The sequence below is a fragment of the Telluria sp. Soil_C_11 genome (assembly GCF_057657395.1).
The window spans coordinates 1-57,406 of the sequence record NZ_JBDGIN010000025.1 but is presented as its reverse complement, the minus strand read 5'-3'; the positions used below and the strand labels follow the sequence as shown (position 1 = coordinate 57,406).

49 protein-coding genes (1 of these 49 cut by a window edge) are annotated in these 57,406 nt (G+C 66.0%); 18 read left to right on the top strand and 31 right to left on the bottom strand.

Translation table 11 applies throughout. The features are described 5' to 3' along the window. The 3 genes from AC3A6M_RS23785 to AC3A6M_RS23775 all read right to left on the bottom strand — a co-directional run. Positions 1–1,388, bottom strand: part of the annotated coding region (locus AC3A6M_RS23785) for an Ig-like domain-containing protein (protein ID WP_487855193.1) (this coding region is incomplete at its 3' end). The annotated region extends 1,142 nt beyond the left edge of the window; 1,388 of its 2,530 annotated nt are in view. Positions 1,389–2,091: 703 nt separating this feature from the next. Continuing rightward, complete coding sequence (locus tag AC3A6M_RS23780; protein WP_487855192.1) at positions 2,092–2,457, bottom strand: bleomycin resistance protein; 366 nt, start codon at positions 2,455–2,457, stop codon at positions 2,092–2,094. A 106-nt stretch (positions 2,458–2,563) separates the two neighbouring features. Further along, positions 2,564–3,235, bottom strand: a complete 672-nt coding sequence (locus AC3A6M_RS23775; RefSeq protein ID WP_487855191.1) for a substrate-binding periplasmic protein — start codon at positions 3,233–3,235, stop codon at positions 2,564–2,566. Positions 3,236–3,601: 366 nt separating this feature from the next. Between AC3A6M_RS23775 and AC3A6M_RS23770 the strand changes: the two genes are divergently transcribed. Together AC3A6M_RS23770 and AC3A6M_RS23765 are read left to right on the top strand one after the other, a co-directional pair. Next, positions 3,602–6,907, top strand: coding sequence for an MHYT domain-containing protein (locus AC3A6M_RS23770; RefSeq protein ID WP_487855190.1), 3,306 nt, complete (start codon positions 3,602–3,604; stop codon positions 6,905–6,907). Continuing rightward, entirely contained in the window at positions 6,904–7,914 is a 1,011-nt protein-coding gene (locus AC3A6M_RS23765; protein ID WP_487855189.1) for a response regulator, read from the top strand. The genes AC3A6M_RS23770 and AC3A6M_RS23765 overlap by 4 nt, the downstream gene beginning before the upstream one ends. A gap of 66 nt (positions 7,915–7,980) precedes the next feature. Here AC3A6M_RS23765 and AC3A6M_RS23760 read toward each other — a convergent pair whose 3' ends face one another. The 5 genes from AC3A6M_RS23760 to AC3A6M_RS23740 all read right to left on the bottom strand — a co-directional run bounded on the left by AC3A6M_RS23760 (position 7,981) and on the right by AC3A6M_RS23740 (position 14,887). After that, positions 7,981–9,132, bottom strand: coding sequence for a glycosyltransferase family 4 protein (locus AC3A6M_RS23760; protein WP_487855188.1), 1,152 nt, complete (start codon positions 9,130–9,132; stop codon positions 7,981–7,983). Positions 9,133–9,141: 9 nt separating this feature from the next. Further along, entirely contained in the window at positions 9,142–10,260 is a 1,119-nt protein-coding gene (locus AC3A6M_RS23755; RefSeq protein ID WP_487855187.1) for a glycosyltransferase family 4 protein, read from the bottom strand. After that, a complete protein-coding gene (locus AC3A6M_RS23750; RefSeq protein ID WP_487855186.1) occupies positions 10,257–11,198 on the bottom strand; it encodes a GDP-mannose 4,6-dehydratase in 942 nt (313 codons plus the stop codon). Before AC3A6M_RS23750 ends, AC3A6M_RS23755 begins: the two co-directional genes overlap by 4 nt. Before the next feature lies 1 nt (position 11,199). Further along, the gene (gmd, locus tag AC3A6M_RS23745; protein WP_487855185.1) at positions 11,200–12,243 is read right to left on the bottom strand and encodes a GDP-mannose 4,6-dehydratase; all 1,044 of its coding nucleotides are present in this window, start codon (positions 12,241–12,243) and stop codon (positions 11,200–11,202) included. A gap of 331 nt (positions 12,244–12,574) precedes the next feature. Continuing rightward, positions 12,575–14,887 carry an NADP-dependent malic enzyme gene (locus tag AC3A6M_RS23740; protein WP_487855184.1) on the bottom strand — a complete coding sequence of 771 codons (2,313 nt, stop codon included), beginning with the start codon at positions 14,885–14,887 and terminating at the stop codon, positions 12,575–12,577. 156 nt (positions 14,888–15,043) lie between these two features. On the opposite strand from AC3A6M_RS23740, the gene thiL reads away from it, so the two are divergent. Continuing rightward, positions 15,044–16,015, top strand: a complete 972-nt coding sequence (gene thiL / locus AC3A6M_RS23735; protein WP_487855183.1) for a thiamine-phosphate kinase — start codon at positions 15,044–15,046, stop codon at positions 16,013–16,015. Positions 16,016–16,107: 92 nt separating this feature from the next. Here the strand turns inward: thiL and AC3A6M_RS23730 are convergent, their stop codons facing one another. Together AC3A6M_RS23730 and AC3A6M_RS23725 are read right to left on the bottom strand one after the other, a co-directional pair. Then, complete coding sequence (locus AC3A6M_RS23730) at positions 16,108–18,684, bottom strand: EAL domain-containing protein (protein ID WP_487855182.1); 2,577 nt, start codon at positions 18,682–18,684, stop codon at positions 16,108–16,110. 10 nt (positions 18,685–18,694) lie between these two features. Next, entirely contained in the window at positions 18,695–20,680 is a 1,986-nt protein-coding gene (locus AC3A6M_RS23725; protein ID WP_487855181.1) for a sensor histidine kinase, YfiR-like protein-associated, read from the bottom strand. A gap of 291 nt (positions 20,681–20,971) precedes the next feature. Here AC3A6M_RS23725 and AC3A6M_RS23720 point away from each other — a divergent pair, with 291 nt between their 5' ends. The 5 genes from AC3A6M_RS23720 to AC3A6M_RS23700 all read left to right on the top strand — a co-directional run bounded on the left by AC3A6M_RS23720 (position 20,972) and on the right by AC3A6M_RS23700 (position 26,915). Beyond that, a complete protein-coding gene (locus tag AC3A6M_RS23720) occupies positions 20,972–21,454 on the top strand; it encodes a CinA family protein (protein WP_487855180.1) in 483 nt (160 codons plus the stop codon). 4 nt (positions 21,455–21,458) lie between these two features. Further along, positions 21,459–22,376 (top strand): metallophosphoesterase family protein, encoded by a 918-nt coding sequence (locus tag AC3A6M_RS23715; RefSeq protein WP_487855179.1) that lies wholly within the window; start codon positions 21,459–21,461, stop codon positions 22,374–22,376. Between the two features lie 21 nt (positions 22,377–22,397). Beyond that, positions 22,398–25,220: a M16 family metallopeptidase gene (locus AC3A6M_RS23710; RefSeq protein ID WP_487855178.1), complete on the top strand. Its 2,823-nt coding sequence runs from the start codon at positions 22,398–22,400 to the stop codon at positions 25,218–25,220. Positions 25,221–25,593: 373 nt separating this feature from the next. Beyond that, positions 25,594–25,917, top strand: a complete 324-nt coding sequence (locus AC3A6M_RS23705; RefSeq protein WP_487855177.1) for an ArsR/SmtB family transcription factor — start codon at positions 25,594–25,596, stop codon at positions 25,915–25,917. Next, positions 25,914–26,915 carry a cation diffusion facilitator family transporter gene (locus tag AC3A6M_RS23700; protein WP_487855176.1) on the top strand — a complete coding sequence of 334 codons (1,002 nt, stop codon included), beginning with the start codon at positions 25,914–25,916 and terminating at the stop codon, positions 26,913–26,915. Before AC3A6M_RS23705 ends, AC3A6M_RS23700 begins: the two co-directional genes overlap by 4 nt. Positions 26,916–26,923: 8 nt before the next feature. Here AC3A6M_RS23700 and cysK read toward each other — a convergent pair whose 3' ends face one another. The 3 genes from cysK to tcdA are packed head-to-tail and all read right to left on the bottom strand — an operon-like array spanning position 26,924 to position 29,372. Further along, positions 26,924–27,868 carry a cysteine synthase A gene (gene cysK / locus AC3A6M_RS23695; protein WP_487855175.1) on the bottom strand — a complete coding sequence of 315 codons (945 nt, stop codon included), beginning with the start codon at positions 27,866–27,868 and terminating at the stop codon, positions 26,924–26,926. 29 nt (positions 27,869–27,897) lie between these two features. After that, positions 27,898–28,410 carry an FKBP-type peptidyl-prolyl cis-trans isomerase gene (locus AC3A6M_RS23690; protein ID WP_487855174.1) on the bottom strand — a complete coding sequence of 171 codons (513 nt, stop codon included), beginning with the start codon at positions 28,408–28,410 and terminating at the stop codon, positions 27,898–27,900. A 32-nt stretch (positions 28,411–28,442) separates the two neighbouring features. Further along, entirely contained in the window at positions 28,443–29,372 is a 930-nt protein-coding gene (tcdA, locus tag AC3A6M_RS23685; protein WP_487855173.1) for a tRNA cyclic N6-threonylcarbamoyladenosine(37) synthase TcdA, read from the bottom strand. Between the two features lie 98 nt (positions 29,373–29,470). Here tcdA and pdxH point away from each other — a divergent pair, with 98 nt between their 5' ends. Further along, a complete protein-coding gene (gene pdxH / locus AC3A6M_RS23680) occupies positions 29,471–30,724 on the top strand; it encodes a pyridoxamine 5'-phosphate oxidase (protein ID WP_487855172.1) in 1,254 nt (417 codons plus the stop codon). 55 nt (positions 30,725–30,779) lie between these two features. Beyond that, positions 30,780–32,024, top strand: a complete 1,245-nt coding sequence (locus AC3A6M_RS23675) for a class I SAM-dependent methyltransferase (protein WP_487855171.1) — start codon at positions 30,780–30,782, stop codon at positions 32,022–32,024. A 24-nt stretch (positions 32,025–32,048) separates the two neighbouring features. Here the strand turns inward: AC3A6M_RS23675 and msrA are convergent, their stop codons facing one another. Continuing rightward, positions 32,049–32,588 (bottom strand): peptide-methionine (S)-S-oxide reductase MsrA, encoded by a 540-nt coding sequence (msrA, locus tag AC3A6M_RS23670; RefSeq protein ID WP_487855170.1) that lies wholly within the window; start codon positions 32,586–32,588, stop codon positions 32,049–32,051. A gap of 137 nt (positions 32,589–32,725) precedes the next feature. Between msrA and AC3A6M_RS23665 the strand changes: the two genes are divergently transcribed. Together AC3A6M_RS23665 and AC3A6M_RS23660 are read left to right on the top strand one after the other, a co-directional pair. Then, positions 32,726–33,226: a flavin reductase family protein gene (locus AC3A6M_RS23665; protein ID WP_487855169.1), complete on the top strand. Its 501-nt coding sequence runs from the start codon at positions 32,726–32,728 to the stop codon at positions 33,224–33,226. Positions 33,227–33,436: 210 nt separating this feature from the next. Beyond that, on the top strand, positions 33,437–34,630 hold the full coding sequence (locus AC3A6M_RS23660) for an acyl-CoA dehydrogenase (protein ID WP_487855168.1): 1,194 nt from the start codon (positions 33,437–33,439) through the stop codon (positions 34,628–34,630). Positions 34,631–34,690: 60 nt separating this feature from the next. On the opposite strand, the gene AC3A6M_RS23655 is transcribed toward AC3A6M_RS23660, so the two are convergent. From AC3A6M_RS23655 to AC3A6M_RS23600, 12 genes are all read right to left on the bottom strand, one after another. After that, the gene (locus AC3A6M_RS23655; RefSeq protein WP_487855167.1) at positions 34,691–35,371 is read right to left on the bottom strand and encodes an OmpW/AlkL family protein; all 681 of its coding nucleotides are present in this window, start codon (positions 35,369–35,371) and stop codon (positions 34,691–34,693) included. Positions 35,372–35,399: 28 nt separating this feature from the next. Next, positions 35,400–36,752 carry an SGNH/GDSL hydrolase family protein gene (locus AC3A6M_RS23650; RefSeq protein WP_487855166.1) on the bottom strand — a complete coding sequence of 451 codons (1,353 nt, stop codon included), beginning with the start codon at positions 36,750–36,752 and terminating at the stop codon, positions 35,400–35,402. A 221-nt stretch (positions 36,753–36,973) separates the two neighbouring features. After that, positions 36,974–38,485: an alpha/beta hydrolase family protein gene (locus AC3A6M_RS23645; RefSeq protein ID WP_487855165.1), complete on the bottom strand. Its 1,512-nt coding sequence runs from the start codon at positions 38,483–38,485 to the stop codon at positions 36,974–36,976. 220 nt (positions 38,486–38,705) lie between these two features. Further along, positions 38,706–39,740: an L-threonylcarbamoyladenylate synthase gene (locus tag AC3A6M_RS23640; protein ID WP_487855196.1), complete on the bottom strand. Its 1,035-nt coding sequence runs from the start codon at positions 39,738–39,740 to the stop codon at positions 38,706–38,708. Positions 39,741–39,754: 14 nt separating this feature from the next. After that, the gene (locus tag AC3A6M_RS23635) at positions 39,755–40,936 is read right to left on the bottom strand and encodes a 5-(carboxyamino)imidazole ribonucleotide synthase (protein WP_487855164.1); all 1,182 of its coding nucleotides are present in this window, start codon (positions 40,934–40,936) and stop codon (positions 39,755–39,757) included. A 14-nt stretch (positions 40,937–40,950) separates the two neighbouring features. Further along, a complete protein-coding gene (gene purE / locus AC3A6M_RS23630; RefSeq protein WP_487855163.1) occupies positions 40,951–41,451 on the bottom strand; it encodes a 5-(carboxyamino)imidazole ribonucleotide mutase in 501 nt (166 codons plus the stop codon). Position 41,452: 1 nt separating this feature from the next. Then, positions 41,453–42,349: a phosphoribosylaminoimidazolesuccinocarboxamide synthase gene (locus tag AC3A6M_RS23625; RefSeq protein ID WP_487855162.1), complete on the bottom strand. Its 897-nt coding sequence runs from the start codon at positions 42,347–42,349 to the stop codon at positions 41,453–41,455. A 231-nt stretch (positions 42,350–42,580) separates the two neighbouring features. Continuing rightward, on the bottom strand, positions 42,581–43,645 hold the full coding sequence (fba, locus tag AC3A6M_RS23620) for a class II fructose-bisphosphate aldolase (RefSeq protein ID WP_487855161.1): 1,065 nt from the start codon (positions 43,643–43,645) through the stop codon (positions 42,581–42,583). A gap of 175 nt (positions 43,646–43,820) precedes the next feature. Beyond that, positions 43,821–45,290 (bottom strand): pyruvate kinase, encoded by a 1,470-nt coding sequence (gene pyk / locus AC3A6M_RS23615; RefSeq protein ID WP_487855160.1) that lies wholly within the window; start codon positions 45,288–45,290, stop codon positions 43,821–43,823. Positions 45,291–45,347: 57 nt separating this feature from the next. After that, positions 45,348–46,550, bottom strand: a complete 1,203-nt coding sequence (locus tag AC3A6M_RS23610) for a phosphoglycerate kinase (RefSeq protein WP_487855159.1) — start codon at positions 46,548–46,550, stop codon at positions 45,348–45,350. A 46-nt stretch (positions 46,551–46,596) separates the two neighbouring features. Beyond that, positions 46,597–46,941, bottom strand: a complete 345-nt coding sequence (locus tag AC3A6M_RS23605) for an AzlD domain-containing protein (RefSeq protein ID WP_487855158.1) — start codon at positions 46,939–46,941, stop codon at positions 46,597–46,599. Next, complete coding sequence (locus AC3A6M_RS23600) at positions 46,934–47,716, bottom strand: AzlC family ABC transporter permease (RefSeq protein WP_487855157.1); 783 nt, start codon at positions 47,714–47,716, stop codon at positions 46,934–46,936. Before AC3A6M_RS23600 ends, AC3A6M_RS23605 begins: the two co-directional genes overlap by 8 nt. Positions 47,717–47,900: 184 nt before the next feature. On the opposite strand from AC3A6M_RS23600, the gene AC3A6M_RS23595 reads away from it, so the two are divergent. From AC3A6M_RS23595 to AC3A6M_RS23585, 3 genes are read left to right on the top strand one after another with little or no spacing between them, the layout of a single operon-like run. Continuing rightward, positions 47,901–48,095, top strand: coding sequence for a zinc-finger domain-containing protein (locus AC3A6M_RS23595; protein ID WP_052234051.1), 195 nt, complete (start codon positions 47,901–47,903; stop codon positions 48,093–48,095). Positions 48,096–48,117: 22 nt separating this feature from the next. Then, positions 48,118–49,152: a YheT family hydrolase gene (locus AC3A6M_RS23590; protein ID WP_487855156.1), complete on the top strand. Its 1,035-nt coding sequence runs from the start codon at positions 48,118–48,120 to the stop codon at positions 49,150–49,152. Positions 49,153–49,156: 4 nt separating this feature from the next. Beyond that, complete coding sequence (locus AC3A6M_RS23585; protein WP_487855155.1) at positions 49,157–49,759, top strand: DUF2946 family protein; 603 nt, start codon at positions 49,157–49,159, stop codon at positions 49,757–49,759. Between the two features lie 34 nt (positions 49,760–49,793). Here AC3A6M_RS23585 and AC3A6M_RS23580 read toward each other — a convergent pair whose 3' ends face one another. After that, a complete protein-coding gene (locus AC3A6M_RS23580; RefSeq protein ID WP_487855195.1) occupies positions 49,794–51,590 on the bottom strand; it encodes a M48 family metalloprotease in 1,797 nt (598 codons plus the stop codon). 106 nt (positions 51,591–51,696) lie between these two features. Between AC3A6M_RS23580 and moaC the strand changes: the two genes are divergently transcribed. Then, on the top strand, positions 51,697–52,188 hold the full coding sequence (gene moaC, locus AC3A6M_RS23575) for a cyclic pyranopterin monophosphate synthase MoaC (protein WP_487855154.1): 492 nt from the start codon (positions 51,697–51,699) through the stop codon (positions 52,186–52,188). Positions 52,189–52,247: 59 nt separating this feature from the next. Here moaC and AC3A6M_RS23570 read toward each other — a convergent pair whose 3' ends face one another. Further along, positions 52,248–52,877 (bottom strand): PEP-CTERM sorting domain-containing protein, encoded by a 630-nt coding sequence (locus AC3A6M_RS23570; protein ID WP_487855153.1) that lies wholly within the window; start codon positions 52,875–52,877, stop codon positions 52,248–52,250. A gap of 225 nt (positions 52,878–53,102) precedes the next feature. Here AC3A6M_RS23570 and AC3A6M_RS23565 point away from each other — a divergent pair, with 225 nt between their 5' ends. Continuing rightward, a complete protein-coding gene (locus AC3A6M_RS23565) occupies positions 53,103–55,187 on the top strand; it encodes a S9 family peptidase (protein ID WP_487855152.1) in 2,085 nt (694 codons plus the stop codon). A gap of 114 nt (positions 55,188–55,301) precedes the next feature. Then, positions 55,302–56,018 (top strand): flagellar brake protein, encoded by a 717-nt coding sequence (locus AC3A6M_RS23560; protein ID WP_487855151.1) that lies wholly within the window; start codon positions 55,302–55,304, stop codon positions 56,016–56,018. A 21-nt stretch (positions 56,019–56,039) separates the two neighbouring features. Here AC3A6M_RS23560 and AC3A6M_RS23555 read toward each other — a convergent pair whose 3' ends face one another. The 3 genes from AC3A6M_RS23555 to AC3A6M_RS23545 all read right to left on the bottom strand — a co-directional run. Beyond that, positions 56,040–56,489, bottom strand: coding sequence for a pilin (locus AC3A6M_RS23555; RefSeq protein ID WP_487855150.1), 450 nt, complete (start codon positions 56,487–56,489; stop codon positions 56,040–56,042). Positions 56,490–56,608: 119 nt separating this feature from the next. Then, positions 56,609–57,064 carry a pilin gene (locus AC3A6M_RS23550; RefSeq protein WP_487855194.1) on the bottom strand — a complete coding sequence of 152 codons (456 nt, stop codon included), beginning with the start codon at positions 57,062–57,064 and terminating at the stop codon, positions 56,609–56,611. 145 nt (positions 57,065–57,209) lie between these two features. Further along, positions 57,210–57,406: hypothetical protein (locus tag AC3A6M_RS23545; RefSeq protein ID WP_487855149.1), on the bottom strand; the 197-nt coding region annotated here is incomplete at its 5' end.

The window sequence follows — 57,406 nt, the reverse complement described above, 5'->3', positions numbered from 1 at the left end:
TCCTTCATCGTGTAGCTGAGCGTCACCTGTTCGGTCGCGCCAGCCTTCAGGTGGTCGAAGTCCGAACCCGGAGTGAACACGAGCTGGTTGTTGGCGACGGCAACCGTGCCTTTGCTGGCCGGCGCGGAGCCGGACACCAGCGTGAAAGCGTGGCCGTCGTCCGCATCGGTATCATTGGCCAGCACATCGATGGTCAGCGTCTGGTTCTCGGTGCCGGATGCAGTATCGGCAACGGCGACCGGCCCATCGTTGGTGCCGTTGATGGTAAAGCTCACATCTTTGGTGGTGCCGTCGGCTGCGGTGACGGTAAACACATCGACCTTGCTGGCGTTCGCGCCCAGGTACTGGACCTTGCTGTTATCGACGCTGTAGGTATAGGTGCCGTCAGCCTTCAGCGTCAGCGTTCCGAGGTTGCCCTGGGCACTGACGACAGCGGTGTTGAAGTGATCTTCACCGGCGTCGGCATCTGAGATCGCGATCTTGCCGGTAGCAGTCAGCGCGCCGCTGCTGACACCGATGTCTTCCTTGACCTGGGTAACGTTTGCATCGCTGATCACCGCCTTGTCATTGGCGCCAGTGACGGTAATGACGACATTCTGAATGATGCTGCCGCCGTGGTTATCGGCGACGCTGACCTGGTAGGTGACCGTCAGCGTTTGACCTTTGCCGAGGAAGTCGAACGCCATGTCCTTGGCGCTGTAGTTCCACGCGACGGAACCAGAGCCCGAGCCCGTGCTGTCGCTTACCGTCAGCCCCAAGGTGCCGGCCGCCTTCAGTGCCGCGGTCTGGTCTGCGCTCAGCGTGCCGCCCGACCAATTAAAAACTGGCGCCGCAACGCTCGCCGTGTGGGTATCCGAGAAATCCACATCCGCGAAAGCGATCTTGCCGGACGCAGTGCCCAAAGCCGAGGAAGCCGTTTGCCCCGCCAGTTCAGTGATTGCCCCAGTCGCCGCTGTCCCGACAGAAACAATTTGTGGAACGTCATTGACGCCGATCACTACAATTACTGCCTTGGCCCAGCTCAGCGTACCGTTACCCAATCGAATCGCATAGATAAAGCTGTCTTCAGCCGTTTCGCCGGCCGCAAGCTTCTGGAATTCTGCAACGGTGCTCAAGTCATACGAGACCTTCCCGTCTGCGGTAATGGAGATTCGCGCTCCCTTGGCGCTGACATCCGAATTCCCGCCGATGGAGTCCTTGATCAACAAGTCCGTGGGCGCGATCGTGCCCGAAGACGTTGTTCCATCGTCGATCGAATAAAGCGTCTTCGCATTGCCTCCGAGGTCATTGGCCATCACGTTGAGAGTAATTAATCCCGTATCCTCATTGACCTTGAAAATGTCGTCCGTCGCTTGTGGAGTATTGTCGAAAGAATTCGTGGTGCCCAAGATGCTCTCCCCAGTTCCGGCCTAGCCCGGATAAAATCGATAAAATTTATATTTAATTACAAATGTAATTTCTATAAAACATTTCTCAGCAAATAGTCCGGACGAATTCACACCCGTCGTTCAATTTCTATGCCGAGAATGCATGGTAGTTTTTTATCTTTGTAGGCGTCATCCGACAGATGTACTGTTCTTCTAGTACAAATGTCTCATCTTCTGTAATGGACTAGTCGGCTTGTACTGCTTTAGATGGCGCTTTTTGCAAGCGTAGGCGGGACATTATTCGTGCGCTTTTCAGACATTGCGTAAAAGGCAAACATGAAAATCCCGATTGGATAATTTCACGATTGGAGATCGGGTCAGCACGGTGATTGATGTATTGACTGCTTCAGGCTGATGAAAGGCTGCGGCAATGCCAAAAGAAAAACGAATAACCCGGTTTCAGAAAACCTTGCCCGCACCTTTTCAAGGCATGGACGATGTTTTATAACTGGTGATTTACGGCCGATAGCCTGGCCATGAGAATGGGGCCGGTTTGCCGGTATTGATGGCTTTATGGCTTTATGGCTTTATGGATTTATGGCGCGCCCGACGTGTCGGCAGGCGGATGGTTGCTGGCGTAGCTGGACAACAATGGCGGAGACAGCCGGTCCGACGGCGCTTCCCGCACCGGCCCCGGCCACCGTTTGTCGGTATGACTTGTCTTTTACTCTTCGTTTTCCACGAAGGCGATACACACCCCGGATGGATCGATGATCGAGAACTCGCGCGTGCCCCACGGCTTGACGCCGAGCGCGCCGTTCGGATGCGTGCAGCCGGCCGCCTGGCAGCGCTCGTATAGCGCATCGACGCCGTCGACCACGATCCGCAGGCTGGTCTGGTCGGCCAGGTACTTGTCTTCATTGAAAAACAGGTTCAGCCAGGCCGAATCGCGCCCGACGATCGCGAACTTCGCCGGCTCGGCGTCGCGGTAGTCCAGCTCGAAGCCGAGCGCGTCGCGGTAGAAGCGGATCGCTTCTTCGACGTCACGGGCCGGGATCAGGGGAGAGACACGTAAAAAACGCGTGGACATCGGAAAACCTCCTGGACGGGGGCGCCGGGCGGGATGCCGGCGGGTGCCAAACGATACCCCGGAGTTATCGGAACGTCAACGAATCATGCCGCGTGCCGGCATGAATTCAGCGGTCGTGCGGAACGCCGTGGTCGTCGTAGCGGTGCAGGATGCGCTGCAGGGTGCCGTCGCGCTCCATCGCGGCGAACGCCGTTTCCATGCGTGCCGTCAGGGTATCCGGCACGGCGCGGTTGCAGGCGAGGTAGACGCGGATGCTGTTGAACACGAGCACCGGCACGATCTTGTCGGCATAGCCCATGCGGGCCACGGTGTCGCTGCCGCGGCGGATGCTGGCGGCCCACAGGTCGATCCGGTTCGCCATCAGCTTGCGTGGATTGATCAGGTCGTTCGGCGCGGGATCGACGTCGAAACCGCGTGCGCGCAGGTAGTGGTCGCGCGCATCGCCGTTATAGGTGCCGATGCGGTAGCGCCGCGCGTCGTCCAGGGTGTCCAGATGCAGGTGGCGGTCGGCGCGTCCCATCAGGACCCAGTCGGCCTCGCCGATCGGTCCGATCCACTTGAACAGGGCTTCGCGCTCGGGCGTGCGGGTGGTCGAAAACACGCAGGTGTCCGGGCGCTCGAGCGCCACGGTGTAGGCGCGCTTCCATGGCAGCAGTTCGATGGTGTGGTCGATCCGGGCGCGCACCATGATTTCGCGTACGGTATCGGCGCCAATGCCGACCACGCGCTTCCCTTCCAGCATGCTGTGCGGCGCCGCGGCCTCGGTGGTGAGATACAAGCGCGGTTCCGGCTGAGCCTGCGATGCGGCGTAGCCAGAGGCAAGCATTGCGGCAACAATCACGGTTTTGATTCGCATGGCGCACCCATTGCCAACGCCGCCAGCCGGCAGCGACCTGTGCACCTAGCATACCAGCAACATCGAACGCGCAGCAATCCATGACAACTAGACAATTTTCGTCAAATTGGTGGCGCTCACGCGACAATCCTCTCCATTTCTCACACCCTGTCTGCCCACGCGACAACATTTTCCTCTGAGAAAGTGACATACTTGCGTGCCAAATATTGAATCGATCGTCATTTTCATCATTTTATGCCGTTTTCATTGTTCACCATTCCTGATGACCCATCCCTGCTGAGTTACGGAATGTACACACCGGGGCTGGTGATCCTGTCGGTGCTGGTGGCGATCTTTGCTTCCTGGATGGCGTTGCTGATCGCCGGCCAGGCCGCCGTCAACCGCAGCCAGCGCTGGATCGTGCTCGGCACCGGCAGCCTGGCGCTGGGCACGGGCGTGTGGGCAATGCACTTCATCGGCATGCTGGCGTTCGACCTGTGCACCGACGTCGACTATGACCCGGTCGCCACCATCATCTCGGGCGTGCCGAGCATCGCCGCTTCCTTCGTCGCCCTGTGGCTGATCGCGCGCGAGCGCCTGGGCGGCTGGGGCCTGCTGGCGGGCGGCGTGGTGGTCGGCGCCGGCATCGGCGTGATGCACTATGCCGGCATGGCGGGCATGCGCATGGGTCTCGAACTGCGCTACGACCCGTGGATGTTCTCCCTGTCGATCGTGGTCGCGGTGGTGCTGGCGACGCTGGCGCTGTGGGTGCGTTTCGGCCTGTCCAGCCTGTCGCACCGCCTGAGCGCATCGCGGCGCCTGCTGCTGGCGGCCATCGTGATGGGCTTCGCCATCGCCGGCATGCACTACACCGGCATGGAAGCCGCCCGCTTCGTCGGCCGCGCCAGCCTGACCCCGCAAAAAGCGGCTTCGGACACCTTCCTGGCGCTGGCGATCAGCCTGATCACGGTCGCCTTCACCATCTTCGTGCTGGGCGCCAACGGCCTGCTGCGCTACCGCCAGCTGTTCCGCGAGCTGTCGCGCAGCGAAGCCTGGATGCGCGCCCTGCTGACCACCACGGTGGACGGCGTGGTCACCGTCGACCGCGACGGCACCATCCTCGAGTTCAACGCCTCGGCCGAGCGCATCTACGGCTGGCAGCGCGAAGAGATCGTCGGCCAGCATATCCGCCTCCTGATCGGCAACGAGGAAGCGTCCGCGCAGGAGGGCCTGCTGCGCGCGCTGGCGACCGGCGAGATCACGTCCGCCGCCAAGAGCGCCGACGTCACCGGCCGCCGCAAGGACGGCAGCATCGTGCCGATCCGCCGCGCGGTCGGGCATGCGCGCCTGGACGACAAGGACCTGTTCGTCTGCTTCATCACCGACATCACCGAGCGCCGCGCGATGGAACAGGCGCTGCGCGCCAGCGAGCAGCAGTTCCGCTCCCTGATCGGCAACATCCCCGGCATTTCCTACCGCAGCCTGCTGGAGGGCACGCAGCCGATGGTGTTCCTCAGCGACGCCGTCGAGCGCGTGACCGGCTATCCGGCGCGCGACTTCCTGGGCGAACACCCGCGCCGCCGCTTCGCCAACCAGATCCATGCCGCCGACCGCGTGCGGGTCTCGGAAGCGATCGCCGCGGCGCTACGCGACCACCGCCCCTACCTGGTCGAATACCGCCTGCTGCATGCCGACGGCGGCACCCGCTGGCTGTGGGAAAACGGCACCGGCGTGTGCAACGACGCCGGCCAGCCGCACTGGCTGGACGGCGTGATCCTGGACATCACCGAACGCCGCGAGATGGAAGACGCGCTGCGCCAAGCGAAGGAGCACGCCGAGCAGGCCGCCGCCGCGCGCGCCAGCTTCGTGGCGAACATGAGCCACGAGATCCGCACCCCGATGAATTCCATCCTCGGCTTCACCGACGTGCTGCTGGACGGCGAACTGGCGCCCGAACAGCGGCGCCACCTGGATACCATTCGCAGCGCCGGCCGCGCGCTGCTGCGCCTGCTCAACGAGATCCTCGACACCGCCAAGCTGGAGAAAGGCGCGGTCGAACTCGAACAGAACGACTACAACCTGCTGTCCCTGATCGACGAACTGTCGTCGACCCTGGCGGCAAACGCGCGCGCCAAGGGCCTGCACGTCGACGTCCACTACGATCCGGTTTTGCCGACCTGCCTGCGCGGCGACGAGCTGCGCGTGCGCCAGGTGCTGACCAACCTGCTCGACAACGCCATCAAGTTCACCGAAAAGGGCAGCGTCACCCTGCGCGCCGAGCTGCAGGGCGAGCACCTGCACTTCGAGGTGCGCGACACCGGCATCGGCATCGCGCCGGAACGCCTGCAGGCGATCTTCGACCCGTTCACCCAGGCCGACGCCTCGATGACGCGCCGCTTCGGCGGCACCGGCCTGGGCACCACCATCAGCAAGCAGCTGGTCGAGCTCATGGGGGGCAGGATCTGGGCCGAGAGCGAGCAAGGCAAGGGCACCGTGTTCCACGTGGTGCTGCCGCTGGTGCTGGCGCGCTTCGCGCCGCAGCAGCCGCGCGTACGCACCCCCGCCGCCCTGCCGCCGCTGCGCGTGCTGGTGGCCGACGACGTGCCGCAGAACCAGGAACTGCTGCAGCTGCTGCTGGCCCGCCGCGGCCACACCATGACCGCCGCCGCCGACGGCGCCGCGGTGGTCGAGCTGGCCGCGCGCGAACAGTTCGACGTGATCCTGATGGACTTCCAGATGCCGGTCATCGACGGCTTGAGCGCGACGCGCCTGATCCGCCAGCAGGCGGAAAGCGCCGGCCGTCCGCGCGTGCCGGTGATCGCGATGACCGCCAGCGTGCTGCCCGAGCACCGCCGCGCCAGCTTTGAAGCCGGCATGGACGGCTTCGCGTCGAAACCGATCGACTGGTTCGCGCTGTCGCACGAGATCGCGCGCGTGCTGGGCCTGGGCGGCCTGCATCCGGATCCGGAGCTGCCGGCCCAGGAACGCATGCCGCTCAACCGCCAGGCCGGCCTGCGCCGCTGGAGCAGCAAGGAAGACGCCTACCTGGAGGCGCTGGCGCATTTCGAGACCCAGCACGCCGGCATGGCGCTGCTGCTGTCGGCGCAGGCCGCGCAGGCCGACTACCGCGCCATGCGCATGCTGGCGCACCGAGTGCGCGGCGTTGCCGCCAACCTCGGCCTGGAACTGCTGGCCGACGCGCTCGGCAAGCTCGAAGCCCTGGTCGACGGCGACAGCGGCAAGCTCTATCCGGGCCTGGAGGAAACCCTGCAGGAAGCGCTGGTCCAGCTGCGCGCGCTGCTCGACGACGCGCTGGCCGAGATCCGCGCGGCGCAGCCGGCGCCCGCCGCCTCGCCGGCCCAGGCCGTGCATCCGGGCGCCGACCTGGAACGCGCCCGGCGCGCCGGCAAGGTCCTGCGCGATGCCTTGCGCCGCGGCGGGCTGGACGACGCCGCCTCGGCCGGCCTGGCGGCCGCGCTGGCCGGCCATCCGCTGGCCACGCGCGCAGCCCAGGTGCACGCGGCGATTGCCGATTTTGATTTTGAACTGGCCCTGCAACAGCTCGACGCCGTGCTGGGCGCCATCGATGACATGGCACAGGAGACGACCGAATGAGCACCGTCAACCTTCCGCTGATCCTTGCGGTCGACGACGAAGCAAGCAACCTGCAACTGCTGCGCCAGATCCTGCAGGACCACTACCGCCTGCGCTTTGCCAAGGACGGCCAGCGCGCGCTCGAACTGGTGCGCGAGGAATGCCCCGACCTGGTCCTGCTCGACGTGATGATGCCGGGCATGAGCGGCTACGAAGTCTGCGCCGCCCTCAAGGCCGATCCGCGCACGGCGGCCGTCCCGGTGATCTTCGTGACCGCGCTGACCGATACCGATGACGAAGTGGAAGGCTTCGAAGCCGGCGCGGTCGACTACATCACCAAGCCGGTCAGCCCGCCGATCGTGCGTGCGCGCGTGCGCACCCACCTGTCGCTGGTGCGCATGGAAGAGCTGCGCGCGACGCGCCTGGAGATCGTCCAGCGGCTCGGCCTGGCGGCGGAGTACAAGGACAACGAGACCGGCCTGCACGTGATCCGCATGAGCCACTTCGCGCGCATCCTCGGCCTGGCGGCCGGCATGACCGAAACGGAAGCGGACGACCTGCTGCACGCGGCGCCGATGCACGACGTCGGCAAGATCGGCATCCCCGACCGCATCCTGCAAAAGCCCGCCCCGCTCGACCCGGACGAATGGAAGATCATGCAGAGCCACGCCACGATCGGCGCCGAAATCATCGGCGAGCACCCCGGCGGCATGCTGGCGCTGGCGCGCAACATCGCCCTCACCCACCACGAGAAATGGGATGGCAGCGGCTATCCGAACGGCCTGGCCGGCGAGCAGATTCCGCTGGAAGGCCGGATCACCGCGATCGCCGACGTGTTCGACGCCCTGACGTCGGTGCGCCCGTACAAGCAGGCCTGGAGCGAAGAGGAAGCGCTCGCATTCCTGGTCGAGCAGAAGGGCAAGCATTTCGATCCGGCCCTGGTCGACCTGTTCGTCACGCAGATGCCGGCGATCCGGGCGATCCGGCAGCGCTGGGCGGAGGATGAACAGCAGTTGAAGGCGGCCTGATTCGGCCGTCGTTCCCGCGCCTTTCCTCCGTCGTTCCCGCCTCCGCGGGGACGACGGTGGCGGTGTTCACCCCAGCCGCGCCGCCGGCGTCAGCCCCACCTGCTCGCGCCGCGCCACCAGCTCCTGGTACAGGCTGGCATAACCGTCGGCCATCTGCTCGGAGGTGAACAGCTGCCAGTACCTGGCCTCGGCGCGGCGGCCCATCTCCCGGGCCAGTTGCGGATCGTCCCACAGCGTGCGCATGGCCGCGCGCAGGGCTTCGTGGTCGGACGGCGGGACCACCAGGCCGGTCTGCTGGTGGACGTTGATGTAGGTGGTGCCGGTGCCGATCTCGCTCGAGATCATGGGCTTGCCGAACATCGCGCCTTCCAGCAGCGAGATGCCGAAGGCTTCCGAGCGCAGGTGCGAGGGGAAGGCCACCGCGTAGCACAGCTTGAGCAGCGCGACCTTGTCCAGCTCATCGACCTTACCGACGAACATCACGTTTTTCAGGCCGAGGCGCTCGGCATGGGCCTTCAGCTCCTGCTCGATCGGGCCGGCGCCGACGATCACCACCGGATAATCGGTGCCCGCCACCGCGTCCAGCAGGATGTGCAGGCCCTTGTAGTAGCGCAGCACGCCGACGAACAGGAAGAACTTCGGCCCCACCCTGGCGCGCCAGTGGTCCAGGCGCGCCTGGTCCGGCTCCGGATAGCTGGATTTGTCGAGGCCGAAGGTGATCACGCGGGTCTTGTCGCGGTAGCGGTCCAGCACGGTGGACGAGCCCAGGTAGTTCGGCGAGGTCGCCACGATCGCATCGACGCTCTGCAGGAAGCGGTGCTGCAGCGGCTGGTACAGGCGCAGCAGGGCCTTCTGGCGCACGATGTCGGAATGGTAGGTCACCACGCTGGGCTTGTTCACGCGCGCCAGGAAGTGGGCCAGGTCCATGAAGGGCCAGGGAAAGTGGTAATGCACGACGTCGGCGTCCGCCGCCATGCGCGCCAGCCGGGTAACGGCCTGCACCGACACCGCGTTCGAGGCCAGCTCGAAGTTCTGCGGCACCCGGTGCACCATGTGCCCTTCGAATTCGAATGGCTGGAGATCGGTCTTGCGCGACAGCGACAGCACCTGGTTGCTCACCCCCAGCCGCCCGGTCCCGACGCACATCTGGCGGATGACCTGCTCGACCCCACCCACCGAATCGGGATAATAGGTCTTGTAGAAGTGAAGAATACGCATGGCTAAGCTTCAAATGAGTGAACGGTAGACGGCGGCGGTCTGGCGCGCCGTCGCGTTCCAGGTCAGCTGGGCCGCACGCGCGCGCCCGGCAGTGATGCAGCGGGCCCGCAGCGCCGGCTCGCGCACCAGGGCCAGCATGGCCGCCTGGATGGCGCCGGCGTCGAGTGGATCGACTTCCAGCGCCGCACCGGCCGACACCTCGGGCAGCGAGGTCAGGTTCGAGGACACCACCGGCACCCCCGCCGCGAACGCCTCGACCACGGGGATCCCGAAGCCCTCGTACAGCGAAGGAAACACGAACACGCCGGCGCCGGCATACACATGGCGCAGCTGGCCGCTGTCGGTCAGGCGGTTCAGCCAGATCACCCCGGCGCCATCCTGCCTTGCCGCGGCGATCCGGCGCAGCAGCTCGTCCGAGCGGGCGCCGGCGTTGCCGACGATGACCAGCTGGCGCTCGTCGCGCACCGCCTTCGGCAGCGCCAGGTAGGCGTCCAGCAGGCGCTCGACGTTCTTGCGCGGCTGCAGCGTGCCGACGAACAGGAAATAGCCCGGCCGCAGCCCGCAAGCATCGAGCGTGGCCGCGACCTCGCTCGCATCCGCCGGCTCCAGCCATTCCTCGTCGACCCCGTTCGGCACCACCGAGATGCGGCGCTCGTCGACGCCGAAGCACTCGACCAGTTCCTCGATCGCATAGTGCGAGACGGCGATCACGTGGTCGGCCTTTTGCGCCGCCTTGCGCTGCAGCCAGTTCTTCAGCCCGCGCAGGCGCGGATTGCACCACTCCGGGTGCTTGATCGGGAGTGCGTCGTGCAGGGTCGCCACCACCGGGCAATCCATCCGCACCGCGCGGTAGTCGGTGACATGGAACACGTCGAGCGGCATGTGCATGCGGTGCGCGGAAGGCGTCAGCAGGTCGACCACGGTGGCGCGCCCGAAGGATTGCGGCAGCGCCCGGCCCACGCTCGGCGGCGTCTTGCCGCTCGGCCAGGAGAACGGCGCCACCTCGCAACCGGCATCCGGCAGGTGGCGCAGCAGCGCCCGGGTGACAACCCCGATGCCGTCCAGCCGTCCGCCATTGAAACCCGGTTCGATCATGGTCGTCCCCAGGCCGACGCGCACTCCACTCACGCCGTGTACATCCAGCGCAGCGTCTCGGGCAGCGGAGTCGGTTCGATCTTGCCGATGACCCCGGCCAGTTTGGCGTTGCTGCCGGTGAGCGTGAGCACCTCGTTGGCGCGCACGAAAGCCGGATTGACGTGCACTTCGATACGGTAGCCGGCGATGTCGCTCATGATGTCGATCAGGCTTTCCAGCGAATGCGGCTGGCCCGAGCAGACGTTGAAGGCTTCGCCGCTTGGCGCGGCCGCCAGCAGGCGGCGGTAGCTCTTCGCCACCATGCGCACGTCGGAAAAGTCGCGCGCGATCGCCAGGTTGCCCAGCTCGATGCGGCGCGCCTCCTTGCGGAAGTGCGACACGATCTTCGGCAGCAGGAAGTTCTCGGCCTGGCCCACGCCGGTGTAGTTGAACGGGCGCGCGATCGTGATCGGCAGCCTGTCCATCCACAGGCGCGCCATGTACTCCATCGCCAGCTTGCTGACCGCGTAGTCGTTGGCCGGGTTGGGAGGCACGTCCTCGTCGATGACGGGAACGTCGGCGTTGCCGTAGATGTTGGCGGAAGACGCCAGCAGCACGCTGGACGGCTTGTGCGAGCCGGCCGCCAGCGCTTCCAGCAGGTTGCGGGTGCCGACCACGTTGACGCGGTACATCTGGTCGGCATCGTTGTGCGCCACGAAGGCGATGGCGGCCAGGTGCACCACCACGTCCGGCCGCACCTGTTCGACCGCCGCGGCGACCGAGGCGCGGTCGAGCAGGTCGACCGCGAAGATGTCCGGACCGGTCGGCTCGCCCGGCAGCACGGTGCCGTGGACGTGGTAGCCGGCCGCGCTCAGCTCGCGCGCCATGTAGTAGCCGGTGAAGCCGCGCAGCCCGGTGATCAGGGCGCGCTTGCCCTCGCCTTCGCGCGGTTCGGCCACACCGATGATCTCTTCCGTGACCATACGGTTCATGTCAGAACGAGAAGCCCAGTTCGTTGCGGCGCAGGTCGGCGTCGACCATCATCTGGCACAGCTGCTCCAGCGTGGTGTTGGCCTGCCAGCCGAGTTCGCGCTGGGCCTTGGCCGGATCGCCGATCAGGAGGTCGACCTCGGCCGGACGGTAGAACTTCGGCGACACGCGCACCAGCAGCTTGCCGGTACGGCCGCAGTGGCCGGTCTCGCCCTCGCCCTGGCCCTTCCATTCGATGGCGATGCCGGCGCCTCGGAAGGCCATGGTCACGAAGTCGCGCACGGTCTCGGTGCGGTTGGTCGCCAGCACGTAGGTATCCGGCTGGTCGACCTGCAGCATGCGCCACATGCCTTCCACGTATTCGCGCGCATAGCCCCAGTCGCGCTTGGCGTCCAGGTTGCCCAGCTCGAGCAGGTCGAGCTTGTTGAGCACGATCTTGGCGACCGAGTCGGTGATCTTGCGGGTCACGAATTCGCGGCCGCGCAGCGGCGACTCGTGGTTGAACAGGATGCCGGAGCTGCCGAAGATGCCGTAGGACTCGCGGTAGTTGACCGTCATCCAGTGCGCATACAGCTTGGCCACGCCATAGGGGCTGCGCGGGTAGAACGGGGTGCTCTCGATCTGCGGCACGGCCTGGACCTTGCCGAACATCTCGGAGGTCGATGCCTGGTAGAAGCGCGCCTTCGGATTGACGATGCGGATCGCTTCCAGCAGGTTGACCGCGCCCAGGCCGGTGATCGAAGCGGTCGTGACCGGCTGTTCGAACGAGACGCCGACGAAGCTTTGCGCCGCCAGGTTGTAGACCTCGTCCGGGCGGGCGGATTCGATCAGGCGGATGCTGGAGGACAGGTCGGTCAGGTCATACTCGACCAGCGACAGGTTCGGGTGGTGCTCGATGCCCAGTTCCGCGATGCGCCAGAAATTGACCGAGCTGGAGCGGCGGAAGGTGCCGGTAACGTGATAACCCTTTTCCAGGAGCAGCTGCGCGAGATAGGCGCCATCCTGGCCCGTGATGCCGGTGATTATGGCTCTTTTGGTTGTATGCATGTTCTAGATATTTTTTAGTGCTGATCGAGGAGGCCGCCGCGGTCCGGCGGCTGGCGTCAGAGAGAATCCGGACCAGATGACTCCAACATCCCCGGATTGTAACAGAGCCAATCTTTACACCCTTGCACTGAAGAAATCGTGCAAAATAAACAACAGATGCTTGACTATTATCACCCGAAACAGCTAAACAACGTCGCGTGATTACGGATTGTTACGTCTGCCTCAAGGATTATTACAAGTTCTCGAAATGTAGGGAACTTCTACATTTTGACGACAACCAGAATGAAAAAAGGCCGCAAGCGGCCTTTTCTGATCACGTCGAATTGTTACATCAGCGTGCGGAAACGGCGTCGACAACACACAACGCCGTCATGTTGACGATCCGGCGCACGGTCGCCGACGGCGTCAGGATGTGCACAGGACGCGCGCAGCCCAGCAGCACCGGACCGACCGCGATGCCGTTGCCGGCGGCCGTCTTGACCAGGTTGTAGGCGATGTTGGCGGCGTCGATGTTCGGCATCACCACCAGGTTGGCGTCGCCCTTCAGCGTCGATTGCGGCATGATCTTGGCGCGCAGCTTCGAATCCAGCGCGGCGTCGCCGTGCATCTCGCCGTCGACTTCCAGGTTCGGGACCTTCTGCTGCACCAGGGCCAGCGCGGCGCGCATCTTCTGCGCCGACTCGCTGTTCGAGGTGCCGAAGTTCGAATGCGACAGCAGCGCCGCACGCGGCGTGATGCCGAAGCGTTCCAGTTCCTCGGCCGCCATGATCGTGATCTCGGCCAGCTCTTCCGCGGTCGGGTTCTCGTTGACGTGGGTGTCGACCATCGCCAGCTGGCGCTCTTCGGTGATGACGAAGTTCATCGCCGCATAGACATTGCTGCCGGGGCGCTTGCCCAGCACCTTGTCGATGAACTCCAGGTGGGCGTGGGTGGTGCCGTAGGTGCCGCAGATCATGCCGTCGGCGTCGCCCTTGTGGATCATCATCGCGCCGATCAGGGTATGGCGGCGGCGCATCGCCAGCTTGGCCATGTCCGCGGTCACGCCCTTGCGCATCACCATCTGGTGGTAGGTCTGCCAGTAGTCGCGGTAGCGCTCGTCCCAGTCGGGATTGATGACGTCGAAATGCTCGCCCAGTTTCAGGCGCAGGCCGAACTTCTCGATGCGCTTTTCCAGCACCGCCGGACGGCCGACCAGGATCGGGCGCGCCAGCTTCTCGTCGACCACCACCTGCACCGCGCGCAGCACGCGCTCGTCCTCGCCTTCGGCGTAGACGATGCGCTTGAGTTCGGGCGGGGTGCTCTTGGCGATCTGGAACAGCGGCTTCATGAACGAGCCGCTGCGGTACACGAACTGCTGCAGGCTCTCGGCGTAGGCGGCCAGGTCCTGGATCGGACGGGTGGCGACGCCGCCGTCCATCGCGGCCTTCGCCACCGCCGGTGCGATGTGGGTCAGCAGGCGCGGATCGAACGGCATCGGGATCAGGTATTCCGGGCCGAACGACAGGTTCGAGATGCCATAGGTCGTGGCCACCACGTCCGACTGCTCGGCGTGGGCCAGTTCGGCGATCGCATGCACCACCGCGATTTCCATTTCACGGGTGATGGTGGTCGCGCCGCAGTCCAGCGCGCCGCGGAAGATGTACGGGAAGCACAGGACGTTGTTGACCTGGTTCGGGTAGTCCGAGCGGCCGGTCGCGATGATCACGTCGCTGCGCACCGCCTTCGCGTCTTCCGGCAGGATTTCCGGGTTCGGGTTGGCCAGCGCCAGGATCAGCGGGTTCGGCGCCATCTGCGCCACCATCTCGGGCTTGAGCACGCCGCCGGCGGACAGGCCCAGGAAGATGTCGGCGCCGGGAATGACCTCGGCCAGCGAGCGGTGCGGGGTGTCCTGGGCGAAGCGTTCCTTGTCCGGGTCCATCAGCTCAGTGCGGCCCTTGTAGACCACGCCGGCCAGGTCGGTAACATAGATGTTCTCGATCGGGAAGCCGAGGTCGACGATCAGGTCGAGGCAGGCCAGCGCCGCCGCGCCCGCGCCGGACACCACCAGCTTGCAGTTCCTGATGTCCTTGTTGACGACTTTCAGGCCGTTCAGGATGGCCGCGCCGACGATGATCGCGGTGCCGTGCTGGTCGTCGTGGAAGACCGGGATCTTCATCCGTTCGCGCAGCTTGCGCTCGATGTAGAAGCACTCCGGCGCCTTGATGTCTTCCAGGTTCACGCCGCCAAAGGTGGGCTCGAGCGCCGCGATCACGTCGATCAGCTTGTCCGGGTCGTTCTCGGCGACCTCGATGTCGAAGACGTCGATGCCGGCGAACTTCTTGAACAGCACGCCCTTGCCTTCCATGACCGGCTTCGAGGCCAGCGGGCCGATATTGCCCAGGCCGAGGACGGCGGTGCCGTTCGAGATGACGGCGACCAGGTTGCCGCGCGCCGTGTACTTGAACGAGTTGGCAGGGTCCTTGACGATCTCTTCGCAGGGCGCTGCCACGCCCGGCGAATAGGCCAGCGCCAGGTCGCGCTGGTTCAGCACGGACTTGGTCGGCGTGACGGCGATCTTGCCGGGACGGGGAATCTGGTGGTATTCGAGCGCTGCAGCACGCAGTTGTTGGCGTAGTTCTTCTTTTTTATCGATTGACGAATCCATGCTTTGGAGGCCTTCCTGTGCTGACGGGGGGCTTGTGATTTTAGCAGAGGGAACCCTCTAATCGTGTACGTATTTTTACCAACAGCATTTCCAAAAAGTTGTACGTACAGGTTTTCGGCGCCGTCCGGGCCATCGCGGCGGATTACAATCCGCCCCATGCTCTCCGAATTCGACCTCATCAAGCAGTATTTCACCCGCTCCCGCCGCGACGCTTCCGGCCGCACCGTGCTCGGCGTCGGCGACGATTGCGCGCTGCTGGCGCCCACCCCCGGCCTGCAGCTGGCCGTCTCGTCCGACATGCTGGTCGAGGGCCGCCACTTCCTGGCCGGCGCCGATCCGTTCGACCTCGGCCACAAGTCGCTGGCCGTGAACCTGTCCGACCTGGCGGCGATGGGCGCGGCGCCGCTCGGCTTCACGCTGGCCCTGGCCCTGCCCGCCGCCGATCCCGCCTGGCTGGACGGATTTTCGCGCGGCCTGTTCGCGCTGGCCGATGCCCACGGCTGCGAGCTGGTGGGCGGCGACACCACCAAGGGGCCGCTGAACATCTGCATCACCGTCTTCGGCGAACTGGCGCCCGGCACGGCGCTGCGGCGCGATGCGGCCCGTCCCGACGACGACATCTGGATCTCCGGCACCCTGGGCGATGCGCGCCTGGCCCTGGCCGGCTGCCTGGGCGAGATGGCCCTGCTCGATGCGGACCGGGATCTGGCCGCGCCGCGCCTGCACGCGCCCACCCCGCGCGTGGCCCTCGGCCGGCTGCTGGCCGAGGGGCGGCTGGCGCATGCGGCGCTGGACATCTCCGACGGCCTGGTCGGCGACCTGGGCCACATCCTGGCGGCCTCGCAGGTCGGCGCCGTGCTGGACGCCGACGCGCTGCCGGCCGGCCCGGGACTGGCGCGCCAGTCCCGGGAACTGCGGCGGCGCTTCACGGCGGCCGGCGGCGACGACTACGAACTGTGCTTCACGGCGCCGGCGGCGAACCGCGAGGCGATCCTGGCGGCGGGCGCCCGGTGCGGCACGGCGGTGACGCGGGTGGGGCGGATCGAGGCCGAGGCAGGGTTGCGGTTCATCGATGCGGATGGGGCGCCGCTGTCGTTGCAGCTGCACGGTTGGGATCATTTCACGTAACGCACACCTCACGCGTGGGCACGGGGTGCCCACCCTACCGTCGGGGATGTATTACGTAGGGTGGGCTCCCCGAGCCCACGCATGCGGTTTCGTCAAGCCACCCGCTCATCACGCGGGGTCTTGCGGTCGTCGTACGGCCCGTGCGTCAGCCAGTACTGGCGGAATGCCAGTCGCACGTTGTCGCGCAGTTCGTTGTCGTCCCATGGCTTGGTGTAGAAGCGGTAGATGGCGCCGCGGTTGATCGAATCGAGCACCGCCTCCACGCCGGTGTAGCCGGACAGGATGATGCGGATGGTGTCCGGGTACATCTCCTTCACCTTGCTCAGGAATTCGGTGCCGCTCATCGCCGGCATGCGCTGGTCGCACAGGATCACCTGCACCCGGTACAGCGCCAGCAGCTCGAAGCCTTCGGCCGGCGTGGCCGCCGTCAGCACCCGGTAGCTGTCGCGCCGGAACAGGCGGTGCAGGCTTGCCAGCACGTTGACGTCGTCGTCCACCACCAGCAGGGTCTGGACATTGCGGTCGTCCGCCGCCGGCCGGCTGGGCTGGGCGCGGTTTTCCAGCACCAGCTTGCCCAGCTCCTCGGGCGGCAGGGCCCGCGAAAAATGGAAGCCCTGGATCTCGTCGCAGAAATGGCGGCGCAGCAGGGCCATCTGGGCGCGCGACTCCACCCCTTCGGCGATCACCTGCATGTGCAGGCTGTGCGCCATGCTGATGATGGCCAGCGCGATCGCGGCGTCGTCCGGATTGGTCGTGATGTCGCGCACGAAGGCGATGTCGATCTTCAGCTTGTCGATCGGGAAGCGCTTCAGGTAGGCCAGGCTCGAATACCCGGTGCCGAAGTCGTCGATCGCGATGCGGATGCCCATGGCCTTGAGGCGCTCCAGCACCTGGACCGTGTGCTCGAAATTCGACATCAGCGCGCTCTCGGTCAGCTCCAGTTCCAGCAGGCCGGGGTCGACCTTGTGCTTCTGCAGCGCGGCGCGGATATCGCCCTCGATGTCGCCCTCGACGAACTGGCGGTTGGAGACGTTCACCGCCACCCGCACGTCGCGCACGCCCTGCCTGTTCCAGGCGGCGATCTGGCGACAGGTCTCGTCGACGATCCAGGCGCCGACCCGCACCACCATCCCGGTGTCTTCCATGACCGGCACGAACTCGGCCGGGTAGACCAGGCCGAAGCCGGGGCGGCGCCAGCGCAGCAGGGCCTCGACGCCGCTGACCCTTCCGGTATTCAGGTCGAGCTTGGGCTGGTAATGCAGTTCGAACTGCTCGCCGTCGATGGCGCTGCGCAGCGCCAGTTCGAGGTCCAGCCGCGCCAGCACCTGCACGTTCATGCCGGCCGTGAAGAAGCGGTAGCCGTCGCGTCCGGCCTCGCGGGCGCGCACCATCGCCACGTCGGCGTACTTGACCAGGGTGCCGGGATCGCGGGCGTCGTCCGGATACATGGCGATGCCGATGCTGGCCGTCAGCGCCGCCTGTTGGCCGTGCAGGTCGAACGGCGCGCGCAGCGCTTCGCGCACTTCGTTGGCGACGCTGGCCGCCTCCTCTTCCTTCTGCTCGGGGCTGGTGGTGAGGATCAGCGCGAACTCGTCGCCGCCCAGGCGCCCGATGGTGTCGCGCAGGCGCACGCAGCGCACCAGGCGCGTGCTGAACTGGCGCAGCAGTTCGTCGCCCAGCGCCGGGCCGAGCGAGTCGTTGATAACCTTGAAGCGGTCGAGGGTGATGAACAGCACCGCGATGCGCCAGTTCTTGTCCTGGGCCAGCTCGATGGCGTCGCGCAGGGTCTGGAAGAACAGGGTGCGGTTCGGCAGGCCGGTCAGGCTGTCGTAGTTCGACATGTGCTTCAGGCGCTGGGCCGCATGCAGGCGCTCGCTGATGTCGCGCGCCACCGCGATCAGCATGCGCATCTGGTCGAGCTGCTGCAGCTGCCAGCTGATCTCGACCGGCACCGCGCCCTGCCCGTCGGCGCGCAGCAGTTCGGTCTCGACGATGTCGTGCTCGCGCGGCGTGGCGTCGTCGTCGGTGTAGCGTTCGAGCTGGGCGCGCTCGGCCAGGCCCAGCGCCACCGGGTCGATGCGCAGCAGCGCCTCGCGCGAAAAGCCCAGCATGCGGCAGGCGCCGTCGCTCACGTCGAGCATCGCCATGTTGCGCGCGTCGACCAGGAAGATGGCGTCGGTGGTGGCGTCCATCGCGCCGCGGAAGCGCTGCAGTTCGGCGGTGCGCTCCCGCACCTTGCGCTCCATGCGCGCGCCGTGCTCGATCGACTCCTTGTGGAACAGCCGCACCTCGAGCAGGTTGCGGATGCGGGTCAGCACCTCGACCGTGTCGAAGGGCTTGCCGATGAAGTCGCGCGCCCCGGCCTCGAGCGCGGCCAGCTTCTTGTCCGGTTCGGCCGTCACCACCAGCACCGGCAGCCAGGACTCGCGCTCCATCGGCTTGAGCGCCTCCATCACCTGGAAGCCGTCCATGTGCGGCATCTGCAGGTCGAGGATGATCAGGTCGAAGCTGTGCTGCAGGTGCAGCGTCGCCACCTGGCGCGGGTCGGTGGTGCTGGACACCTGCTCGTAGCCGCTGGTACTGAGCAGGAATTCGAGCAGCTGCACGTTCACCGGTTCGTCGTCGACGATCAGGATGCGCGCGCGCCGGATATCCGCGGGCGAAATCATTGAGCTAACCTCATGGGGCAGTCCTTTCTTCTCCGGCGCGCTGGGTCAGCACGCCGTCTATGGCCTCATTGAATTGTTCGATGTCGATCGGCTTCGTCAGGTAGCGCGCGAAGCCGGCCGACAGGCCGCGCTCGATGTCGCGCGGCATGGCGTTGGCGGTCAGGGCGATGACCGGGATGTGCGCGGTCTCCGGGTCGCGCCGCAACTGCGCCAGCACCTCGAAGCCGCCCATGCCGGGCAGGTTCAGGTCCATCAGGACGATCGCCGGGCGGTGGGTGTGCGCCAGCGCCAGCCCGGCATGGCCGTCCGGCGCCGACAGCAGGCGCAGGTCGGCGCGAAAGCGGATGATTTCCTGCACCAGCCGCAGGTTGGCCGGATTGTCCTCGATGTACAGGACCAGGCGCGGCCCGGCGTCGGGCGGGGCGGCGGCGGCCTGGCCCGGATCCGCCTGCGCCGGGCTGCCCGGCGGCGCCAGCCCGCCGTTGACGCTTCCCGCGGCCGCCAGCTCGATCCAGAACGTCGAGCCGGCGCCGGGGCTGCTGGTCACGCCGATCTCGCCCTTCATCAGCTCGACCAGGCGCTTGGTGAAGACCAGGCCGATGCCGGTGCCCTCCTGCACGCCGTTCTCCTGGCCGAGGCGGTTGAAGGGCTGGAACAGCGCGGCCACCTGCTCCGGGCGCAGCCCCATGCCGGTGTCGCGCACCGACAGGCGCAGCCGGTCCGGCCCGCAGGCCTCGCACTCCAGCGTCACCGTCCCGCCCTCGCGGTTGTACTTGATCGCGTTCGACAGCAGGTTCAGCAGCACCTGCTTCAGGCGCGTGCGGTCGGCCTGCACCAGCGCCGCGGCATGTTCGGGGAATTCGACGCGGATGCCGCGCGCCGCCGCCAGCGGCCCGATCATGGTGCGGCACTCGGCCAGCACCTCGGCCAGGCCCACCGGCTCCATCGACAGCGTCAGCGCGCCCGCCTCGACCTTGGCCAGGTCGAGGATCTCGTTGATGAGCGTCAGCAGGTGGCGCCCCGATTTCAGGATGTGGCCGGCGAATTCCTTCTTCTGCTCCGGCGTGGCGGGCAGGTCGCCGGCCAGGATCTGGGCGAAGCCGAGGATGGCGTTGAGCGGCGTGCGCAGCTCGTGGCTCATCGACGAGAGAAACGCCGACTTGGCCTGGTTGGCGTTGCGCGCCTCCTCGATCGCCAGCTCCAGTTCGGCGTTGGCCAGCTTCAGCTGCATGGTGCGCTCCTGCACGCGCTGTTCGAGCCGCTCGTTCAGGCGCATCACTTCCTGCTTCGAGCCTTCGACGGCCAGGGTGCGCTGCTCGATCTCGGTCAGCATCGCATTGAAGGAATCGACCAGCGCGGCCGCCTCGTCCTCGCTGATGCGCGGCGCGCGGCGCGAATAATCGCGCTTCTCCACCACCTCGCGCGCGATGGTGGTGATGGCGTCGATCGGGGTCGTGATCGTGTGGCCCAGGCGGCGCACCAGCAGCCAGGCGACCAGCAGCGCCAGCAGGGTGGTGCCGACGCAGATCAGCAGGTAGTCGCGCACCCGCGACATCAGCAGGTTGGACGAGCGCAGGTAGACCGTGCCCAGCATGTCGCCGTTCTCGACGATCGGCTTGTACAGGACGAGTTCATCCCCTTCCTTGCGGTGCCCGACCTTGCCCGGATGCGGCGGGAAGAAAGCGTTCTCGCCCGGCGCCAGGTAGGACGCGAACAGGGCGCCGCCCTGGTCGTAGATGGCGGCCGCGCGCACCGTGGGACGCGAGCGCAGCATGGCCAGGTTCTCGCGCGCCAGGCGCGGGTCGTCGAAGGACAGCGCGGCCGAGGTCATGTGGCCGACCAGTTCGGCCTGGGTCGAGAGATCGTTCAGCAGGGCGCGCTGGTAACCGCGCAGGTCGTAGGCGACCACCGTGCCGACCGATACCGCCAGCGCCGCCAGCGTGGTCGACATCATGATCGTGACCAGCTTGGTGCGGATCGAGCGCTGGCCGATCATGCCGCCTCCGTCCCGCGCCGCGCCGGCGACTTCGGGCGCGCCGGCCTCATGTGGCGTTGCGCGAAACGTTCGAGCGGCATGTCAGTCCTACATCAAGAAGGGAACACTACCGGGACCAGCCCGGCAGGCGTGCAGGATAGCAGCAGCCCTCGGGACGATGTCGCACGGAACGACATTCGGATATTTACACTGTCCCCTGCTGCATGGTTTTTAGTTAACGTTTTTAGCGCGCACCGGACCGAGGCGCGCTAGAATGGTCCGGCGCAGTAAAAACCAGAGGGAGAGGAGCACATGGAGAACACTATTCTTGAACTTGCGGCCAAGGTCGGCAAACTGCTCGAATCGAAAAGCCTGCTGCTGGCCACCGCCGAGTCCTGCACCGGCGGCGGCGTGTCCCAGGCCATCACCGAAATCCCCGGCTCGACCGGCTGGTTCGAATGCGGCTTCGTCACCTATTCGAACGCGTCCAAGACCGAGATGCTCGACGTGCCGGCCGCGCTGATCGCCCAGTTCGGGTCCGTCAGCGTGGAAGTGGCCGGCGCGATGGCCGAGGGCGCGGTCGCCAACAGCAATGCCGACGTGGCGGTATCCACCACCGGCATCGCCGGCCCGACCGGCGCCGTGCCGGGCAAGCCGGTCGGCACCGTCTGCTTCGGCTGGTCGAAGGGCGGCACGACCTATACCGAGCGGCTGGTGTTTTCGGGCGACCGCAAGTCGGTGCGCGAACAGACCGTGGCGCACGCACTGGCCGGACTGCTGCGCTTCCTCGAGTAAGGAGGTGCCGGCTTTCGCGACACGCGCAGGCCTGGCGGCCGGCGGCCTGCTGCTGGCCGCCGCCGCATCCGCATCCGCATCCGCCTCTTCCACCACCGCGGCCGCCGTCACCGTCTATGCGGCCGGCGACATCGCCCGCTGCGCCTACCGCGACGCCGCGTATTCGGGCGCGGCCGACACCGCCCGCACCGTCGCCGCCGGCCTCGCCGCCGACCCGCAAGCCATCGTGCTGACCCTGGGCGACCATACCTATCCGCGCGGCAGGGCGCAGGAATTCGCCGACTGCTACGGCCCGACCTGGGGCGCCTTCAAGGACCGCACCTGGCCCGCGCCCGGCAACCACGAGTACACCACACCGAAGGCCGCGCCCTACTTCGCCTACTTCGGCGAGCGCGCCGGGCGCGGCTACTACAGCCTGGACCTGGACGGCTGGCACATCGTCTCCCTCGACAGCAACCTGGCGCCGATCGAGCACGCCGCCCAGATCGCATGGCTGCGCGCCGACCTGGCCAGCCATCCGGCGCGCTGCACGCTGGCGTTCTGGCACCATCCGCTGTACAGCTCGGGCGGACATGGCAGCATCCCGAAGATGCGCGATGCGTGGCAGCTGCTGCAGGAGGCCGGCGCCGAGCTGGTGCTGTCCGGCCATGACCACGACTACGAACGCTTCGCGCCCCAGGATGCCGACGGCCGCCTCGATCGCGCGCGCGGCATGCGCCAGTTCGTGGTCGGCACCGGCGGCGCCTATCCGACACCGTTCCTGCTCACGGCCTCCCACAGCGAGATGCGCGACAGCGGCCGCACCGGCGTGCTGCGCCTGCGCCTGCTGGACGGCCGCTACGAGTGGGAATTCCTGGAATCCGCCAGGCTCACTTCGCTGGGCCTGCCCGCTCCCGACCGCGGCAGCGACACCTGCCACTGAAAGCCATTCACGGAGGTCTTCATGAACATCCGCTTCCCGACCTTGCCGGCCTCCCTGGCCTTCGCGCTGGCCGTTTGCGCCCCGCCCGGCTCGGCGCAAACCACGCCGGCGGCCCAGGCTGCGCCGCCCGCCACCGCCCTGCCCACGATCGCCTTCGAGAAAACCACGCTGCCCAACGGCCTCGAACTGATCCTGATCGAAGACCACCGCCTGCCGATCGTCGCCGTGAACGTCTGGTACCACGTCGGCCCGGCCAACGAGGCGCCGGGCCTGACCGGCTTCGCCCACCTGTTCGAGCACATGATGTTCGCCGGTTCCCGGCACCTGCCGCGCGGCCTGGCCGACCGCCTGCTGGAAGGCGCCGGCGCCACCGACAGCAACGGCAGCACCGACTACGACCGCACCAATTACTACGACACCGTGCCCTCGAACCAGCTGGAGCTGGCGCTGTGGGTGCATGCCGACCGCATGGGCTACCTGCTCGACGTGCTCGACCAGGCCGCGCTGTCGAACCAGCAGGACGTGGTGCGCAACGAGCGCCGCCAGAGCGTCGAGAACCGGCCCTACGGCATCGTCGAGGAAGCGTTGAACCACGCGCTGTTCCCGAAGAACCACCCGTATTACGCCTCGGTCATCGGCTCGCATGCCGACATCCAGAACGCGAAGCTGGCCGACGTGCGCGACTTCTTCACTCGCTACTACGGCCCCAACAACGCCAGCATCGTGATCGCCGGCGACATCGACAAGGCCAGGACGCGCGCACTGGTGGCGAAGTACTTCGGCACGTTCAAGCGCAGCGCGCCGGTGGCGAAACCGAACGTGGCCACGCCGCCGATCACGCGCGAGCGCCGCCTGACGGTGGCCGACCGGGTCGAACTGCCGCGCGTGTACATGGCCTGGCTGACCCCGCCCGCCTACCAGCCGGGCGACGCCGAACTGGCCGTCACGGCCCAGATCCTGGCCGGCGGCAAGGCCGGGCGCCTGTACAAATCGCTGGTCTACGAACGCCAGATCGCGCAGGAAGCGTCGGCCGCGCAGAACTCGAACGCGCTCACCTCGACCTTCGTGATCGACGTCACCGCCCGCCCCGGCCATGAAGCCGCAGAACTGGAAACGGCCATCGACGCCGAGCTGAAGGCGCTGCGCGACACCGGCCCGTCCGTGCAGGAAGTCGAACGCGCACGCAACACGATCGAGACGGCGATGCTGACCTCGATCGAGAAGCTGGGCGGCGCCGGCCTGGCGAACCAGGTCAACCAGTACAACCAGTACACCGGCGATCCGGGCTACCTGCCGAAGGACATCGCGCGCCTGCGCCGGGTCGGCGCGGCCGACGTGCAGCGCGTGGCGCGCAGCTGGCTGCAGCCGAATGCGCGGGTGGTGGTGGCGGGCGTGCCGGGCAAGCCGGAGCCGGGTCCCGATCCGGTTGCGCAGCCGGTCAAAGCCGGCGCCAGGGCAGCAACTGGCATCAACCGCGACGAAGCCTGGCGCCGCCAACCGCCCAAGCCGGGACCGGCGCCAAAGTTCACGCTGCCGCAGGGCGAAGGCTTCCAGCTGCCGAACGGCCTGCGCGTGATCCACCACTACAACCCGGCGCTGCCGCTGGTGGCGGCCGAGCTGGTGGTGAAGAGCGGCTCCGACGCCAACCCGGACAGCCAGCCCGGCCTGGCCGGCTTCACCGCCCAGATGCTGCAGGAAGGGACGGCCACCCGCAGCGCGCCGCGCATCGCCGACGAGGTCGCGCAACTGGGCGCTTTCCTGGGCAGCGGCAGCAGCACGGACGCGTCCACGGTCTCGCTGCTGTCGCTGCGCTCGACCTTCGCGCAGGCGCTGGACGTGCTGGCCGACGTGGTCCTGCATCCGGCCTTCCCCACCGCCGAAGTCGAGCGCCAGCGCGCGGCGCGCCTGGGCGAACTGACCCAGCAGCGCGACGACCCGGCCCTGGTGGCGGCGGTCGCCGGTGCCGGCGCGCTGTACGGCGCACGCCATCCCTACGGCTACGGCCAGCTCGGCACCGAGCCGGCGATCCGCGCCGTCACCCGCGACGACCTGTACCAGTTCTGGCGCCGCCACTATGTGCCCGCCAACGCGGCCCTGATCGTCTCGGGCGACATCCCGCTGGACGAGCTGCGCGCCCTGGCCACCAGCCGCTTCGGCGGCTGGCCGCGCGCGGTGCCCGCGCCCACGCTGCCGGGCGACCCGGACGGCACGCGCGCGCGCCTGGTGATGGTCGACAAGCCGGGCGCCCCGCAGACCGCGCTGCGCGTGACCCAGGTGGCCACCAACCGCAAGACGCCCGACTATCCGGCCCTGCAGGTAATGAACGCGGCGCTGGGCGGCCTGTTCTCGAGCCGCATCAACCTCAACCTGCGCGAAGACAAGGGCTACAGCTACGGGGTGTTTTCAAACTTCCGCTACGACCGCACGCCCGGCCCCTTCGTCATCGCCGGCAGCGTGCGCACCGACGCCACCGGCGCTTCCATCTCCGAGATTTTCAAGGAGGTGCGGGCGATCCGTGCGAAGCCGCTGCCGCCGGGCGAACTGGCGGGCGCGCGCGACTCGCAGGTGTATTCGCTGCCGGGCCAGTTCGAGACCAACAGCGCGATCGGCGCCAGCCTGGCCGAGACCTGGGTGTTCGACCTCCCGCTCGACTACTGGCGCACCTTGCCGGACCAGTTCCGGCGCGTCACGGCAGCCCAGGCGCAGGCGGCGGCGAACAAGTACCTGGTGCCGGAGCGGATGAAGGTGATCGCGGTGGGAGACAAGGCGAAGGTGCTGCCGCAGCTGAAAGACCTGGGGCTGGGGCAGCCGGAGATGCGGGATGCGGATGGGCAGGTGCCGTGACTGAGAGGCCGGGCATTTCTACGAAAGGAGCTGGATCGATGGTAGAGCTTTTGGCGATTCCACATCGTGGTGCTGGGCCCTTCGTCTTTGGCCTGTCGAGAGCAGCAATCGCCGACATCATGGCGCCGTAAACCGTGCTTTGAATGAAGGCGGGTCACTAAAGGGAGCGACCCTATCGGGACCTGCACTGATAGGTATTCCGGCGGAGGCTTATCTCTCTCCGATACCGTCCATTTGGCGAAGGCTTTTTCGATAGGCACCGGCATAATCCGGCGGGAAAACTGCATTGTTGGCTGCTTGATCACGCAACACCGCGCCTTGCGCTATCCATCCCTTCTCGCTTAACATGTGAACAGTTCTTCACATGTTAAGCATGAGCACCGAACCCGACATCGACAACCTGGTCGACGAACTCGCCGACCTGTTCCACCTGCTGGGCGACCCGACCCGGCTGCGGATCGTGCTGGCCTGCCTGGCGCGGCCGATCGCGGTGGGCGACATCGCCGCCAACCTGCAGCTGTCGAGTTCCCTGGTCAGCCACCACCTGCGCCTGCTGCGCGCGGCCCGCATCGTCAAGGCCGAGCGCCAGGGCAAGCAGGTGTTCTACACGGCCGCCGACGCCCACATCAGCGGGCTGCTCGCCAACATGTTCGAACACATCGCCGAACCCGAATCTGCAACAGGACTGGACGCATGAGCCTTCACCACCATCACGACCATGGCCACGGCCACGGACACCACCACCCGGCACCAAGCGACGCCGGCCGCGCCTTCGTGCTGGCCATCGTCCTCAACGCGGCCTTCGTCGCGATCGAATTCGTCTACGGCTTCATCGCGAATTCGACCGCGCTGATGGCCGATGCCGGCCACAACCTGTCCGACGTGCTGGGCCTGGTGCTGGCCTGGGGCGCGGCGCTGCTGGCGAAGAGCGCGCCAACGCGCCGCTTTACCTACGGCCTGCGCGGCTCCTCGATCCTGGCGGCGCTGTTCAATGCCCTGCTGCTGATGGTGGCCTGCGGCGCCATCGGCTGGGAAGCGGTGCACCGCTTCGCGCATCCGGAACCGGTGGCCGGCACCACGGTGTCGATCGTGGCCGCGGTCGGGGTCCTGGTGAATGGCTTCTCGGCCTGGCTGTTCATGTCCGGCAGCAAGGACGACATCAACGTGCGCGGCGCCTACCTGCACATGGCGGCCGACGCCGCGCTGTCGCTGGGCGTGGTGGTGGCGGGCGTGGTCGTGATGTATACCGGCTGGACCTGGCTCGACCCGGCGGTCAGCCTGGTGATCGTGGTGATCATCGTGGCCGGCACCTGGTCGCTGATGAAGGAATCGCTGCAGATGGTGCTGGCGGGCGTGCCTGCCAGCGTGGACGCGACCCAGGTCACGGCCTTCCTCGCATCGCAGACCGGCGTGACCGAGGTGCACGACGTGCACATCTGGGCGATGAGCACCACCGAGACGGCGCTGACCGCCCACCTGGTGATGCCGGGCGGGTATCCGGGCGACGAAGCCATCGACCACATCGTCGAACACCTGCGCGAGGATTTCGCGATCCACCATTGCACGCTGCAGGTGGAGCAAGGGACGACGAACCACAGCAGCTGCGCGCTGCACGATGCGCACGGCCATGACCACGATCACGATCACGACCATGATCACGGCCACGCGCATGCCCATGCGGGGCACGCGCATTGATTTGAAAATCAGCCGGCCAGGTTGGCGTACAGAGCGGTACTCAGGTAGCGCTCGCCAAACGAAGGAATGATGGTGACGATCAGCTTGCCGGCATTCTCCGGCCGCTTCGCCACCTGCAGCGCGGCCCACAGCGCCGCGCCGGACGAGATCCCGACCAGCAGGCCCTCCTCGCGGGCGGCCGCGCGCGCGGTCTCGAAGGCGTCGTCGTTCCTGACGGCGATGACCTCGTCGTAGACCTTCGTATTCAATACCTCGGGGATGAAGCCGGCGCCGATGCCCTGGATCGGGTGCGGACCCTTGGTGCCCTTCGACAGGATCGGCGACGCTTCCGGCTCCACGGCGATGGCCTGGAAGCCGGACTTGCGCGCCTTGATCACTTCGGCCACGCCGGTGATGGTGCCGCCGGTGCCGACGCCGGCCACCAGGATGTCGGCCTTGCCGTCGGTGTCGCGCCAGATTTCCTCGGCCGTCGTGCGGCGGTGGACTTCCGGGTTGGCCGGATTGTTGAACTGCTGCGGCATGAAGCAGTTCGGATCGGAGGCCACGATCTCCTCGGCACGGCGGATCGCGCCCAGCATGCCTTCCGGCCCCGGAGTGAGCACCAGCTCGGCGCCATAGGCACGCAGCAGCATGCGGCGCTCGTTGCTCATGGTCTCGGGCATGACCAGGCGGCAGCGGTAGCCGCGCGCCGCGCACACCATGGCCAGCGCGATGCCTGTGTTGCCGCTGGTGGGTTCGACGATGACGGTGCCGGGGCCGATCTTGCCGGCCTGTTCGGCCGCCTCGATCATGGCCAGGCCGATCCGGTCCTTGACGCTGTGGGCCGGGTTGTGGAACTCGAGCTTGGCGACGATGTCCGCGCCGGCGCCCTCGCCGTCGTGTCGACCCAGGCGGCGGATGCGCACCAACGGGGTATTGCCGATCAGTTCAGTAACGTCGTTCGCGATGCGCATGCTTCCCTCCGCGTCAGGTTGTGTTTGACTTACTTAACGTCCAGCAGTTCCACGTCGAAGATGAGGTCCGAATCCGGCGGGATGCCGCCGGGGCCGGGCGAGCCACGCTTGCCGTAGGCCAGGTCGCTCGGGATGATCAGGGTGCGCTTGCCGCCCACCTTCATGCCGGCCACGCCCTGCTCCCAGCCCTTGATCACCATGCCGGCGCCGAGGCGGAAATCGAGCGGCGTGCGGCCGGGGTTCAGCGACGAGTCGAACTTGCGGCCGCGCTGCTTCGGCGCCATGGGCTTGTAGAACCAGCCGGTGTAGTTGACCACGACGGTGCTGCCGATCGTGGCTTCCTTGCCCTTGCCGACGACGGTGTCGATGACCTGGATCTGCGGTGCGGTGGACTGGACGGCCGGCTGGGCCGGCGTGTCGGCCGCCTGCTGGGCAGTGTCGGGATTGGCGGCCGTGGTCTGGGCCTGGGTCTGGGTCGAATCCTGCGCGCCAGCGGCAGCGGCCGCCAGCAGCAGGGTCAGGAAGGCGATGCGGCGAATCATTGGGCCTCTTTCATGGTTCATTAAAACTGAACCTATGATAACGCGGCCTCCCCGGCTTGCACAGCATCGTTGGCGGCGGGCGCCGGATCGGCCACGCGCACGGGGATGGCGGCCGGCGCGGCGGCGGCATTGGCGGCCTCGGCCAGCTTGCGCAGCATGTGGCCGGCCGCGACCATGCCGAAGGTGGCGGTCACCACCATGCTGGAACCGAAGCCCGCACAGTTCAGGCCGGTGATGCTGTTCGCGTCGATCTCGCAGGCGTCCCCCAGCTCCGGATAGCGCAGCGGTTCCATCGAGAACACGGCGTCGATGTGGTACTTGTTCTTTTCGCCGCGCGCGAAGCCATACTGGGCGCGCAGGATCTTGCGCACCTTCTTCAGCAGCGGTTCCTGTTCGGTGCGGGCGAGGTCGCGCACTTCGATCTTCGTCGGATCGAGCTGGCCGCCGGCGCCGCCGATCACGACCAGCGGAATCGCATGGTCGCGGCAGTGCGCGATCAGGGCCGCCTTGGCCTTGACGCTGTCGATCGCATCGACCACGTAGTCGAACTTGCCGCTGCCGACCATCTGCGGGATGTTGTCCAGGTCGATGAAATCCTCGACCAGTTCGACTTCGCAATACGGATTGATCAGGGCGATGCGCTGTTTCAATGCCTCGATCTTGGGCATGCCGATGGTCGAGGACAGCGCCTGGATCTGGCGATTGATGTTCGATTCGGCAACGTTATCGAGGTCGATCAGGGTCAGGCGGCCGATGGCGCTGCGGGCCAGGGCTTCGACGATCCACGAACCGACGCCGCCGACGCCGATGACGCAAACGTGCGCCTGGCGGAAGCGTTCCAGTGCACGCTCGCCATACAGGCGGGCAATGCCGCCGAAGCGGCGGCCGAAGTCGACTTCGTCGACGAATGCGTCGACCTTCCCTTCAGCCGGCGCAAGGAGAGAGGTAAAAATAGTCGTCATGATTGGGCTATTCTACCGGACGGAATGACGAGCCTTGCCCTAAAATAACTTTCAGTCAATCAAATTTTCACTCTCATTACGCGTCCGCAACATACACCATGACAGAGCTTCTTCCCGATACCGCCCCCGATTTCGACCAGCCGGTCGCCGTGCTCAAGCATTGCCATGGGCGCATCCGCAAGCAGCTTGCGACCCTGGAGAAACTGCTGGCCCACCTGCCCCGGCATGGCGCCGACGAGCAGGCACGCCAGGCCGCGAGCGCGGTCCTGAAATATTTCGAGAAAGCCGCCCACCTGCACCATGAAGATGAGGAACAGGACCTGATCCCCATGCTGCGCGCGGTAGCCCAGGGCGAAGATGCCGCCACCCTGCAGGCGCTGGCGCCGGTGATCCTGCAGGACCACAAGGATATGGATGCGATGTGGCAAGACCTGCACGAGCAGCTGACCATGATCGCAACGGGCGCCGGCGCCCAATTGTCGGCAAGCACCGTGCAACGCTTCAGCGAGCGCTACCTGGGGCATATGGAGCGCGAGGAAGGAACGATGGCGCCGATGGCCCTGCGCCTGTTCGGGCCGGAGCAGATGGCCCGGCTGGGCCAGGCCATGCAGCGCCGCCGCGGCATCGTGCCCGCGACCTCGCCGGATGTGGCGATGCCTGGCGGCAGCGTGGCGGCGCCGGCGACCACGGCATCGGCCGCCGCGGTGTCCGTTGGCGAACGCGTGGCCGACCTGCGCAAGGATTACGGCCAGGCCAGCCTGGACGAGAGCGACGTCGCCGACGACCCGATCCAGCAGTTCACGCGCTGGTTCGAGGAAGCCCTGAAGGCCGAGGTCAACGAGCCGAACGCGATGGGCGTATCGACGGTGGACGGGCGCGGCCGGCCGAGCTCGCGGATCGTGCTGGTCAAGCAGTTCGACGCCCGCGGTTTCACCTGGTACACGAACTACGACAGCCAGAAGGGACAGCAACTGAACGACAATCCGTTTGCGGCTCTGCTATTCTTCTGGAGTGAACTTGAACGGCAGGTGCGGATCGAAGGCAGGGTCGAGCGCACCTCGGCCGAGGAAAGCGATAAATACTTCAACAGCCGACCCCTGAAGAGCCGGCTGTCGGCGATCGCCTCGCACCAGAGTGCGCCGATCGCAAGCCGCGCAGCCCTCGAACACAATTACGAGGATGTCGCGCGACAGGTTGGCGAAACGCCACAGCGACCACAAAACTGGGGCGGTTTTCGCCTGGTGCCGGAACGCATCGAGTTCTGGCAGGGGCGGCGTTCACGCTTCCATGACCGTATCGTCTATACGCGGCAGGAAGATGGCAGCTGGGCGCGGCAACGTTTGCAACCGTAAGAGGCATTGCTGCCTCTGAGCCGGCTGCCGGCCGGCGCATGTCGGAGGGTATCGCGTGTTCGACCAGATGAAGTTATCCGCCTGGACCTCAGGCATCCGCAACAAGTACAACCTGCCGCTGCGCGTCGAATTATGGAACGGCGAGCAGGTCGACTTGTCCTCTGAACAGCCGCGCGTGAAGATCCGCGTGCCGAGCCCCGGCAGCCTGCGCTACCTGCTGTCGCCGACCCTTGGCAACCTGGGCGAAGCCTATGTCGAAGGCGCGCTCGAGATCGAGGGGCGGGCCGCGGACATGATTCAGATCGGCAACTCCCTGGCCGAAGCCACCGGCAAGCCGGCGCGCACCAGCCGGGTCGCCAGCGCGCTGCGCCTGGTCTCGCCGCACACGCGCGAAAAGGACGCCCAGGCGATCCGCTACCACTACGACGTCTCGAACGCGTTCTACAGCGAATTCCTCGACCCGGCGATGGTGTATTCCTGCGCCTATTTCGAACGCGGCGACGAAGACCTCGCCACGGCCCAGGTCAAGAAGATCGACCACATCCTGACCAAGATCGGCGTGCAGCCGGGCCATACCCTGCTCGACATCGGCTGCGGCTGGGGCGCCCTGGTGCTGCGCGCGGCGCAGCGGTTCGGCGCGCGCTGCGTCGGCGTGACGCTGTCGCAGAACCAGTTCGAGCTGGCGCGCGAGCGCGTGGCGCGGGCCGGGCTGCAGGACCGGATCGAGATCCGCCTGCAGGACTACCGCGACGTCACCGGCGAGTTCGACCGGATCACCAGCGTCGGCATGTTCGAGCACGTCGGCGTGCAGCACCTGCCCGAGTACTTCGGCCGCATCAACAAGCTGCTGGCGCCGGGCGGCGTGGTGATGAACCACGGCATCACGACCACCGACGTCGAGCAGCGCGCCAGCCCCTACGGCGGCGGCGAGTTCATCGACCGCTACGTGTTCCCGCACGGCGAACTGGCCCACCTGTCGACCGTGATCCGCACCATGCAGGAAGGCGGCCTCGAAGTGCGCGACGTGGAAAACCTGCGCCGCCACTACGCCCAGACCTGCGCGATCTGGGCCGAGAACTTCGAGAACCACGCCGAGCGCATCCGCCAGCTGGCCGACCCGAAAACCTTCCGCATCTGGCACGTCTACCTGGCCGGCTGCGCCTATGCCTTCGCCCACGACTGGATCAGTCTGTACCAGATCGTGTGCGGCAAGGCGGGCCAGGATCCGGCCCTGATTCCGTGGTCGCGGCGCTATATGTATGACGGCAGCGCCCCGGACATGCTATCGACCCGGCATTGAACGCAGGGTGGGCACGCAGTCCCCCTACTTCAGGCGCTCGGCAAAGGTCTTGCGGAACTTCGCCACCTTGGGCGCCACCACGAAGGCGCAGTAGCCCTGCAGCGGGTGCTGGGCGAAGTAATTCTGGTGGTAGTCCTCGGCCTTGTGCCAGGTCTCGGCCGGCAGCACCTGGGTGACGATGGGTGCGTCCCAGACCGCCGCCATCTCCGCCATCACCTTGCGCGCGGTCGCTTCCTGCTCGGGCGAGGTGAAGAAGATGACCGAGCGGTACTGGGTGCCGACGTCGTTGCCCTGGCGGTTCAGGGTCGTCGGATCGTGGATGGTAAAGAAGATTTCGAGGATGTCGCGGTAGGAGATCACGTTCGGGTCGAACTCCAGGCGCACGACTTCCGCATGGCCAGTGGTGCCGGCGCATACTTGTTCATACGTCGGGTTGGCGGCCGTGCCGCCCATGTAGCCGGATTCGACGCGGGTCACGCCGCGCGCCTCGAGATACACCGCTTCCAGGCACCAGAAACAGCCGCCGCCCAGGATCGCCACGTCGGTTGCGGATTGCTGGTTCATGTTCGGTCCTCGGCAGATAAGTAGTTGGCAAACGGGTCGATGCGCATGTCTTCACTGTAACCGAAAGCGCCCTCCTGTGCATATCCGCTGCCGAAGCGGCCCCGGGGCGCGATGCCATTGATGGCATAATGGCGAAAATGAACACCAGCTCTCCCCGCGCCACCGAGCGCGGTTTCGATTCCGCGCATTTCCGCCAGGCCCTGTCCCAGTTTGCGACCGGCGTCACCGTCATTACGACCCGCCTGTCCGATGGCAGTTTCCGCGGATTGACCGCCAGCTCCTTCAATTCCGTCTCGCTGGAACCGCCGCTGGTGCTGTGGAGCCTGTCCAACGCGGCCAACAGCATGCCCATCTTCACCGGCAATTCGCACTACGTGATCAACGTCCTGTCCGCCGGCCAGGAAGAGCTGGCGCGGCGCTTTTCGCGCCGTGGCGCAGACCCTTTCGCCAGCACCGACTACGAACTCTCGCGCACCGGCCAGCCCATCTTGAAAGGCGTGGCCGCCTGGTTCGAATGCCATAACCGCAGCCGCTATCCGGAAGGCGACCACGTGATCTTCGTCGGCGAAGTCGAGGAATGCGCGGTCCATGCCCAGCCGGCGCTGATCTTCCACGGCGGCAAATTCGGCTCGACGTAGAGGGGTCAGAGTCCGGTTTTTCCGTCAGGACTCTGACCCCGGTGGTTAGTGACGGCTCAATTCCTGCGACGTAGGGTCAATTCCTGTGACGAAAGTGAAAATCACTGTCGCCATTTGAAAAGCAAGGCCAAGGCGGGATTTCTATAATGTCCAGGCACGGATGGCGCAGACCATCCCCATCCAACAAGATTCTTCTGAGACAGGAGTCCCATGAGCCGTTCCGATTCGCCCCGCAAAGCCCAGTTCCATTGGGATGACCCGCTGCTGCTGAACGAGCAGCTGAACGACGAAGAGCGCATGGTGCGCGATGCCGCCGCCGCGTATTGCCAGGACAAGCTGAAGCCGCGCATCCTCGAAGCCTTCCGGCACGAGACGATGGACACGTCCATCTTCCGCGAAATGGGAGAACTCGGCCTGCTGGGCCCGACCATTCCCGAACAGTATGGCGGCCCGGGCCTGAACTACGTGTCATACGGCCTGATCGCGCGCGAAGTCGAGCGCGTCGATTCCGGCTACCGCTCGATGATGAGCGTGCAATCCTCGCTGGTGATGGTGCCGATCTACGAGTTCGGCAATGAAGAAACCAAACGGAAATACCTGCCGAAGCTGGCCACCGGCGAATGGATCGGCTGCTTCGGCCTGACCGAGCCGAACCACGGCTCCGACCCGGCCTCGATGGTCACGCGCGCGCGCAAGGTCGACGGCGGATACTCCATCAGCGGCTCGAAGATGTGGATCACCAACTCCCCGGTAGCGGACGTGTTCGTGGTCTGGGCCAAGGACGACGAAGGCGCGATCCGCGGCTTCGTGCTGGAAAAAGGCTGGAAAGGTTTAAGTGCGCCGGCGATCCACGGCAAGTTCGGCCTGCGCGCCTCGGTCACCGGCGAAATCGTCATGGACGAAGTGTTCTGCCCGGAAGAAAACGCCTTCCCGGACGTGCGCGGCCTGAAGGGTCCGTTCACCTGCCTGAACTCGGCCCGCTACGGCATCGCCTGGGGCGCGCTGGGCGCGGCGGAAGACTGCTGGCACACCGCGCGCCAGTACGTGCTGGACCGCAAGCAGTTCGGCAAGCCGCTGGCCGCCAACCAGCTGGTGCAAAAGAAACTGGCCGACATGCAGACCGAGATCACGCTGGGCCTGCAGGGCTGCCTGCGCCTGGGCCGCATGAAGGACGAGGGCACCGCCGCGGTCGAGATCACCTCGATCATGAAGCGCAATTCCTGCGGCAAGTCGCTGGACATCGCCCGTGTCGCGCGCGACATGCTCGGCGGTAATGGCATCTCGGACGAGTTCGGCATCATCCGCCACATGGTCAACCTCGAGGTGGTCAACACCTACGAAGGCACGCACGACATCCACGCCCTGATCCTGGGCCGTGCGCAGACCGGCATCGCCGCGTTCTGATCCGCACGCAGGCGAAAAAAAACCCCGCCGAGGCGGGGTTTTTTCATGCCTGCAGGCGGCTCAGAACTTGTAGCCGACCGACAGGATGAACGAGTCCGGATCCAGCTTCATGTGCTGGCGCTGGCCGGTCGAGAAGTGCACGTCGGTGCTCAGCTTGGTCTTGATGTAGGCCGCGTTGGCGAACCATTTCTCGTTGACGTTGAACTGCAGGCCGACCTGGCCCGAATAGGTCCACTTGTTGTCGATGCTGAACGTGGTCGGGGTGCCGCCGCCCGGGTTGGTCAGCGCGGTCATCGGGAACGAGCCGGTTTCCTTCCGGAACATCGCATAGGTCACGCCCAGGCCGACGAACGGACGGATCATCGCGTTCGGCTCGAAGAAGCGGTACTGCAACAGCGCGATCGCCGGCATGGCTTCCGCCGTGCCCAGCTGGCCGGTGCCTTCGATGGCGCCGGCGCCATGGATCTTGTGCTTGTACGGGGTGCCGATCGCGGTCTCGACCGAGATGTTGTCGGTCAGGCCGTAGGTGATGACGGCCACCGGCTGGGTGTCCTTGTCGATATCGCCCAGCGAGTTCGGCAGTGCAGGCGCCGAGATGGCGCCGCTCTCGACGTGCGGCTTCAGCATGTTCGCGCCCACTGACACGGTGAACTGGCCCTTCGACTGCGCCGCGGCGCCGGTTGCGACTGCCAAGGTACCTGCTGCGACCAGCACTTTCACGACATTGATACGTACTTTCATGTTTTCTCCTGATTCTTGTTCGTGAAAATTACAGCCAGCCTTTGACAGTCATCTGTTCCAGCACATAACGCGCGATCAGCGAGTACTCGAACGGGGTCGGGTGCACGGAGTCGGCGAACATGTAGTGGCTGACGTCGCCAGCGATCAGGTTATTCTTGTTGCAGACCAGCGAAGAACCGAGCGGATTCTTGGCCGGGCTCAGGTCGCAAGCCGGGGTGGTGGTGTTGGTCAGGCCATACGGGGTCGGGTTGACCGACTGGTCGCGGCTGATCGCAGCCAGGTCGACGTACAGCACCTTCGGATCGTTGCCAACGGCAGCCTTGAGCTGGTCGTTGAAGTTGGCGACCATGGCCTGGATCAGCTTCTGGGTATCGGCCGACTGCGCCTTGGCGGACGGCGAGATCGACACGTCCGGCAGGTTGTTCACGACCACATAGTTCGCGCCCTTGGCGACGATCATCTTCTCGACGTAAGCACCCAGCTCGGCGCCGGCGGTGGCCAGGGCCTTGACCAGCAGCGGAGCGTTGTCGGTCTGGTACTTTCCGGCAGCTGCCAGTGCGGCGGCGCCGGCGGTGGTGCCGATCGTGGTCGCGTTGGCGGCCGCAGCGGTGTTGCCATTCATGACGGCAGCGGTGATCGCTGCCTTGATGATGACGTCGGACGCGCTCTTCTTGGCGACTTCGGCCTGGATCGCTGCCGTGATGGCGGCGGCGCCGGCGGCCGGGTCGGTGGTGCCCGGCGCCAGCTGGGTCACCAGGCTGGTGGCCAGCGCCGTACCGCCGGCAGCGGTCGCGCCCCTCGAGAATTCGCCCAGCTGCTCGAGCACGTCGTTACCGCCAGCCATCACGATGACCAGCTCGTCGCCCTTGAACTTGCCGCCGACCTTCGCCAGGTGGTTGCTGATCTGGGTCACGACCGGCACGGTCATCTGGCCCAGCGACACCGCGCCCGGCGCATCGAAGAACTTGTTGCCCGGACCGTGAGGATCGGTCACGCGGGCGCCGCCCTGGGCGTAGTTGAAGCATTCCGGATGATCGGTCACCGGCACCGAGAAGCCGGCGGCGGCGGTGCCTTCCAGGCCGGTCTGGGCGGCGCACGGCGCCGGCAGGCCGAGCTGGGCAGCGATCAGCTGGGTGTAGTTCTTGCCGGTCAGCTCAGGGCTGATCGCGGTATTGTTGCCATTGATCGTGTACTGGCCGCCACCCATGGCTGCGACGCCGCCGACGGCATAGGTGCCGACGTCGGAGAGGCTGTCGCCGAAGGTGATCTGGCTGCTGAATTTGGTCTTGGGCGTCTGGTCGCCGGCGCTTGGGCCGTTACCACCGCAGGCGGTCAGAACGGCTGCGGTCAGCAGTGCGAGCGCGAAAGAGGTCTTACGCATTGTGTCTCCTAGATGAGGTTTTTTCTTTGCTTTGAAACGAACGCCCGTGCTATTCGTAACACAACTAATATGCCAGTGTTCAGCTTGGTTGTATAGCGGAAAAGCCTTTGTATCGTGTAGGGCAACACTATTTGCAACACGGTACGGATGGGGGCCGGCAGCGCCGGCGATTATAGCAACGCTGCTGAGCTTCTCATATGTAAAAAATGTATTGTCGCCTTTCAACGAGCCAGTAAAGACTGGAAATAATCGCGCGTTGCGGCCATGCAGAAAGGTGCCACCAGGCCGGCGTGGTAGCTGGACGTCACGGCTCCGTCGCCATTTGCGGTGCGCAGGAGCGTCCTGGCCGCCACGAAGCCGGCTTTCGCGGTGCGGAAGGGATCGTCCAGGCTGGGCGTATCGTCGATGTCGAGCTCGGTGATCGCCGCGCCGCGCGCACGGAAATACGAGGACGCCGCCGTGGTATTGAAGTACGGCACGACCGGGTCGTCGTGACCGCCGCACAGCAGGGTCGGCGCGGCCGGCAGGTAGCTGCGCAGGTCGTTGCGCACCAGCCATTTACGCAGGCCTTGTTCGGGGACGCAGTTCAGCGGCGTGGCCGCGTTCTGGTCGCAGGGATGGGCCGCCATGTCCGCCAGGTAGGCGGCGCGGTAATCGCTGCGGATCAGGTTGTTGGCGCCGAAGTACTGGGCCGAGCCCGGCGCCTGCGGCATCGAGTCGGCCGCGAACAGGCTGGCCGCCGGCAGCTTGCCCTGGCTGACCAGTTCGCTGCTGCCGAGGATGCCCGGCACCAGGTCGACGATGGTGGCGGCATATTGCGCCTCGTAGACGTCGGCCGGCGTGCGGTAGATCGCCGCGCTGGCGTGCTGGGCCGCGTTGATGATGGTCGGCACGATGATGGTGGCGCCATCGCGCGGGGCGCCGCCGAACAGGTCGTCGCCGAAGCGGGCGATCGCATACGGACCCGACATGCCGGCCGCGGCGGTGAGCGTGAACTCGGCATTGCCCAGGTCCTGCATGGCGCGCTGGGTCGCCAGCGCCACGAAACCGCCCTGCGAATAACCGGTGACCATCAGCTTGCCGGAATCGCGCACGCCGATCGCGTTGAAACTGCTGCGCGCCGCGCGCAGGCCGTCGATCATGTCGGCCGCTTCCTGGATCCGGTCGAGGTAGGGATGGTAGCCGAGCGAGGAACCGCCGTAGCCGGCGTAATTGGGCGCGACCACGATGAAGCCCTGGGCCGCGAACACGGCGGCGGCCAGGCGCGCTTCGGTGTTGTTGGCGATGTCGGCCATGTCATAGGACTTCTGCAGCGAGGTGCCGTGGGCATACAGCAGTACCGGCCGCGAATTGCTGCACGAGGCGCCGCTGCCGGTCGGCACGAAGATGGCCGCGCTGGCATCGGTCGCTTCGCCGGCGCCGCCGACGGTGTTGTAGTGCACGCGGTACACCGAGACCGCGCACTGCGGCTGGCCGGCCACGGCCAGGGTACCGGTCTGGGCCGATTCGAGGAAGCCGGCCAGCACGGAAGGCGACAGGGTGCTGAGGCTGGCGCCGCCGACGTTGACGGCAACCGACGCGGCCTGGCCGACGAGGCTGCCGCGCACCGGCGCGGGCAAGGGAGCGGGATTGGTGACGCCGACCGGGGTGCCGCCGGTCGTGGTGCCGCCGCTGCAAGCGGCAAGCAGGAGTCCCAGGCCGATGCTGAGGACCCGGGTGGAAAACGGACGCATGGATTACCTTCTGACAAACGAGACAAATTGCTAACTTGCGGAACAAAAACGTCGTCCCCGCGAAGGCGGGGACCCAAGTTTGCGTGCGCTATCGAAATGCGAACAGAACTTGGGTCCCCGCCTGCGCGGGGACGACGGTGGGAAAACGCGGGTAACGCGCGCTATCCAGTTTCCCGAAAGCATGCACTGTGCATGCGTTTTTGAGAAGGTTTCGTTTGTATCAGAGCTCGGTAGTGTTGTTTATCAGCCCGTGCACGATCCCGGTCGACCCATGCGCGGCGCGGCGCAGGCGGTCGTTGACGCCCAGCCAGGCGCCGTCCTGCGGCGGGGCTTCGACCAGGATCAGGTCGGCGCCGGCGCCGTCCATCGCGCGCAGCGCCGCGTACAGCGCGTGGGCGAAGCCTTCCGGCGTGGCCGGCAGCGCGACCTCGGCGTGTACCGGCGGCAGCGGCGAATAGTGGATCAGTGCGACCTTGCGGCCGGCAGCATGCAGGCGCTCCAGGGTGGCGGCCAGGGTAGCCGTGTCCTGCATCGCGACCGGAGTATGCGGCGCGTAATGCGATTCGAGCGTGCCGGAAGCGCGCGGGGCGGCCGCATCCGGACGGGCCGGCAGCTGGTCGATCACGGCGGCGATCGCCTCGGCCGAGATGTGGCCGGGGCGCAGCAGCACCGGGCCGTGCGTGGCCAGGCGCGACAGGTCGACGATGGTCGATTCGATCCCGACCTCGCTCTGGCCGCCGTCCAGCACCGCGGCGATGCGTCCGCCGTTGCCGAGTTCGTCGCCGAATTCATCCCGTACGTGCTGGGCCGTGGTCGGGCTGACGTGGCCGAACTTGTTGGCGGAAGGCGCGGCCACGCCTCCCCTGCCGCCCTTGAAGGCTTGCAGCAGGCGGATCGCGACCGGGTGCGAGGGGCAGCGGATGCCGACCGTGTCCTGGCCGCCGGAGACGGCATCGGGAATGTCCGGCGCGCGCTTCAGGATCATGGTCAGCGGGCCGGGCCAGAAGGCATCGGCCAGCTGGCGCGCCTCGGACGGGATGTCGGCGCACCAGTAATCGAGGCTGGCGCCCGGCGCCACGTGCACGATCACCGGGTGGTCCTGCGGGCGGCCCTTGGCGGCGTAGATGGCCGCCACCGCCGCCGGATTCTCGGCGTCGGCGCCCAGGCCGTACACGGTCTCGGTGGGAAAGGCGACCAGGCTGCCCGCTTCGAGCGCGCGCGCGGCGGCCTCGATCGTCGCCTGGTCCGCTTCCATCGCTTGCTGCTGGATCACAATACGATCCCCAGGATGGCGCAGGCGGCCTCGAACTGGCGCTGCGCCTCGGCCAGGGTCGGCGCGACGAAGGTCACGTGGCCCATCTTGCGGCCGCGGCGCGGATCGTCCTTGCCGTACAGGTGCAGGTTGGCGCCCGGCAGGGCCAGCACCTGGTCCCAGGCCGGTTCGCGGGCGGCATTGCTGTCGCCATCGAACCAGACATCGCCCAGGATGTTCAGCATGACGGCCGGGGAATGCTGGCGCACGTCGCCCAGCGGCAGGCGCGCCATCGCCCTCACCTGCTGCGCGAACTGGCTGGTGACGCAGGCGTCGATGGTGTAGTGGCCGCTGTTGTGCGGACGCGGGGCCATCTCGTTGACGACCAGCGAACCGTCCGCCAGCACGAAGAATTCGATGCACAGCACGCCGACATAAGCGAGTTCGGCGACGATGGCGCGCGCCGCATCCTGCGCCTTGCGCGCGCACTCGGGCGACACGTTCGGGCCCGGCACGGTGGTCGTGAACAGGATGCCGTCGCGGTGGACGTTCTCGGCGATCGGATACACGACCGAGGCGCCGTCGTGACCGCGCGCGGTCAGCACCGATACCTCGTAGGCCAGCGGCAGCATCTTCTCCAGCAGGCAGGTCACCCGGCCCATGGACTCGAAGGCCGCGCGCACGTCCTCGCGGGTGCGCACGCGCACCTGGCCCTTGCCGTCGTAGCCCATGCGCACGGTCTTCAGGATCCCGGGCAGCAGCTCGTCGGCGATGGCGTCGATGTCCTGCAGCGTGGCGATCACCTTGTGCGGCGCCGGCATCACGCCGGATTTGCCCGCGCAGGAGACGAAGAAGGATTTCTCGGCGATGCGGTCCTGGGCCACCGACACGCCGTGGGCGTCCGGCGCCACGAAGACCTTCTGCGCCAGCCGCGACAGGCTGTCGGCCGGGACGTTCTCGAACTCGGTGGTGACGGCGGCGCATCGGGCCGCCAGCGCGTCCAGGCCCGCCGCGTCCGTGTAGCCGGCTTCGACCAGCTGCTCGGCCACCTGACCTGCCGGGCAATCGGCCGCGGGTTCGAGCACGGCCACCTTGTAGCCCATGGCCTGTGCGGCCTGGGCAAACATGCGTCCGAGCTGGCCGCCGCCCATCACGCCCAGCCAGGTGGACGGGTTGGCGGCGGGCAGCATGGGTTTCATTGCGTCCTTACTCATCATTCGAGCGGAAGGGTCATGGCCTTGGCGGCCGCGGTTTGCCTGGCGCGGAAGTCTTCCAGCTGCGCGGCCAGCGCATCGTCGGTGGCGGCCAGCATGGCCACCGCGGTCAGGGCCGCGTTGGCGGCGCCGGCTTCGCCGATGGCGAAGGTCGACACCGGCACGCCCTTCGGCATCTGCACGATCGACAGCAGCGAGTCTTCGCCGCGCAGGTAGCGCGACGGGACCGGCACGCCCAGCACCGGCACGATGGTCTTGGCGGCCACCATGCCCGGCAGGTGGGCCGCGCCGCCGGCGCCGGCGATGATGGCGCGCAGGCCGCGGCCACGTGCGCTCTCGGCATAGGCGAACATCTCGTCCGGCATGCGGTGGGCCGAGATCACTTGCGCTTCATGCGGCACGCCGAACTGCTTCAGGATGGCGACCGCGTGCTGCATCACGTCCCAATCGGAATTGGAACCCATGATGACGCCGACGACGGGTTTGTTCTGCTCCGCCATCTCAGACCTTCAGCTTTTCGCCGGTCAGGCGTTCGATGGCCTCGAAGTACTTGGCCTGGGTCTTGTCGATGACGTCCTGCGGCAGCGGCGGCGCCGGCGGGGTCTTGTTCCAGTCCTTCAGGGTTTCCAGGTAGTCGCGCACGAACTGCTTGTCGAAGGATGGCGGCGACATGTCCGGGGCGTAGGAATCCGCCGGCCAGAAGCGCGAGGAATCGGCGGTCAGGACTTCGTCCATCAGGTGCAGGACGCCATGGTCGTCGAGGCCGAACTCGAACTTGGTGTCGGCGATGATGATGCCGCGCGTGGCCGCGTACTCGGCGGCGGCGCTGTACAGCTTGATGCTGACGTCGCGGATCTTCTCGGCCAGTTCGATGCCGATGCGGTGTTCCATCTCTTCGTAGCTGATGTTCTCGTCGTGCTCGCCCAACTCGGCCTTGGCGGCCGGGGTGAACAGCGGCTCGGGCAGCTTGTCGGCCTGGCGCAGGCCGGCCGGCAGGTGGATGCCGCAGATGGCGCCGGTGGCCTGGTAGTCCTTCCAGCCGGAACCGATGATGTAGCCGCGCACCACGGCCTCGACCAGGATCGGCTTCAGGCGCTTGGCGACCACGGCGCGCCCCTTGACCTGATCCACTTCCTCGGGCGCCACCACGGATTCCGGCGCCACGCCGGTCAGGTGGTTCGGCACGATGTGGCCGAGTTTTTCGAACCAGAAGTCGCTCATCTGGTTCAGCACCATGCCCTTGCCGGGGATCGGCTCGTTCATCACGACGTCGAAGGCCGACAGGCGGTCGGTGGTGACGATCAGGATCTTGTCGTCGCCGACGGCATAGTTGTCACGGACCTTGCCGCGGCCGAGCAGTGGCAGGGAGGAGATAGTGGATTGGTAGAGGCTTTTCATAGAGGGGAGTATCTTGATAAAGCGAAACCGGCGGGGGTCGCCGGTGAGGAGTGCAACATTTTACGTCATTTTTGACGCGCTGCCGCATAACGGCCGCGAACCTGCGAATTGCCACCGTCGCCCCCGCGAAGGCGGGGGCCCAAGTTTGCCTGGTATGCCACGAACTTGGATCCCCGCCTGCGCGGGGATGACGGTCTTTAGGCTGCGGGCTACGGGTTACTGCATTACTTTTTACTGGACGATCTGCGCCAGCTCGCCAGCCTTGTAGCGCTCCGCCATCTTGTCCAGCGGGATCGGCTTGATCTTCGACGCCATGCCTTCGCAGCCGAAGGAAATGTAGCGCGCCTTGCAGATCTGGGTGGCGGCTTCGCGGGCCGGCTTCAGGTAGTCGCGCGGGTCGAACTTCGACGGATTCTCGAACAGGTACTTGCGGATCGCGGCCGTCATCGCCAGGCGGATGTCGGTGTCGATATTGATCTTGCGGACGCCGTGCTTGATGCCTTCCTGGATCTCTTCGACCGGCACGCCATAGGTTTCCTTCATGTCGCCGCCGAATTCGCGGATGATCGCCAGCAGCTCCTGCGGCACCGAGGACGAACCGTGCATCACCAGGTGGGTGTTCGGGATGCGGGCGTGGATTTCCTTGATGCGGTCGATGGCCAGGATGTCGCCGGTCGGCTTGCGGGTGAATTTGTAGGCGCCGTGCGAGGTGCCGATCGCGATCGCCAGCGCGTCGCACTGGGTTTTCGCGACGAAGTCGGCGGCCTGGGCCACGTCGGTCAGCAGCTGTTCGCGGGTCATGGTGCCGTCCGCGCCGTGGCCGTCTTCCTTGTCGCCCTTCATGGTTTCCAGCGAACCGAGCACGCCCAGTTCAGCCTCGACCGTGACGCCGATCGAGTGCGCGAACTTCACGACTTCCTTCGACACCTCGACGTTGTACTCGTAGGAAGCGACCGATTTGCCATCGGCTTCCAGCGAACCGTCCATCATCACCGAGGTGAAGCCCGAACGGATCGCGGCCATGCAGACCGCCGGCGACTGGCCGTGGTCCTGGTGCATGACGACCGGGATGTGCGGGTAGGCTTCGACGGCGGCGTCGATCAGGTGGCGCAGGAAGGCTTCGCCGGCATATTTGCGGGCGCCGGCCGATGCCTGCATGATCACCGGGCTGTTGGTGGCGTCGGCCGCGGCCATGATGGCCTGGACCTGTTCCAGGTTGTTGACGTTAAACGCCGGCAGGCCATAGCCGTGTTCGGCGGCGTGGTCCAGCAGTTGACGCATTGATACGAGTGCCATGGTTTTGCTCCATACAATTAAAAAACCTGTGTGGAACCCTCCCGTCGTCGCCCCCGCGAATTACTACCGTCGCCCCCGCGAAGGCGGAGGCCCAAGTTTGCTCGCGTATCGTCAGCGCATCGAACTTGGGTTCCCGCCTTCGCGGGAACGACGGTTTAGCGCGTGAGCGACGGTGTTACGAGGATTCCTTCAAAAAATTCTCGGCATCGCCAACACGCACGATCTTGAGCGCGTTGGTGCCGCCGGCCTGTCCCATCGGCGAACCCCAGGTCACGACGATCAGGTCGCCCTTGCGTACGACGCCTTCGCGCATGAGGAGTTCCTCGGCTTTACGCAGCACGGCATGGCTGCCGCCTTCCTGCATCAGGTGGAAGGCGCGCACGTTGCGGTACAGCGAAGCCTTGCGCTGCGTGGTCTGCGACGGGGTCAATGCGAAGATCGGGGTGTCGATCGAGTGACGGCTCATCCACAGCGCGGTCGAGCCCGATTCGGTCAGCGCCACGATCGCCTTCACGCGCAGGTGGTGGGCGGTGAACAGGGTGCCGTAGGCGATCGACTGGTCGATGCGGGTGAACTGCACGTTCAGGAAGTCGGCTTCCAGCTTGTTGTACTCGGACTGCTCGGCTTCGACGCAGATCGCCGACATCATCTCGACGGTCTCGATCGGGTACTTGCCCGATGCGGTCTCGGCCGACGTCATCACGGCGTCGGTGCCGTCCAGCACGGCGTTGGCCACGTCCGACACTTCGGCGCGGGTCGGCACGGCGTTGACGATCATCGACTCCATCATCTGGGTCGCGGTGATCGCCAGCTTGTTCGATTCGCGCGCCATGCGGATCATGCGCTTCTGCAGCGCCGGCACGGCCGCGTTGCCGACTTCGACCGCCAGGTCGCCGCGGGCGACCATGATGCCGTCCGAGGCGTCGAGGATTTCCTGCAGCACCGGAATCGCTTCGGCGCGCTCGATCTTCGCGATCATCATCGGCTTGTGGCCGAACGGCTCGCCGGCGATGTTGGCCAACTGGCGCGCCATTTCCATGTCGGTGGCGCTCTTCGGGAAGGAAATCGCCAGGTAGTCGGCCTGGAAGCTCATCGCGGTCTTGATGTCTTCCATGTCCTTCGAGGTCAGGGCCGGCGCGGTCAGGCCGCCGCCCTGGCGGTTGATGCCCTTGTTGTTCGACAGTTCGCCGCCGACCTTGGTCGTGGTGTAGATCTCGTTGCCGACCACCTTGTCGACGACCAGCACGATCAGGCCGTCGTTCAGCAGCAGCTTGTCGCCCGGCTTGACGTCGCGCGGCAGGGCCTTGTAGTCGAGGCCGACGCGTTCCTGGTTGCCCAGCTCGCCGTTCTCGCCCCATTTGGCATCCAGGATGAAGGGATCGCCGTTGTTCAGGAAGATCTTGCCTTCTTCGAATTTACCGACGCGGATCTTCGGACCCTGCATGTCGGCCATGATCGCCACTTCGCGGCCGCACTCGGCGGCGGCGCGGCGTACCAGGGCAGCGCGATCGATATGGTCCTGCGCCCGGCCATGCGAGAAATTCAGGCGTACGACGTCGACGCCAGCGCGAATCATCTTGACGAGAATGTCGAAATCGGTCGACGCAGGGCCGATGGTTGCTACGATCTTGGTGCCACGGTACATGGTTATCCTTCAATTAAAAGCGCAGCCTGGGCTGCGCTAGGGTCTCACTCTCAGCTTCTACTTGGCGCTGCGTTGCAGCAGGATCTCCACCGCCGGCAGCGTTTTCCCTTCGAGGAACTCGAGGAAGGCGCCGCCGCCGGTCGAGATATAGCCGATCTGGTCGGCAATATTGTATTTTGCGATGGCAGCCAGGGTGTCGCCGCCGCCGGCGATCGAAAAGCCCTTCGACTGCGCGATGGCGGTGGCCAGGGTCTTGGTGCCTTCGGCGAACTGGTCGAACTCGAACACGCCGACCGGGCCGTTCCAGACGATGGTGCCGGCCTGGGCGATCTGCTGGGCCAGGGCAGCGGCCGTTTTCGGGCCGATGTCCAGGATCATGTCGTCGTCAGCCACATCCTTGACGTCCTTGACGGTGGCGGCGGCGGTCGGCGAGAACTCTTTCGCGCACACCACGTCCACCGGGATCGGCACGGTCGCGCCGCGCGCGGCCATCTTGTCGATGATGATCCTGGCTTCATTCACCAGCTCGGCTTCCATCAGCGATTTGCCGACGTTCAGGCCGACGGCCTTCATGAAGGTGTTGGCGATGCCGCCGCCGACGATCAGGTTGTCGACCTTGTCGGCCAGGCTCTGCAGGATGGTCAGCTTGCTCGACACCTTCGAGCCGGCGACGATGGCCAGCAGCGGACGCTGCGGCGCGTGCAGCGCTTTACCGAGCGCATCCAGTTCGGCGGCCAGCAGCGGGCCGGCGGCGACCACGGGCGCGAATTTCGCGATGCCGTGGGTGGTCGCTTCGGCGCGGTGCGCGGTGCCGAAGGCGTCGTTGACATAGACGTCGCACAGCCTGGCCATCTTCTGGGCCAGGGCATCGTCGTTTTTCTTTTCGCCCTTGTTGACGCGGCAGTTTTCCAGCAGCACGACCTGGCCCGGCGCGACGTCCACGCCGTCCACCCAGTTCTGCTTCAGCTCGACCGGCTGGCCCAGCAGCTCGGACAGGCGCTTGGCGACCGGCGCCAGGCTGTCTTCCGGCTTGAATTCGCCCTCGGTCGGGCGGCCGAGGTGGGAAGTCACCATCACGGCCGCGCCTGCCTGCAGGGCGTCGCGGATCGCGGGCACCGAGGCGCGCACGCGGGTGTCTTCGGTGATGTTACCGGCGTCGTCCTGGGGAACGTTGAGGTCGGCGCGGATGAAGACGCGTTTGCCTTTCAGCGCGCCCTGGTCGATCAGGTCTTGCAAGCGGGTGAAATTGAGGACAGCCATGTCAGCGTGGATCCGGAAGAAATAGTGGAAAAAACGTTATTTTACCTTAGCCGATGTTGCCGAAAACATGAAACACACGCAACAGTGTCAGCACCAGCATGCCAAACACGATGGTCTGCAGCATCGCGCGGCGCCACAGGTAGAAGCCGAGCGCGGCCAGGCCGGCCAGCAGCTTCGGGTTCGCCAGCGCCAGCTGCACCTCGCCCTGCGGCCCCAGCACCATGTCGGGGACGACGATCGCCGCCAGCGCGCAGGCCGGCGCATAGCGCAGGATTTCCTGGACCCGCGGCGGGATCGTGATCTTGTGGCCGACCAGCCAGAACGCGCTGCGGGTACAGGCCGTGGCCACGCACAGCACCAGGATCACGACCCAGATTTCCCAGTCAGCCATGGGGGGCCTTGCGTTTTTCCATCGTCTCCTCGTACACCATCGCGGTGAACATGCCGGCCAGCACCGCCGCCAGCAGTCCCAATTTATACGGCAAGCCATGCGCCAGCACCGCCGTCACGCCGGCCACCAGCACGCCGCACAGGGCCGCGCTATTGATAATCAGGGGCACCGTGATGCACAAGATGGCCAGCGTGCCGGCAAAGCCGAGCTGCCATTCGGTCGGCACCGCGCTGCCGAGGAAGATGCCGATCAGCGAGCCGACCTGCCAGGCGATCCAGTTCGGATACATCAGGCCCTTCAGGAAGCCCAGTTTGCCGGGCTCGGGTTTGGACTCCGGGTAACGCTGCAGGAACAGGGCGATCGAGACGTCGCCGGAGATATAGCCGAGGTAGAAGCGCTTCCACACGGGCAGGCGCGAGAAATGCGGTCCCAGCAGGGCGGAAAAGATCACGAAGCGCAGGTTGACCACCAGCGCGGTCAGGAAGATCACCCAGACCGGGGCGGCGGCGGCGATCAGCGGCAGCGAGGCGAGCTGGGCGGAACCGGCGAACACCAGCAGGGTCATGCCGACGGACTGGGGCACGGTGAGGCCGCTCTTGACCATCGCGACCCCGACCACCAGGCCCCAGGCGGCGATGCCGAACAGGGTCGGGAAACCGGTCTGGAGACCTTCGCGCCAGCCGCGCGCATCCGCTTGCCGCTCGGCGTCGGCCTGGGCCTGTGCCTGTGCCTGTGCCTGTGCCTGTGCCTGCGGGTCGGGGTGCGGCCGGTTCATGTCGCTTTCCTGCAACATTGAGCGCACGGCAGAGGTAGAGCGGGGGGATGACGATGGGACATCGAAAGGAGAACATCTACACGGCAGTATTCGGCCCGCTATTCTACCGGACCATTCCGGCAACCAGTGCGAATCCGTTAAAATCGCAGCTTCGAATAATTCGCAATGACGGAGAAGTCAAAAAATGAACGAGAAGACCATTCCTGTGGTGGAACTGGAAGCCAAGGACCTGCCGGCCTACTGCCCGAACCCGGCGATGCCGCTGTGGTCGTCCCACCCGCGCGTCTTCCTGGATTTCGATCACCACGGCCACGCCAAGTGCCCGTACTGCGGCACCCAGTACCAGCTGAAGCCGGGCACCGTCCTGTCCCACCACTGATCCCTACAGCGCCAGCCGGGCCATGAGCCGCTACTGCGCCGAGTGCAGCGACCTGTTCGCCGGCATGCCCGGCTACCGCGCGCCGCTCTGGCTGCCCGGCGGCGACCTGCAGACGATCTATCCGGCCGTCTGCGCCAGGAAGCCCGAGGTCGCCTTCCGGCGTGAGCGCTGGGACACGCCCTGCGGCCAGGATTTCATCGACGTCGATGTCGTCGACGGCCGGCCCGGCGCGCCATGCGTGGTGCTGTTCCACGGCCTGGAAGGCTCGTCGGACAGCCATTACGCGCGCAGCCTGATGGCGCTAGTTGCGGCGCGCGGCTGGCATGGCGCGATCCCGCATTTCCGCGGCTGCTCGGGCGAAGCCAACCTGGCGCCGCGCTTCTATCACTCGGGCGACGCCGAGGAGCTGGACTGGATCATCCGCCGCCTGCGCCCGCGCATGTCCGGCCCCTTCTACGTGGCCGGCGTCTCGCTGGGCGGCAATGCCCTGCTGCGCTGGCTGGGCGAGCAGCAGCACGGCGCCGAGATCGTCGATGCGGCCGTCAGCGTCTCGGCCCCGCTCGACCTGGCGGCCGGCGGCGCGGCCCTGTCGAGCGGCTTCAACCGCCTGTACACGCGCATGTTCCTGGACACGCTGAAGCCCAAGGCCCTGGCCAAGCTGGAACGCTTTCCCGGCCTGTTCGACCGCGCCGCCCTGCTCGCCTCCAGGGACCTGTACAGCTTCGACAACGTCGTCACCGCGCCGCTGCACGGCTACCGCGACACCGACGACTACTGGCACCGCGCCAGCGCCAAACACGTACTGCACGACATCACGGTGCCGACCCTGGTGCTGAACGCCCGCAACGATCCGTTTTTACCGGGCCGCCACCTGCCGCAGGCGGCCGCGGCATCGGTCACGCTGGAGTATCCGGCCACCGGCGGCCACGTCGGCTTCCCGGTCGGCCCCTTCCCCGGACGCATCGACTGGCTGCCGCATCGCATCCTCCACTTTTTCGACGAAGTACGGGGACACCGCACGCGCGCGCCGGCGGCGTCCCGACTATGCCAAGCTTGAACGCATGGACGACATCGTAAGACAGGCAATGGCCAAGTGGCCGAACGTGCCGCACTGCTATGGCTGGCTGGCACTCGATGCGCGCGGCACCTGGCGCATGCGCGACGAGACGGCCCAGCGCGCCCAGGCGCCCGGCGACAAACTGGGCAACGCCGCCCTGGTCGGCTTCATCAACCGCAACTACCAGGTCGATGAGCGCGGCTGCTGGTATTTCCAGAACGGCCCGCAACGGGTCTACGTGAACCTGGAAGCCACGCCCTTCATCGCCCGCACCGATCCGGCCCAGGGCCTGGTCCTGCACACGGGTGAGCCGATGCCGGCGCAGGAAGAGATATTCATGATGGAAAGCGGCAGCATCGTCGTGCGCGCCGGAGACAAGCTGGCCCAGCTCGACGACCGCGACGTCGCCCAGCTGCTGCAGGCGATGGAACTGGACGGCAAGCCGGTCGTGGACGAAGGCTTGCTGGCCTGGCTGGAAGGCAGCTCGGGCCGGCTGGCCCTGCGCTGGCAGGGCCGGGTCATCGAGGTGGAACGGCTGGGAGCGGAGGAAGCGCCGCGGCGCTTCGGTTTCGTGCAGCGGCCGGATTTATTGGTCGCTCAGAAATAATCTTTCATTTTTGGCAGCCAGATGAAAGATTCTTTCACTGGTTGCGCAATGGCAAAGGATCGGTAAGCCGGCCGGGATCGCGGCCGATCGGCGCGCCCGACGTCCCTCTTGCGCTGCCGGGCACGGCGCCGGGGCCGAAGGCCGGGCCCGTGCCGAATCCCGACGCCGGCACGGTCTCGCTGCTGGTCTCGATCCTGAGCTTCGGCCCGCCATCCGGCCCGGCCGCCCATTTGTCCTTGTCCTTCTTGTCCTGCTTCTCGTCTTTCTGGCGCTGCTGCAGCTCGCGCTCGCGGGCGTCGATCACGGCCTGGTCGTAGAAGGACACGTCCTGGGCCTTGCGCGCCATGTTCAGCTGGTCGACCGCGGCCGGCACCGCGCCGCTCAGGACATAGGACTCGGCCAGCGCCATGTGCTGCAGCGCGATCTTGCCCTGGGCCGCATAGGTCTTGGCCAGCTGGTCGTAGAGCTTGGGCTCTTCGCGGTACTGCTGGACCTGGTCGCGCAGGAAGGACGCCGCCTGCTCGAGCTTGCCGGAGGCGATCATCGCGTCGGCATACTGGCGCGCCAGCATCCGCGACAGCGGGAATTTCTGGTGAGACTGCTCGGCTTCCTGCACCGCCTGGGCCAGCACTTCCGGCGGCTGCCCCGGGGCCAGCTTGATCTCGACGCCGAGGCTGGCGAACATGGCCGCGCCGTCCGGCCCGGTGCGCTCGGCCGACAGCACGCCCGGACGCGGCTTCATCGATGCCTTCGCCTTGTCGAGCCAGCCCTGCGCCGCCTTCAGGTCGCCCTGCCGGAGGGCGAGGAAGGACAGGCCGTACATGGCGGCGGTCTGCTGCTGGGTGTTGTCCTGTTTCAGCTGGGTTTCGAAGGCCGCCCTGGTATCCTCGCGTCCTTTCGCGCTCTCGTCCTGCAGCACGCGGGCGCGCGCGCGCACCAGGTGGAAGTCGATCGCGTCCGGACGGATGCGGCCGAGCTTGGGCGCCTCGCGGATGCGCGACTGGATGTCGGCGATGCGCTCGCCGGTGAGCGGGTGGCTGGACAGCCAGGCCGGCGCTTCGCCATACAGGCGGGTCGTGCCCTGCAGGCGCTTGAAGAAGGACACCATGCCGGACGTGTCGTAACCGGCCGCGCGCATGGTCTGGAACCCCACGCGGTCGGCCTCGCGCTCGGCGTCGCGGCTGAAATTCAGCTGGCGCTGGATGGCCAGGCCCTGCCCGCCCATCATCACGCCCATCGCGGCATCGGCGCCGCCGCCGGCCTTGCCGACCAGGGCCGCCAGGATCAGCGCCGCCAGCGGCAGCAGCGCATCCTGCTTCTGCTGCCCCAGCATGCGCGCGATGTGGCGCTGCTGCACGTGGCCGATCTCGTGCGAGAGCACCGAGGCCAGCTCGGACTCGTTCTGCGCCGCGATCAAGAGCTGCGAATGCACGCCGATGAAGCCGCCCGGCAGCGCGAACGCGTTGATCATCGGATCGCGCACGGCGAAGAAGAAGAAATCGGCATTCGTCTCGCCGCGCGCGCCCGGCGCGAAGGAAACCAGGTTCTCGCCGAAATTGTTCAGGTATTCGACGATGGCGTCGTCATCGAGGTAGTCGCGGTCGCGCCGGATGTCGTTCATGATCTCCTCGCCGAGCTTGCGCTCGATGACGGGAGACAGGTCGGCGCGCGCGGCATCGCCGAGCGTGGGCAGGCTGCTGTCCGTGGGCGCGTGCAGGACCGGCACGGTCGGCGCCGCCAATGCGAAGGTGGCGGACGCGGCAAGGGACGCGGCCGTGATCAGGGAGCGCCAGTGGCGTCGGCGGTTTCCGGGTGGTGAAAGCTGCAACATCGCTGGATTCGGGGTCGATTTCACGGTGCTATCATACCCGCTTCCGCAGCCTTGTCACGGCCGGGCTGCCGGCCGCTTAACTTTCTCTTAAGATACGATTACAACAATGAGTTCCCAGGATTCGCCGCTGACCCACTTCGACGCCACCGGCCAGGCCCACATGGTCGACGTCGGCGCCAAGCAGGACACCCACCGCATCGCCGTCGCCGCCGGCACCATCCGCATGAAGCCGGAAACCCTGGCGCTGATCCAGTCCGGTTCGGCCAAGAAGGGCGATGTGCTGGGGATTGCGCGCATCGCGGCGATCATGGGGGCGAAACGGACCAGCGACCTGGTGCCCTTGTGTCACCCCTTGCCGATCACCCGGGTTGCCGTCGATTTCGAGGTCGATGCGGGGGCGAATTCCGTGCACTGCCGGGCGCAGGTCGAGACGGTCGGCAAGACCGGGGTCGAGATGGAGGCGCTGGCCGCCGTGCAGGTCGGCTTGCTCACTATATATGACATGTGCAAGGCGGCGGACCGCGGCATGGTCATGACCAATGTGCGGGTGCTGGAGAAGCATGGGGGCAAGTCGGGAGATTGGACGGCTGCGATCTGAGACCGGCCCCGAAAAAAAGCCCGCATGTTCGCGGGCTTCGTTCATCAGGCAGGCGCTGCTTATTTCGCGGCCTTGCGGCGGGCAGCGGCGACACCGGCCAGACCCAGACCCAGCAGGGCCAGGCTTGCCGGCTCCGGCACCTTGCTCGGCTGGTCCACGACGATATTGTCGTAAGCCGCACGGTTGTTTGCACCGAAAGCGTCGAAGCGAACGCTGGTCAGGTTGGTGAAGCTGGAGGACACCGCCAGCGTCTGGAATTCACGCTGGCTGATCGCGAAGGTCTGGGTAACGGTGCTGTTGTCGGCCTTGATGCCGGTCAGGGTAAGCGACGACACCGTATCGTACATGGCATACATATAACCGTTGGCGAAATCGAAGCCTTGCAGGCTGAACACGCCGCCGCCCTGCTTGCTCAGAGTCCAGACGCTGTTCGAACCGCCGTTCGTCCAGCTGTCGAGGTGGATCGTGCCATTGGTCGGGCCCGACCCATCGACGGCGAAATTGGTGCCAAGGGGAGACATGCCCCATTCGCTCGTGTTTTCAGTGGCGACAAAGCCACCGGAGCTGACAGTTGGCACCCAGTAAACGTTGTTGCCGTTATCCTCGAAGTTGATCACCCCAGCCAGCGCCTGGGACTGCGAGCCGAGCAAAGCAGCAGCAACGAAGGCAATACGTGCAAATTTGTTCATGATATTTTTATATAAAAGTTTTGGACAAATAAAAATAAGCAATTGTCATGCCAAGAAGAAAATTTTCATGATTTTCATAAACTTATATATTTACACTTTTCAAGGAACGATTGTTCTGTAAAGTTTTCCGACAGAAAATCTCCCGACAACCCAGCAGCCTTTCCCCGTGTTAAATTGCTGTCTTTCATTTGCACTACAAAGCACGAGGACAGGATGAAAGTACGCATGCTAGCGCTGGCAGCCACCGTTGCCGCGACCTTCGCCACGAGCGCCGTCACCATGGCGCCGACGGCAGCAGCAGCCGCGGCCGCCACCACCGGGCGCGGTTTCACGGTCGAAGACCTGGTATCGATGGAGCGCGTCGGCACGCCGGCGGTGTCGCCCGACGGCACCCGTGTCGTCTATACGGTGCGCAACACCGACATGGCGAAGAACAAGGGCCATACCGATCTCTGGCTGGTCGACCTGCGCGCCGCCAACCCGAAGCCGCAGCGCCTGACCTCGGATGCCGCCAGCAGCACCGATCCGGAATGGTCGGCCGCTGGCGACGCCATCTATTTCCTGTCCGCCCGCTCGGGTTCGTCCCAAGTCTGGCGCGTGTCGCCGGACGGCGGCGATCCGGTCAAGGTGAGCGACCTGCCGATCGACGTCGACGCCTACCGCGTCTCGCCTACCGGTGACCGCATCGCGATCAGCCTGTCGGTGTTCCGCGATTGCCCGGACCTCGCCTGCACCAAGGCCAAGGCCGAGGCGAAGGAAAAGGACAAGGCCACCGGCCAGGTCTACGACCGCCTGTTCGTGCGCCACTGGGATACCTGGGCCGACGGCCGCAACGCCGTGCTGTACTCGGCGCCGCTCGACGCCAACGGCCGCGTGAGCGGCGCGCCGGTCAGCCTGTCCGGCTCGCTGGACGGCGACGTGCCCTCGAAACCCTTCGGCGACCGCGAGGAATTCCAGTTCAGCCCGGACGGCAAGACCGTCGTGTTCTCGGTGCGCATCGCCGGCAAGACCGAAGCCTGGTCGACCAACTTCGACCTGTACGCCGTGCCGGCCAGCGGCGGACAACCGAAGAATCTGACCGCGGACAATAAAGCCTGGGACACCAAGGGCGTGTTCTCGCCGGACGGCCGCACCCTGGCCTACCTGTCGATGACGCGTCCGGGCTTCGAAGCCGACCGCTACCACATCGTGCTGCTCGACCTGGCCACTGGCAAGAAGCGCAACATCGCCGAGAGCTGGGACCGCTCGCCGGGCAGCCTGCAGTGGACCCGCGACGGCAAGGCGCTGGTCGTGGACGCCGAAGACATCGGCCAGCACAAGCTGTTCTCGATCGACGCTTCCAGCGGCAAGGTGACGCCGTTGACGAACAAGGGCTCGATCGGCGGCTTCGACGTGCGCGGCGACACCGTCGCCTTCACCCAGGCCAGCCTGGCGTCCGGCGCGCAGTTGTATGCGATGAAGCTCGGCACCGGCAATCCGGTCCGGCTGACCGACGTGAACACCGACAAGCTGGGCGACGTGCGCTGGGGCGAGTACGAGCAGTTCTCGTTCAAGGGCGCGAACGGCGACACCGTCTATGGCCACGTGATGAAGCCTTGGAACTATGAACCGGGCAAGAAATACCCGATCGCCTTCCTGGTGCACGGCGGCCCGCAGGGCAGCTTCGGCAACGGCTGGAGCTACCGCTGGAATCCGCAGGTGTATGCGGGCGCCGGCTACGCCACCGTGTTCATCGACTTCCACGGCTCCACCGGCTACGGCCAGAAGTTCACCGATGCCATCAGCGGCGACTGGGGCGGCAAGCCGCTCGAGGACCTGAAAAAGGGCCTGGCGGCGGCCGTCGCCAAGTACCCCTGGCTGGACCGCTCGAAGGCGTGCGCGCTGGGCGCGTCCTACGGCGGCTACATGATGAACTGGATCGAGGGTAACTGGCCGGACGGCTTCAAGTGCATCGTCAACCACGACGGCGTGTTCGACACCCGCGGCATGGCCTACTCGACCGAGGAACAGTGGTTCACCGACTGGGAAAACGGCGGCCCGTATTTCTCGGTGCCGGAAAAGCACGAGCGCTTCAACCCGGTCCTGCACGTGAACAAGTGGAAGACCCCGATGCTGGTGGTACAAGGCGACAAGGACTTCCGCATCCCGACCACCCAGGGCCTGTCGACCTTTACCGCCCTGCAACGCCGCGGCATCGAAAGCAAGCTGCTGGTGTTCCCGGACGAGAACCACTGGGTGCTGAAGCCGGCCAACTCGGTCCTGTGGCACCACACCGTCATCGGCTGGCTCGACCAGCACATCAAGCCCTGAATCGCATCCGCGCCACACAATGCCCGCTCCGTGCGGGCATTTTTTTCGTCAATTTTTGGAGATAAGTTATACAGATGCTATGATCCATGACTTACGGAAACACAGAATTTGACGATGAACAGCAGCCAGACAGAACGGGAACTCGCGCCAAAGGAATTCACATTCGAGTCGATGAACCTGCAGGTCGGTGTACGGCTCCAGTTCATCACTTACCGGCGCATCAAGCCGATGCAGTATTTTTCGACGCTGATCGGCTACGTCAAGGATGAATACCTGATCGTCAAGGTGCCGCTGGAAAACGGCATCCCGGTCGGCCTGGTCGAAGGCGAGCGGATCACGATCCGCGTCTTCTCCGGCGTGAACGTGTGCTCTTTCGCCTGCACGGTGCAGCGGGTGTTCGACCGTCCCCTGCTCTACGTCCACCTGTCCTTCCCCGATGCGATCCAGGGCACCAGCCTGCGCACGGCGATGCGGGTCAAGGTCGATATCCCGGCCCAGGTCTTGCCGGAACGGGGGAATGCCCCCGGGGTCGGCTGCACGCTCGCCAACATCAGCGTCAGCGGCGCGCGCATCGAGTCGCAGGGCAGCCTGCCGGAGGGCGGCGGCGAGATCATGGTGGAGTTCGGCCTGCCGTCGCCGCTGGGCGACGAGGACGTGCAGGTGAGGACGCGGGCCGCGGTACGCAACGTCAACGCGCTGCGCCGCGACGCGGATGGGGCGGAATTCTTTGCTTACGGTGTCGAATTCCTGGACCTCGATCCGGTCCACTACACCATGCTGCAAAACCTGACCTACGAGGTCCTGCTGGCGGATCGCCAGAACATCGTCTGACGAAGCCGCAGGTTGTGCAGATCAGGGGCAGTCGCCGATGCCGGGCTTGAAGCCGCGGGTCGCATCGCAGGTGGTGCCGCTGTTCACCCAGGACATGCCTGCCGACCCGTCGGCGATGCTGGGCGTGTCGATGATCGTCAGATGGCTGCCATCGTTGGCGGTGGCGCCGGTGGTCACGCTAATGACGCCGTCGGTGATCGACTCGACGCTGACGATGTTCGCGCTCAGGGAGGGCGTCGGGATGCCGTAGGCGCCGGCGTCGCAGCCAGTGGCCGTTCCCAGTTCCTGGCGGCACATCGCGATCGCGTTGCGTACGCCGGACAGTTCCGCCGCGGCGCCGGCCGCCCTGGTACGCGAGACGTAGTCCGAATACTGGGGAATCGCGACCGCTGCGAGGATGCCGATGATCGCGACGACGATCATCAATTCAATCAGCGTGAAGCCCTGCTCGCGGGGCCGTGCTCTCTGCATTGTCTTCACGATTTCCTCCGAATCCAGCAATGTCCTGATAAAAAAATACCCCAACGAGTTGGGGTAGTTTCGGGGCGCCGCCTCATCGGCAGCGCCGTTCAGCTCAGCGAGCTCAGCGATTACTGGGCGGCCGGCTGGCAGTCGCCTGCACCTTCCTTGAAGCCGCGGGTCGCGTCGCAGGTGGTACCGGAGTTGGTCCACAGCATGTTGGCGGCGCCTTCCGGCATGGTCGGGGTGTCGACGATGGTCAGGGCGGTGCCGTCGGAGGCGGTCGCGCCGGTGGTGACGGTGATGATGCCGTCGGTGATCGAGGTCACTTCGGTGATGTTCTTGGTGACGGCCGGGGTCGGGATGCCTTCCGAACCTGCCGAGCAACCGGTCAGGCTGTTCTTTTCCTGGAAGCAGGCGGCGATGGCGGTCTTCACCGAAGCCAGTTCGGCGATGGCGGCAGCGGCCTTGGTGCGCGACATGTAGTTGGTGTACTGCGGGATGGCGACGGCGGCCAGGATACCGATGATCGCGACGACGATCATCAGTTCGATCAGGGTGAAACCGGCCTGGGCCTTCTTGATCATTTTCGGTGCTTTCATGGTATCTCTCCAGTTTTTGGTACGGCGTTGAAAGGGGTACTGCATGTCCGGGTGCTGCTTTGTTTCTGCCCTTACTGTATGCAACCGCCGTGCCAGCTCGTTTCCATGCGGAATCGTTATCGTGGAGACATCAAAAGCCCATGCCAACGCCATTTTTTGTCAGCTTTATTCTTTCCGCATGACAATTTTTGTCACCGGCGTATGGCAAAAATTGTCCGCGGCCGGAAATTGTCGCCGTACCGGCAAAAAAAGGTTCTACGCGGTTGCTGGGGGAAGTTGGGATTGACGATCTGAGCAGATAGTGGTGGCGGTGGTTTGGAGTTGGTA

Bases quoted from the DNA above. Each gene is read 5' to 3' on its own strand.
- AC3A6M_RS23780 (WP_487855192.1), bottom strand. From the start codon at position 2,457: ATGTCCACGCGTTTTTTACGTGTCTCTCCCCTGATCCCGGCCCGTGAC.
- AC3A6M_RS23770 (WP_487855190.1), top strand. From the start codon at position 3,602: ATGTACACACCGGGGCTGGTGATCCTGTCGGTGCTGGTGGCGATCTTT.
- AC3A6M_RS23765 (WP_487855189.1), top strand. From the start codon at position 6,904: ATGAGCACCGTCAACCTTCCGCTGATCCTTGCGGTCGACGACGAAGCA.
- AC3A6M_RS23760 (WP_487855188.1), bottom strand. From the start codon at position 9,132: ATGCGTATTCTTCACTTCTACAAGACCTATTATCCCGATTCGGTGGGT.
- AC3A6M_RS23750 (WP_487855186.1), bottom strand. From the start codon at position 11,198: ATGAACCGTATGGTCACGGAAGAGATCATCGGTGTGGCCGAACCGCGC.
- gmd (WP_487855185.1), bottom strand. From the start codon at position 12,243: ATGCATACAACCAAAAGAGCCATAATCACCGGCATCACGGGCCAGGAT.
- AC3A6M_RS23740 (WP_487855184.1), bottom strand. From the start codon at position 14,887: ATGGATTCGTCAATCGATAAAAAAGAAGAACTACGCCAACAACTGCGT.
- thiL (WP_487855183.1), top strand. From the start codon at position 15,044: ATGCTCTCCGAATTCGACCTCATCAAGCAGTATTTCACCCGCTCCCGC.
- AC3A6M_RS23730 (WP_487855182.1), bottom strand. From the start codon at position 18,684: ATGATTTCGCCCGCGGATATCCGGCGCGCGCGCATCCTGATCGTCGAC.
- AC3A6M_RS23725 (WP_487855181.1), bottom strand. From the start codon at position 20,680: ATGATCGGCCAGCGCTCGATCCGCACCAAGCTGGTCACGATCATGATG.
- AC3A6M_RS23720 (WP_487855180.1), top strand. From the start codon at position 20,972: ATGGAGAACACTATTCTTGAACTTGCGGCCAAGGTCGGCAAACTGCTC.
- AC3A6M_RS23710 (WP_487855178.1), top strand. From the start codon at position 22,398: ATGAACATCCGCTTCCCGACCTTGCCGGCCTCCCTGGCCTTCGCGCTG.
- AC3A6M_RS23705 (WP_487855177.1), top strand. From the start codon at position 25,594: ATGAGCACCGAACCCGACATCGACAACCTGGTCGACGAACTCGCCGAC.
- AC3A6M_RS23700 (WP_487855176.1), top strand. From the start codon at position 25,914: ATGAGCCTTCACCACCATCACGACCATGGCCACGGCCACGGACACCAC.
- cysK (WP_487855175.1), bottom strand. From the start codon at position 27,868: ATGCGCATCGCGAACGACGTTACTGAACTGATCGGCAATACCCCGTTG.
- AC3A6M_RS23690 (WP_487855174.1), bottom strand. From the start codon at position 28,410: ATGATTCGCCGCATCGCCTTCCTGACCCTGCTGCTGGCGGCCGCTGCC.
- tcdA (WP_487855173.1), bottom strand. From the start codon at position 29,372: ATGACGACTATTTTTACCTCTCTCCTTGCGCCGGCTGAAGGGAAGGTC.
- pdxH (WP_487855172.1), top strand. From the start codon at position 29,471: ATGACAGAGCTTCTTCCCGATACCGCCCCCGATTTCGACCAGCCGGTC.
- msrA (WP_487855170.1), bottom strand. From the start codon at position 32,588: ATGAACCAGCAATCCGCAACCGACGTGGCGATCCTGGGCGGCGGCTGT.
- AC3A6M_RS23665 (WP_487855169.1), top strand. From the start codon at position 32,726: ATGAACACCAGCTCTCCCCGCGCCACCGAGCGCGGTTTCGATTCCGCG.
- AC3A6M_RS23660 (WP_487855168.1), top strand. From the start codon at position 33,437: ATGAGCCGTTCCGATTCGCCCCGCAAAGCCCAGTTCCATTGGGATGAC.
- AC3A6M_RS23655 (WP_487855167.1), bottom strand. From the start codon at position 35,371: ATGAAAGTACGTATCAATGTCGTGAAAGTGCTGGTCGCAGCAGGTACC.
- AC3A6M_RS23650 (WP_487855166.1), bottom strand. From the start codon at position 36,752: ATGCGTAAGACCTCTTTCGCGCTCGCACTGCTGACCGCAGCCGTTCTG.
- AC3A6M_RS23645 (WP_487855165.1), bottom strand. From the start codon at position 38,485: ATGCGTCCGTTTTCCACCCGGGTCCTCAGCATCGGCCTGGGACTCCTG.
- AC3A6M_RS23640 (WP_487855196.1), bottom strand. From the start codon at position 39,740: ATGGAAGCGGACCAGGCGACGATCGAGGCCGCCGCGCGCGCGCTCGAA.
- AC3A6M_RS23635 (WP_487855164.1), bottom strand. From the start codon at position 40,936: ATGAAACCCATGCTGCCCGCCGCCAACCCGTCCACCTGGCTGGGCGTG.
- purE (WP_487855163.1), bottom strand. From the start codon at position 41,451: ATGGCGGAGCAGAACAAACCCGTCGTCGGCGTCATCATGGGTTCCAAT.
- AC3A6M_RS23625 (WP_487855162.1), bottom strand. From the start codon at position 42,349: ATGAAAAGCCTCTACCAATCCACTATCTCCTCCCTGCCACTGCTCGGC.
- fba (WP_487855161.1), bottom strand. From the start codon at position 43,645: ATGGCACTCGTATCAATGCGTCAACTGCTGGACCACGCCGCCGAACAC.
- pyk (WP_487855160.1), bottom strand. From the start codon at position 45,290: ATGTACCGTGGCACCAAGATCGTAGCAACCATCGGCCCTGCGTCGACC.
- AC3A6M_RS23610 (WP_487855159.1), bottom strand. From the start codon at position 46,550: ATGGCTGTCCTCAATTTCACCCGCTTGCAAGACCTGATCGACCAGGGC.
- AC3A6M_RS23605 (WP_487855158.1), bottom strand. From the start codon at position 46,941: ATGGCTGACTGGGAAATCTGGGTCGTGATCCTGGTGCTGTGCGTGGCC.
- AC3A6M_RS23600 (WP_487855157.1), bottom strand. From the start codon at position 47,716: ATGAACCGGCCGCACCCCGACCCGCAGGCACAGGCACAGGCACAGGCA.
- AC3A6M_RS23595 (WP_052234051.1), top strand. From the start codon at position 47,901: ATGAACGAGAAGACCATTCCTGTGGTGGAACTGGAAGCCAAGGACCTG.
- AC3A6M_RS23590 (WP_487855156.1), top strand. From the start codon at position 48,118: ATGAGCCGCTACTGCGCCGAGTGCAGCGACCTGTTCGCCGGCATGCCC.
- AC3A6M_RS23585 (WP_487855155.1), top strand. From the start codon at position 49,157: ATGGACGACATCGTAAGACAGGCAATGGCCAAGTGGCCGAACGTGCCG.
- AC3A6M_RS23580 (WP_487855195.1), bottom strand. From the start codon at position 51,590: ATGTTGCAGCTTTCACCACCCGGAAACCGCCGACGCCACTGGCGCTCC.
- moaC (WP_487855154.1), top strand. From the start codon at position 51,697: ATGAGTTCCCAGGATTCGCCGCTGACCCACTTCGACGCCACCGGCCAG.
- AC3A6M_RS23570 (WP_487855153.1), bottom strand. From the start codon at position 52,877: ATGAACAAATTTGCACGTATTGCCTTCGTTGCTGCTGCTTTGCTCGGC.
- AC3A6M_RS23565 (WP_487855152.1), top strand. From the start codon at position 53,103: ATGCTAGCGCTGGCAGCCACCGTTGCCGCGACCTTCGCCACGAGCGCC.
- AC3A6M_RS23560 (WP_487855151.1), top strand. From the start codon at position 55,302: ATGAACAGCAGCCAGACAGAACGGGAACTCGCGCCAAAGGAATTCACA.
- AC3A6M_RS23555 (WP_487855150.1), bottom strand. From the start codon at position 56,489: ATGCAGAGAGCACGGCCCCGCGAGCAGGGCTTCACGCTGATTGAATTG.
- AC3A6M_RS23550 (WP_487855194.1), bottom strand. From the start codon at position 57,064: ATGATCAAGAAGGCCCAGGCCGGTTTCACCCTGATCGAACTGATGATC.